The sequence below is a fragment of the Citrobacter freundii complex sp. CFNIH9 genome, from assembly GCF_002903305.1.
In the GTDB taxonomy this organism is placed as follows: Bacteria; Pseudomonadota; Gammaproteobacteria; order Enterobacterales; family Enterobacteriaceae; genus Citrobacter; species Citrobacter portucalensis.
Genome location: NZ_CP026238.1, coordinates 2,815,544 through 2,870,454 on the forward strand (window position 1 = coordinate 2,815,544; position 54,911 = coordinate 2,870,454).

The following is a 54,911-nucleotide window of genomic DNA, read 5'->3' on the forward strand; positions in this document are numbered from 1 at the left end:
AACGCGCTTCCTGTCCGACATACAGCTGCGGCGCATTCATCACCCGCACCAGATCCTGCTGCGGCATCGGGCTCGAACCTTTAATCGCATCCGGGATGGTGACGCAGCCGCTAAGCATTAACGCTAAGGCCCCCGCCAACACACCTTTCAATAACTGCTTTTGCACCGCCATATTGTGACTCCCTTTTCTTAGCTTCTGCCCCGGCCTGTTCACAATGCTGTGCACTGACGACTGTACGTCTTAGCCGGGGTTCTACTACTAAGATTCATTCTTTACCGGGAAGTTTCTTCCACGCCACGGTGTTACGTAAATAAACCGGTTCAGCGTGTTCGACCGCTACGGTCTCACCCGCAGCCAGCATTTGCGTGGCGACGGGCAGCATGTCTTCAGCCGCTGGAAGCAGCACGTCACCATCGCTGAGCGTCAGCCCGCTGTCTTTACCAAGCTCAGGCCATGCCGGCCAGCCCGTCCCGACCGTCACCCAGTCGCCAGACAGCTGCAATAAACGCTCATGTACCTGCTCGGGGGTTAACACCGCTTCGGTTTCTTCACCGTGCCAGTTACCGTTGTCATCACGCTGGTATTCGGCCCAGTAGACTTCGCCCATTCGCGCGTCAATCGCCGCCAGCACGCGAGTCGCGCCCGACTTACGCCAGGCGCCCTGCGCCATGGTAGCCAGGGTGGAGACGCCGATCATCGGTAAGTTTGCGCCTAACGCCAGCCCCTGAGCAATGCCAATACCGATACGCACGCCGGTGAAACTGCCGGGACCGCGACCAAACGCCAGGGCGTCGATATCGGTTAACGTGAGATCGCCAGCGGCCAGGATTTCCTGAACCATCGGTAAAATTCGTTGGGTGTGTTCTCGTGGGCAAAGCTCAAAGTGAGCCTTGATAGTACCGTCATTCCACAGGGCAACAGAGCACGCCTCTGTGGCGGTATCGATAGCCAGAATTCGCATGGGTGTTTGTGATCAGATCAATAAATTTGGCGCGCATCTTACCACACTCCGTAACAAATTACTCAGTCGTTGGTATGGCAAGAAAGCGAACCGCGCGAGCGATGTCACGCGTCCGCGGCGCAGGAGGAAGACTCGCCAGGAAGGTGGCGCCGTATGGCCGCATAACCAGACGATTGTCGCAAATCACCAGCACGCCGCGATCGTCAGCATCACGTATCAGACGCCCTACCCCCTGCTTCAGGGTGATTACCGCATCCGGCAACTGGACGTCTTCAAACGGATCGCCGCCGCGCAGTCGACAATCCTCCATTCGGGCTTTTAACAGCGGGTCGTCCGGCGAGGTAAACGGCAGTTTATCGATTATTACCAGCGACAGGGTATCACCGCGCACGTCCACGCCTTCCCAGAAGCTGCTGGTGGCAACCAGTAGCGCATTACCTGCGCTGACAAACTGCTGTAGCAGTTGTCCTTTGCTGGTTTCGCCCTGCAGCAGTACGGGAAGCGTCATAGTAGCGCGGAATTGTTCCGCCAGATCGCGCATCATCGCGTGCGAAGTGCACAGCATAAAACAGCGACCGTTGTTCGCTTCGATAATAGGTCGCAGCATGGATGCCAGCTGACGCGCAGCCCCCGGCTGGTTGGTTTGCGGGAGATTACGCGGTACGCACAGCAGCGCCTGGCGCGTGTAATCAAATGGGCTTGGCAGCAGCATCGACTCGGCATCTTCAATACCCAGTCGTGCAGTGAAATGATGAAGGTCATCGTTTACCGACAGCGTCGCGGAAGTAAAAATCCAGCAGCCCGGCTTTTGTTCCATCACTTCTTTGAATTTATCCGCCACCGTAAGCGGCGTCAGCGCGAGGGTGAAATGGCGGGAGGTGCATTCATACCAGTAGCTGAAGCCTGGCTGGTTGATCTCTTTCAGGCGCTTCAGACGCGCACGATAAAGCGTGGCGCGCTCAAACGCGGCATCCAGCAATGCCGAACGTCCGAGAGACAGCTTCGCCACGTCATAACACAGCTCCAGCGTGTCATCGAGCAGCAAAAACGCGCGCTGTACGCGCTGGTCGGCCAGCAGTTCCCGCAGGTTTCCGCGATAGCCCGGCTCACCAAGCTGCAAGCGGAAGTCCTGAGCGCTTTGTGCAAGGCGATCGGCGCACTTTTGCAACTGCTGAGTGTCTTTCAGCTCGGTGCGATAGGCAATGGTGATGTCTTTCGCCAGGTCTAACAGCTGGCGACTGGAGAGCGATTGACCAAAGTACTGGCTGGCGATATCCGGTAACTGATGCGCTTCATCGAAGATCATCACATCAGCTTCCGGGATCAGTTCGCCAAACCCGCTCTCTTTTACCACCATATCGGCGAGAAACAGATGATGGTTAACCACGACAACATCCGCATCCATCGCTTTTTTACGCGCTTTAACGACAAAACACTCTTTATACAGCGGGCAGTCGCTACCCAGACAGTTGTCATTAGTGCTGGTCACCAGCGGCCAGGCCTGAGAGTCTTCCGCCACGCTGACGCAGGTGCTGATGTCCCCATCAAGGGTTTGATTTGACCAGGAGCGCAGCAGAATGACGTCGCTTAACGTTTGTACCGGCAAGTCGCCACCCGCCAGCGCCTGCTGTTCGAGACGCTCAAGGCACAGATAGTTTGAACGCCCTTTCAGCAGCGCCAGTTTACCGGTGAACTTCAGTGCTTTCGCGACGGTCGGGAGGTCGCGGCTGTATAGCTGATCCTGCAACGCCTTCGAGCCCGTGGAGACAATGACCTTCTTTCCGACACGCAGCGCTGGGGCAAGATAAGCGTAGGTTTTACCCGTTCCGGTTCCGGCTTCTACCACCAGCGGTTGTGATTTTTCGATGGCATGACTGACGGCGATGGCCATCTGCCGCTGTGGTTCTCGCGGTTTAAAACCCGGTATCGCTTTAGCCAACTGACCGTCTGCTGCAAAATCGTCCGTCACACTGCCCCCTGTTCATTTGAACAGGGATTATGTCAGGCCAGCGGGTCTTTCGCCAGTTGAAGAGGTGACGTGGGCACAACATTATGGCAGTCTTGGCGCAACCCAAAGCTATTATGAAAAAACGTAAACGAGGAATGATTTATGACGATTGTGCGCATTGATGCCGAAGCGCGTTGGTCCGACGTGGTAATCCACAACAACACGCTGTATTACACCGGCGTGCCGGAAAATCTGGATGCAGACGCCTTTGAGCAGACGGCAAATACGCTGGCGCAAATTGATGCGGTGCTGGAAAAACAAGGCAGCAACAAGTCACGTATTCTTGATGCCACCCTGTTTTTGGCAGACAAAAACGATTTTGCCGCCATGAACAAAGCCTGGGACGCGTGGGTCGTTGCTGGCCACGCGCCGGTACGTTGTACCGTTCAGGCCGGATTGATGAACCCGAAATACAAAGTTGAGATTAAGATAATCGCTGCAGTTTAAGCGGCGTTATTCGTCTTCATCTTCAAAACGCGCCACGATCCGCTCGCCGGTATGACTGGCGCGTAACTCTTCAGCAACCAGAGCAATGGCTTGTCCGCTGCTCATCCCCTGCGACATCAGCTCCTGAATACGCTCTACCGCTTTTTGCTGCTGCTCATGACTGAGTGAAGGTAAACCTGCAAACATTGTTAACTCCTGCTAAATTGTCTGCGCTAATTATTTCATGCTACCGGGCAGTTAGCCAGTAGAGTAGCAACGAGTCAGGACTGATGAAGACGTTATCTCCCGCAGTAATCACATTACCCTGGCGTCAGGACGCCGCTGAACGCTATTTTTCGACATTAAGCCATCTGCCCTGGGCGATGCTGCTGCATTCAGGTCAAGCCGACCATCCGCATAACCGCTTTGATATTCTGGTGGCGGATCCCGTCACCACGTTGGTTACACGTGCTGAAGAGACCGTAGTGCAGGACGGGCACGCAATCACGCGCTCGCTTGATGATCCAATGACGGTATTACATTCCGCGCTAGCTGCACACAAGATTCACCCCGAGTATCACCCCGATCTGCCGTTTCAGGGCGGCGCGTTAGGTCTGTTTGGCTACGACCTTGGCCGACGCTTTGAATCTCTGCCCACTATTGCTGAGCGCGATATTACGCTACCGGATATGGCCGTTGGCATTTACGACTGGGCGCTGATTGTTGACCACCAGTTGCAGACCGTATCGCTGCTCAGCCATACCGATGTCGAGGCTCGCCTGAAATGGCTCGACGCGCAACAACCGCCAACGCGTGAGCCGTTTACATTGACCTCGGCGTGGCAGTCCAATATGAGCCGCGCCCGGTATGGCGAAAAATTCCGCCAGGTACAGGGCTATCTGCACAGCGGCGATTGTTACCAGGTCAACCTCGCGCAGCGTTTTCAAGCGCATTACGAGGGGGATGAGTGGCAGGCATTTGTCAAACTCAATCACGCTAACCGCGCCCCGTTCAGCGCGTTTATTCGTCTTGAGGAAGGCGTTATCCTCAGCCTTTCGCCAGAACGTTTTATTCTGCTGGAGAACCAGCATATCCAGACCCGTCCTATTAAAGGTACGTTGCCCAGGCTTGAAGATGCCGATGCCGATCGTGAGCAGGCCCGGCGGCTGGCGAATTCGCCGAAGGATCGTGCGGAGAACCTGATGATCGTCGATTTGATGCGTAATGATATTGGCCGCGTTGCCGTACCGGGTTCGGTACAGGTTCCGGAGCTGTTTGTCGTCGAACCGTTCCCTGCCGTTCATCATTTGGTCAGCACCATTACCGCACGTCTGCCAGAGTCATTACACGCCACCGATCTGCTACGCGCAGCCTTCCCCGGCGGCTCTATTACCGGTGCGCCGAAAGTGCGGGCGATGGAAATTATTGACGAACTGGAGCCACAAAGACGTAATGCCTGGTGCGGCAGCATCGGTTATCTGAGTTTCTGCGGCAATATGGATACCAGCATCACCATTCGCACGCTGACAGCCACAAACGGACAAATTTATTGTTCCGCTGGCGGCGGCATAGTGGCGGACAGTCAGGAAGACGCTGAATATCAGGAAACATTTGATAAAGTGAATCGTATTTTGCACCAACTGGAGAACTGAGACGTGGAATACAGCAGCCTGACGCTTGATGATTTCTTATCGCGCTTTCAACTCCTGCGCCCGCAGGTCAATCATGCCGCGTTAAACCAGCGCCAGGCCGCCGTACTGATCCCCGTCGTGCGTCGTCCACAGCCGGGGTTGTTGTTAACCCAGCGTTCCGTTCACCTGCGCAAGCACGCCGGACAGGTCGCCTTCCCCGGTGGGGCGGTGGATAGCAGTGATGCCTCGTTGATTGCCGCCGCCCTTCGCGAAGCGCAGGAAGAAGTGGCGATCCCCCCTTCTTGCGTTGAGGTGATTGGCGTTCTGCCGCCGGTTGACAGCGTGACCGGCTTCCAGGTCACACCGGTGGTAGGGATTATCCCGCCAAATTTGCCGTATCGCGCAAGTGAAGACGAAGTTTCCGCCGTGTTCGAAATGCCGCTGGCGCAGGCCCTGCATTTAGGTCGTTATCACCCGTTGGATATCTACCGCCGCGGCGATTCACATCGTGTATGGCTTTCCTGGTATGAGCAATATTTCGTCTGGGGAATGACCGCCGGAATAATTCGTGAGCTGGCGCTGCAAATTGGCGTCAAGCCCTGACTATACTTATCTTTACGCGCGCCATAGACAACTTGAAACTCAGGTCACAACATTAGTAAAACCGCGGTTATCTATTAGTTTAATTCATGTGAATAGTTAAGCCGATCGCCGCGTTCCCTCTTACACTATGCGCAGTTATAACATCGTTACTGGAAAGCCCAGTCGCCCTGTAGGAGTATTATCGTGATTAGTCTATTCGACATGTTTAAGGTGGGGATTGGTCCCTCATCTTCCCATACCGTAGGGCCTATGAAGGCGGGTAAACAGTTCGTCGATGACCTGGTCGAAAAAGGATTACTGGACAGCGTTACTCGTGTCGCCGTCGACGTGTATGGTTCACTGTCGCTCACGGGTAAAGGTCACCACACCGATATCGCCATTATTATGGGTCTGGCAGGCAATGAGCCTGCTACCGTGGATATTGATAGCATCCCCGGATTTATCCGCGACGTAGAAACGCGTGGACGCCTGCTGCTTGCACAGGGTCAGCACGAAGTGGATTTCCCGCAGAATGACGGGATGCGTTTTCACAACGGCAACCTGCCGCTGCATGAAAACGGAATGCAGATCCATGCGTACAATGGCGAAACCGTCATTTATAGCAAAACCTACTACTCAATCGGCGGTGGATTCATCGTTGATGAAGAACATTTTGGTCAGGATGCCGCGGGCGAGGTCAGCGTGCCTTATCCGTTCAAATCCGCGACTGAAATGCTGGAGTACTGCAATAGCACCGGCCTGTCTCTCTCTGGCATGGCGATGCAGAACGAACTTGCTCTGCACAGCAAAAAAGAGATTGAAGAGTACTTTGGCCACGTCTGGCAAACCATGCAGGCCTGTATCGATCGTGGCATGAACACCGAAGGTGTGTTGCCGGGTCCGCTGCGCGTTCCTCGTCGTGCTTCGGCTCTGCGTCGTATGCTGGTTTCCAGCGATAAGCTGTCCAACGATCCGATGAACGTGATCGACTGGGTGAACATGTTCGCCCTGGCCGTTAACGAAGAAAACGCCGCGGGCGGTCGCGTAGTGACAGCGCCAACCAACGGTGCCTGCGGTATCGTGCCTGCGGTACTGGCCTATTACGATCATTTCATCGAGTCCGTCAGCCCGGATATCTATACCCGCTATTTCCTGGCGGCCGGTGCAATTGGCGCGTTGTACAAAATGAACGCCTCAATCTCTGGTGCAGAAGTAGGTTGTCAGGGTGAAGTGGGTGTAGCCTGCTCCATGGCTGCCGCTGGTCTGGCTGAACTGTTGGGCGCTAGCCCTGAGCAGGTGTGTGTTGCTGCCGAAATCGGCATGGAACATAACCTCGGCTTAACCTGCGATCCGGTTGCCGGTCAGGTACAGGTTCCATGCATTGAACGTAACGCCATTGCTTCAGTGAAGGCGATCAACGCTGCGCGTATGGCAATGCGCCGTACCAGCGCGCCGCGCGTCTCGCTGGATAAAGTCATTGAGACCATGTACGAAACAGGTAAAGACATGAACGCCAAATACCGCGAAACGTCACGCGGTGGCCTGGCAATCAAAGTTCAATGTGACTAATACTTAGTTTTCGCCCATCTGCGACGGATGGGCGAATTTGCCCCCTCTCCCTCGTCTACTGTAATTTTCCCCACTACACTTGCTCTGTTGCTGTTGGCTTCTGTGACCAACGGCTTATCGGGCGGCCCGCATGCAAACAGCACAACGGATCATTAAAAATTATCGCCGGAATCGCTTAATCGTCTGCACAGTATGTGCACTACTGACGCTCATCCTCACATTAACTGTTCGATTTATTTCGGAGCGTAATTTAAATCACCGAAATATCGTCACCTTTGCCAACCATGCTGTAGAAGAACTGGATGACGTGCTTTTACCCTTGCAGACCGGACGTGATGTATTGCTGCCGTTAATTGGCCTCCCCTGCTCAGTGGCACGTTTACCGTTAAGCAAACATGCCGCAAGACTGCAAACGGTGCGTTCTATTAATCTGATTCAAAGCGGGATCCTGTATTGCTCCAGCATTTTTGGGTATCGCAATGTCCCCATTCGTCAACTACAGCCCGAATTACCCAGCCGGGAACCGCAACTGCTGCTGTCTACTGACCATTCGCTGATAAAAGGCAGCCCGATTCTGACGCAATGGTATCCATCCTCTGCCGATGGTGAAGATGGCGTGCTGGAAATCGTCAATATTGATTTATTGTCGTCTATGTTGCTTGAACCCCAGCCGCCGCAGATCACCGATGCCAGCTTAACCGTTGGTAATCGGCATCTACTGTATGATCAAGGTGTGGTCGATACTCTGCCTAAGCTAAATGATGAAAAACGCTACCAGCTGTCATCTCAACATTTCCCGTTTACCATTAGCGTCACCGGCCCCGGTCCCAGTGAACTGGCGATTAAACATCTGCCAACACAGCTGCCGCTGGCGTTGATCCTAAGTTTATTAGTGGGTTACCTGGCATGGCTGGCGACTGCCAGCAGAATGAGTTTTTCCTGGGAGATTAATCTGGCCCTTGCTGCTCGGGAATTCGAGCTGTTTTGCCAGCCGCTGCTTAATGCGCAAACCCAGCAATGCATGGGCGTGGAGATTCTTCTACGCTGGAATAACCCACGCCAGGGTTGGATCTCTCCGGAAGTGTTTATTCCCATCGCTGAGGAGCACAACCTGATTGTGCCGCTAACCCGTCATGTCATCGCAGAAACCATTCAGCAAAGACACGTTTTCCCGATGAGCAGTCAGTTTCATATTGGGATTAATGTCGCCGCCAGCCATTTTCGTAACGGCACGCTGCTAAAAGATCTTAATCAGTACTGGTTCAGCCAGCACCCAATCCAGCAGTTGGTTATCGAACTGACCGAACGAGATGCGTTACTGGATGTGGATTATCGGGTCGTACGCGAATTAAATCGTCTCGGCGTAAAACTGGCAATTGATGATTTCGGTACCGGTAACAGCTCGCTCTCCTGGCTGGAAAAACTCCGCCCGGATGTGCTGAAGATCGATAAATCATTTACTTCGGCAATAGGAACAGACGCCGTGAACTCAACCGTCACAGACATCATTATCGCTTTGGGGAAAAAATTGAATATAGAACTGGTGGCGGAAGGCGTTGAAACCCAGGCGCAGGCTCAGCATTTGCGCCGACACGGCGTACATTTGTTGCAAGGTTTTTTGTACGCAAAGCCAATGCCGCTGCGTGATTTCCCAAAATGGCTGGCGGGCAGCACGCCGCCGCCCACCCGACATAACGGGCGACACAGTATGCCCGTCATGCCGTTTCGCTAAACCCGATTACTCGTCTTCGTCGTGAGCGGGTTGTTCTTTAACAATGCGAACTAAATCCACACGATAGTCATTCGCTTCGACAATCGTAATGCTCAGCGGTGCAACCTCGATAACATCACCTACGCGTGGAATATGGCCGTTAGCCGCAATGACTAAACCTGCCACCGTGGCGATATCTTCGTCTTCATTCACTAACGTATCCACGTCCAGCGCCTGTTGCAACGCATGCAGATCGGTACCGCCTTTGACCAACCAACCACCTGCATCAGCAATAATTTCAGGTGTTTCATCGGCATCCGGGAATTCACCGGCAATGGCTTCTAATACGTCCAGCGGCGTGACCAGACCCTGTACTACGCCAAACTCGTTAGTGACGATAACGAAGCTACCGCGGGCACGACGCAGTACGCCTAACAGATTGATCGGGTCCAGCGTCTCCGGAACAACAATAGCCGGAGAAGCAGAGGCAATCGCCGCCACATCCACACCGTCTTCCAGCGCCACCAGCAGCTCTTTAGCACGCACGATACCGATGATTTCATCCAGTTCCCCACGACACACCGGGAACAGGCTGTGAGGTGATGAGAGCAACTGCTCGCGAATTTCTGCCACGCTCAGGTCGGCATCAACCCAGCTGATTTCACCACGAGGCGTCATAATGCCACGTAACGAACGCGACGCCAGGGAGAGGACGCCGTTGATCATATAGCGTTCTTCTTCCACAAACGCGCCTTCCGGGACAGGAACCGGCACCGGGTTATCGGATTCCATCTGCACGCTGGCCTGACGTTTACCGCCCATCAGACGCAGGATTGCATCGGCAGTACGTGCACGCAGCGGCAGCGTCGACTGGTGGCGAATAAAGTTACGACGGGCAATCTGGTTAAACAACTCGATGATGATCGAGAAACCAATCGCCGCATACAGATAACCTTTCGGAATATGGAAGCCAAACCCTTCGGCAACCAGGCTCAGACCAATCATCAACAGGAAGCTCAGACACAGCACCACCACCGTCGGGTGTTGGTTCACAAATCGTGTCAGCGGCTTAGAGGCCAGCAGCATCACGGCCATGGCAATCACTACTGCCGCCATCATCACTGGCAGATGGTTGACCATACCGACCGCTGTAATCACGGCATCCAGCGAGAACACCGCGTCGAGGATGACAATCTGCGTTACGACAACCCAAAAGCTCGCATACCCTTTCGTCTGCCCGGTATCATGTTCACGGTTTTCCAGCCGCTCATGCAGCTCTGTCGTAGCCTTGAACAAGAGGAAGATCCCCCCCAGCAGCATAATCAAATCGCGCCCCGAGAACGCATAGTCCATTACCGTGAACAGCGGCTTTGTCAGCGTCACCATCCACGAAATCACGGACAACAAGCCCAGACGCATAATCAGTGCCAGTGACAAACCGATTAAACGCGCTTTATCACGCTGTTTCGGCGGCAGCTTATCAGCCAGGATCGCAATGAAGACCAGGTTATCAATACCCAGAACAATTTCGAGAACGACAAGCGTGAGCAAACCCACCCAAATCTGCGGGTCCATTAATAATTCCATGACAAGCTCCTGCTTAAGGAATGACCAAACTGCGCGCTGAGGATCTCAGGCGTTAAAGCGATATGCAGAGAAAATTTGTGGCAAAAAGTGCCAATCTGACAGGCTTGATACGGCCTGAAGGTGAAATGACGTCGGTGACGATCCATATGGTGGGCTACTGCCCTATACTCCTGAGTAATTAAACAGATGCTAAACATAACAGAGAGAAGCTGTTTTTAGCAAAGATTTACCTTCCTTTGCAATAAGTTGTTTCGGAGATATTTTACCCTTCGAAATTTCTTTTTATCGGAAGTTAAATTACGGATCTTCATCACATAAAATATTTTTTTCGATATCTAAAATAATTCACGAAAATCATAGGTTTTTCTTTGTAACCCTTATCTGAATCGATTCGATTGCGGACGACGATTCAAATACATCTTCACGTTGATGTGTTAACGATAATAAAGGAGGTAGCAAGTGACCATTGCTATTGTAATAGGCACACATGGTTGGGCTGCAGAGCAGTTACTTAAGACGGCAGAGATGCTGTTAGGCGAGCAGGAAAACGTCGGCTGGATCGATTTCGTTCCAGGCGAAAATGCTGAAACGCTGATCGAAAAGTACAACGCTCAGTTGGCAAAACTCGATACCAGTAAAGGCGTGCTGTTTCTCGTTGACACATGGGGAGGCAGCCCGTTTAACGCTGCGAGCCGCATTGTCGTCGATAAAGAGCATTACGAAGTAATCGCCGGTGTGAACATTCCCATGCTGGTTGAGACCTTCATGGCGCGTGATGACAACCCAAGCTTTGATGAGTTAGTGGCACTGGCCGTTGAAACCGGTAGCGAAGGCGTGAAAGCGCTGAAAGCAAAACCGGTGGAAAAAGCCGCTCCTGCCCCCGTCGCGGCACCGAAAGCAGCAACCCCCGCGAAACCGATGGGGCCGAACGATTATATGCAGATCGGCCTGGCGCGTATTGATGACCGCTTAATCCATGGTCAGGTGGCAACTCGCTGGACCAAAGAAACCAACGTAACGCGCATTATCGTCGTCAGTGATGAAGTTGCCGCCGATACCGTGCGTAAAACGCTGCTGACTCAGGTAGCACCTCCGGGTGTGACGGCGCATGTGGTTGATGTCGCGAAAATGATCCGCGTCTACAACAACCCGAAATATGCAGGTGAGCGTGTGATGCTGTTGTTCACCAACCCAACCGACGTAGAACGTATCGTTGAAGGTGGTGTGAAAATTACCTCCGTGAACATTGGCGGTATGGCTTTCCGTCAGGGTAAAACGCAGGTAAACAACGCAATTTCTGTCGATGACAAAGACATCGAAGCCTTCAAGAAACTCAACGAACGCGGTATTGAGCTTGAGGCCCGTAAGGTTTCTACCGATCAGAAACTGAAAATGATGGATTTGATTGCCAAGGTGAAATAATTCCCTGGCATTTACTTAGTTTTCACACTTAAGTCTGTATAGCAATAGGAGAAGTACAATGGAGATTACCACTCTTCAGATTGTGCTGGTGTTCATCGTCGCATGTATCGCGGGTATGGAGTCGGTACTCGATGAATTTCAGTTCCACCGTCCGTTGGTGGCCTGTACGCTGATTGGTGCCGTTCTTGGGGATATGAAAACCGGTATTATCATCGGTGGTACCCTGGAAATGATCGCCCTGGGCTGGATGAACATCGGTGCTGCGGTTGCACCTGATGCCGCACTGGCCTCAATTATCTCTACCGTTCTGGTTATCGCGGGTCATCAAAGCATTGGTGCCGGTATCGCGCTGGCTATCCCACTGGCAGCAGCAGGCCAGGTACTGACCATTATCGTTCGTACAATCACCGTAGCATTCCAGCACGCAGCGGATAAGGCAGCCGAAAACGGTAACCTGACTGCGCTCTCCTGGCTGCACGTATCCTCGCTGTTCCTGCAGGCTATGCGTATCGCTATCCCGGCGGTAATCGTAGCGATTTCTGTTGGTACCAGTGAAGTTCAGAGCATGCTTAACGCCATTCCGGAAGTCGTAACCGGTGGTCTGAACATCGCAGGCGGTATGATCGTAGTGGTTGGTTATGCGATGGTCATCAACATGATGCGCGCAGGCTATCTGATGCCATTCTTCTACCTCGGCTTCGTCACCGCGGCATTTACTAACTTCAACCTGGTTGCTCTGGGTGTGATTGGCGCAGTCATGGCCATCCTCTACATTCAGCTGAGCCCGAAATATAACCGCGTAGCCGGTGCACCTGCTGCGGCGGCTGGCAATAACGATCTCGATAACGAACTGGACTAGCAGGTGAGCGAAATGGTTGATATGACTAAAACTACCACCGAGAAAAAACTCACTCCGAGTGACATTCGTGGCGTGTTCATTCGTTCTAACCTGTTTCAGGGTTCATGGAACTTCGAACGTATGCAGGCGCTGGGTTTCTGTTTCTCCATGGTACCGGCTATCCGCCGCTTGTACCCGGAAAACAACGATGCACGTAAGCAAGCGATTAAGCGTCACCTGGAATTCTTTAACACCCATCCGTACGTAGCGGCTCCAGTACTGGGCGTTACGCTGGCAATGGAAGAACAGCGTGCAAACGGCGCAGAGATTGACGATGGTGCCATCAACGGTATCAAAGTTGGTCTGATGGGTCCGCTGGCAGGCGTCGGTGACCCGATCTTCTGGGGTACCGTACGTCCGGTCTTCGCCGCACTCGGCGCAGGTATCGCGATGAGCGGCAGCCTGCTGGGGCCACTGCTGTTCTTCATCCTGTTTAACCTGGTTCGTCTGGCAACCCGTTATTACGGTGTGGCATATGGCTACCGTAAAGGTGTCGATATCGTTAAAGATATGGGCGGCGGCTTCCTGCAGAAACTGACCGAGGGGGCGTCAATCCTCGGCCTGTTTGTCATGGGGGCATTGGTTAACAAGTGGACGCACGTAAACATCCCGCTGGTGGTTTCCACTATCACCGGTCAGGATGGCCAGACTCGTGTTACCACCGTGCAGACTATCCTTGACCAGCTGATGCCGGGTCTGGTTCCTCTGCTGCTGACATTCGCCTGTATGTGGCTGCTGCGTAAGAAAGTTAACCCGCTGTGGATCATCGTTGGCTTCTTCGTCATCGGTATCGCGGGCTACGCTGTCGGACTGCTCGGTCTGTAAGACTGTTGTGCATCACCGGGGGCTTGCCCCCGGTTTTTCTATTTAGAGGGTTGAGGATTCATGACTATCACGGACCTGGTGCTGGTTCTATTTATCTTTTCGCTGCTGGCGTATGCCATTTACGATCAGTTCATCATGCCCCGCCGTAATGGCCCTACTCTGCTTACTGTCTCCCTGCTTCCCCGCAGCAGAGTTGACAGCGTTATCTTCCTTGGCTTGGTAGCTATTCTTATCTACAACAACATCACCAGCCACGGCGCGCAATTTACCACATGGTTATTATGTGCACTGGTATTGATGGGGTTGTATCTGTTCTGGATCCGTACGCCAAAAATCATCTTCAAGCAGAAAGGTTTTTTCTTCGCCAACGTCTGGATTGAATATAACCGCATTAAAGAGATGAATTTATCTGAAGACGGTGTATTAGTGATGCAATTAGAACATCGAAGATTGTTGATTCGCGTACGAAATATAGACGATCTTGAGAAGATATATAAACTATTAATTTCAAATCAATAGCTTATAAATATAGCCTAAACTATGTTTTTTATATATCAGTATAAAAACCAACATAGCCAAGGCTATATTTAACTGTCCACAATGTTATTTATTTTAACGTTTTATTTATAAATAAATCTAAATGAAAATCGTTTTCAATTAGAAGTCAAATATTATTTCTGCGTTTCTTGTTTTATATTCTCAAAATATGTTAAGGTTGCGCCCGTCGTTGGGGAGTAGCCGATTTCCAGACTCCGGAAATGTACGTGTCAACATACTCGTTGAAAAACGTGGCGCGTACGGACTGAATTTACAGGTTCAGTCAGGCGAGACCATAGGCACATCAACTGCAATGCATATCTGAATGGCGCTGTATTTACAGTGATTCCGGCCTGTATGCATGGTTACTGGGGGCAGTGATGTGTTTTATGGATACCCCGGTCAGGACGCTGTTATGAATCTCACCGCTACCGTTTTTCTCGCTTTTGGCATGTCGATGGATGCTTTTGCTGCATCAATTGGCAAAGGTGCCACCCTGCATAAACCCAAATTTTCTGAAGCATTGCGCACAGGTCTGATATTCGGCGCAGTTGAAACGCTTACGCCGCTGATTGGTTGGGGCATGGGTATGTTGGCCAGCAAATTCGTGCTGGAGTGGAACCACTGGATCGCCTTCATTCTGCTGATCTTTTTAGGCGGGCGAATGATAATCGAAGGTTTTCGCGATAACGGTGATGAGGATGAAGAACCGCAGCGCCGTCATGGTTTCTGGCTGCTGGTTACCACCGCCATTGCCACCAGTCTCGACGCAATGGCCGTCGGGGTGGGTCTGGCTTTCCTGCAGGTCAATATTATTGCCACTGCGCTGGCCATCGGCTGCGCCACATTGATTATGTCCACGCTCGGCATGATGATTGGTCGTTTCATTGGCCCGATGCTGGGCAAACGAGCAGAAATTTTGGGTGGGGTGGTGCTGATTGGTATCGGTGCCCAGATCCTCTGGGCACACTTCCACGGTTAATTTAGACGCTGCCAGACATGAATACTAAAGTCGGTCTGGCAGTCAAACGTCTTTTTCTCCGCTAACGTTTCCCACACCTCTGGCTTTGCCCGCCAGGCGAACGGCGTCATTTGCAGTAACGCAACGGCCTCGCTGCCCTGAAGCTGCATCTGATACCCCAGCGCAATACTCTGTTGCAGAACAAAACCGTCCAGTTGCTCTGTGTGCGGCGCATGCAAACGCACCTCATCATAAATAAGCCCTTTCAGTTCCATTAAATGACGCGGTCCCGGCGTGGCGGTGATAACCCATCCCCCCGGTTTAACCACGCGTGCCAGCTCTTGCGCTTTACAGGGCGCGTAGATCCTGATGATGGCATCCATTGACTCATCTGCGAACGGCAGACGATGGCTGGAGGCAACGCAAAAGGTCACCTGCGGATAGCGTCTGGCTGCAGCTTTAATTGCCACTTTGGAGACGTCAAGACCAAAGGTTGTACAACCCGTCAGCGCGTCGGCAAACGCATGGGTGTAATACCCTTCCCCACAGCCAATATCCAGGATCGCTGCATCTTCTGAAGTCGACTTCTCTTTCAGCACATTCACAATCGCATCACGCATCGGTTGATAGTGCCCGGCATCAAGAAATGCCCGTCGCGCCTGCATCATCTCAGCGCTGTCACCCGGATCGCGCGATCGTTTATGCTGAACCGGCAGTAAGTTGACATACCCTTCTTTCGCCACGTCAAACTGGTGCCGCCCGGGGCAGACAAAACTGTTATTCGCTTGAGTAAGAGGCTGGTGGCAAAGAGGACAGGAAAACGACATGACAACTCCGGCAGGTGACTTAAGGGCGCAAGTGTAACGCGAATTGCGCCCTGGGAAAATAACTTACAACGACGGCGAGGATACGTTGCTGCCGTGCATCACCAGCAGATGATCGGAGTCAGCAGGCATACCATCCGGTTTAACGTTCTCCAGACGCAGGACATCACCCATTATCTGGCTGAAGACAGGCGCAGAGACAGCCCCACCATAATAAGCACCGTTTTGCGGGTTATTAATCACCACGACCAGCGCGAATTTCGGGTCGCTCGCTGGTGCAACGCCTGCCGTGTAGGCCACGTATTTATCGACATACTTACCGTCATCACCAATTTTCTTTGCCGTTCCTGTTTTAACCGCCACGCGATAATCCCTGACCGCGGCTTTAGTTCCCCCACCACCGGGTAACGCAACGCTTTCCATCATATGTTCAACCTGGTGAACCAGCGCCTCCGGCATCACTCTGGTACCGATTACCGGCGGGTCAATACGGGTAATCGAAAGGGGCCGATAGATACCAAAACTACCAATGGTTGCATATACGTGCGCCAACTGCAGCGGCGTTACCATTAACCCATAACCAAATGCAAAGGTCGCGCGATCCAAATCGCTCCAGTAGCGGCGCTGAGGCATCAAACCGCTGCTTTCACCGGTTAATCCCAGTCCGGTTGGATCGCCAAAACCAAAGCTTTTATAGGTATCCAGCAATTTTTGGACAGGCATAGCCAATGAAAGGTGCGACACGCCGGTATCGCTCGATTTCTGTAAAATCCCGGTCAGCGACAGTTCCGGGTAAAATCCGACGTCACGAATACGATGCCCATCAAGGTAAAAAGGATGGGTATCAATCACGCTGTCGGGTTGTACTATCCCCTGCTGGAGTGCAGTCATAATCACCAGCGGTTTAACGGTTGAACCGGGTTCAAACGTATCGCTAATTGCACGGTTACGAAAATCATCCAGTACCGCGCCATCACGATTATTGGGGTTGAAGTCAGGAAAGCTCGCCATGGACAGTATTTCACCGGTAGCAATGTTGACCAGCACTGCGGCTCCTGATTCTGCTTTATTCCACGTAACGGCATTGTCCAACGCATCTTCGGTGACTGTCTGCAGACGCTCGTCGATGCTGAGCTGTAATTCGTGTGCAGGTACAGGCGTAACTTCGGTGATATTTTCGATGACATGGCCAAATTTGTCTTTACGTACCAGACGGGAGCCAGGTTTACCCATCAGTTGGTTATTAAAGCTCTTTTCCAGCCCTTCAATGCCTTGTCCATCAATGTTGGTAAAACCAATGAGATTCGCCGCTACGTGGCCTGCGGGATAGAACCGGCGGGATTCCTCGCGCAGGTTGATGCCCGGGAGATTAAGATCATCGACCCACTCAGCCTGCTGAGGGGAAATTTGTCGTGCCAGATAAATAAAACGTCCGCCAGGATTACTGTTAACGCGTTCCGCCAGCGTGCTCAGTGACAAATGCAGAGTCCTTGCCAGAGCCTGCCAGCGTTCGTTGTAACCCACGCCTCCCTTGCTGATGATGGTCTTAGGATCGGCCCATACGGCGTTAACCGGAACACTTACCGCCAGCGGTCGCCCTTCTCTGTCGGTAATCATCCCGCGCGGCGAGGCAATAGTTACCTCACGTAACGAACGCATGTCTTCCTGTTTCACCAGACTCGTCGGCGTGACAATTTGCAGCCACGCAACCCGACCCAGCAGCAACCCCAGACTCAATAATATTGCCACACAAAGCAGGGCAAAACGTACGGGAGTAAAATTGCGCGCGTCGCCGTCGTTTTTCTTTTTCACCTGGTCTCCAGCAAGATAGTTTTTCAGGTGTCTGATTTAACGAGAAATGTCGTAAGAAAGCGGGGAAAACTATGCTACGAACATCACGCCTTTGCAACAAAGCGCTAATGGAAGGGCATTTAGAAATATTTAGACGTATTTTGAATTAAAAAGCCCCGCATAGGCGAGGCTTTATATCTGAGATGGTTGCGCATATGCGCTTCAAATCAGTGGTGTCGATCAGATAGCTGTTACGTTAACAGCAGCCGGACCTTTCTGGCCGTCCTGAATTTCGAACTCAACGTTCTGGCCTTCAGCCAGAGTTTTGAAGCCGTTACCCTGGATAGCGGAGAAGTGTACGAACACGTCTTTGCTGCCATCAGCCGGAGTAATGAAACCAAAACCTTTAGACTCGTTGAACCACTTAACTTGACCTTTAATCTTTGCCATTTGCAAAATTCCTTAGAGTATTTTCTTCGCCCGCAGGCATAACATAGATAAAACTGAGACATTACTGCTTGAGGCACTAATATAAGGTTCGGCAGAGAAGCGGTATTCAACGTCAACGTGTTTACTCAGGACTTCTTTACTGAAAATGCCACACATAAACAGAACTGTACCTCGTTTAACCCAAAACGTGTTATCACATACAACGTTAATAATGGCAAGCCATTTTTAAACGTGTCTCGATCGGTCGCACAAATCCCGTCGTTCATCAAACAGCAACTGCACAGTTATGCGCCACACCGAGTAGTGTTATATTCCCGCCGCTCGCCCCATCCCCCGCCTGGCTTGCACCATAGCCGGGACATTTCTACCATAGCTCAATAGCTTCGGTTGTTCCAGATTAGCTGTTACAGGGTGTGCCGGATATCATTTTTTATGCTTAGTAATGCATAAAATGTCACAAGCGTAAAAATGAGATCCGCCTTCTGCTTTTGCACCAAAATAATGAAAGAATGATGACAATGCACAAAAAAAGTAAGAGAAACGTTTCGCTGTTAATAAAACGATCGCTATCACAAAAATGACATAATCATATTTTTATCGTATGGGAAATTATATTTATATCAGACCGGGGATAAGATATTAATTGGTTGGAGCATCTGAAAATACTGAGTTTACACGCGTATCAGAGTGCTAATTACACGACATATACAGAAGAAAATAATCTGGCACGTTGGTGACAGGATGAAACATCTGAGAACAAAAGCAACAGATCCTCACCCTGTCATACCGTTTTTACCGCTCAGCTACCAGGCGGATGATGTCATCATCTTCATCCTTCGCTGTGACCGCAGCAGGCTCTGCTGCTTTTTCAGGTTCGTTAGCTTCGCAAAGGCGACGGAGCAATGCGTTCTGTCTTTTTTGCTGATCTAACAATGCTTCAAGCAGCTCAATCTGCTCATTAGTACGCGAACTTGCCCGATTGACGAAAAACCACAGTACAAGCCCGACAACCAGAATCACCACCGATACAGCCAAAGACACCAAACCCAACGCGCCAGAATTCAAAACTTCGTTCATTTCACCACCTCAATGTAGACAGCGTAGTTTACCACTGCCGCACAAGAAGGTAATCAACTGTGGCAAAAATGCGCTTACCAGGGAATAAATTTATTGATGGCACAAATACCGCTGAAAAATTGTACATCCTGATCGCACATGATGTTGAACACTTGCGCCCACATCAGTATGCATACCAGCACGACAACTATCAGCACTACCCAGCGAATTTTTTTCACTCCAGCTCCACTCTTCGAATCTACATCTTATGTCTATAAATTATCATGCGTTACCTAAACCCAGCGTTAACTGTATCGGCATTCAATCTTTTTAGGAATGATTCACTTGTTTCATCCCATGTACAGGCTAATCTAATAATAACGAGAAAAGATAAGAGGTTGTAATGCGTCTGATAATCCGCGCTATTGTGTTGTTAGCTCTGGTTTGGATCGGTTTATTACTGAGCGGCTACGGAATTTTGATTGGAAGTAAGGAGAATGCAGCGGGTCTGGGCTTGCAATGCCAATATCTGACCGCCCGCGGAACCAGCACCGCACAATACGTCCACACAAACAGCGGTATCATTGGCCTGTCGGATTGCCCTTTGTTAAGAAAAAGTACGGTCATTATTGATAACGGTTAATATAGCAACAATACATACGCTACGTTATTTGCACCAACTAACGTTATGACTGTTCATAAAAAACCCCAGATACAAAAATACCTGGGGTTTTTAAGTTGACGCTATTACGCCAGATTAGAACGGATAATCGTTATAACCCATTTGTTCTGAAATTTTACGCGCAGCCGTATGCAGCATCGCCACATACTCGTGCAAACGTTCCTCTGAGAAACGCAGCGTCGGGAATGAAATACTCAAGCCTGCAATCACCACACCGAAACGGTCAAACACCGGCACACCAATGCAGCGCAGACCTTCTTCCTGTTCTTCGTTGTCTTCACCGTAGCCCTGCTCACGGACTTTATCCAGCAGTACCAGCAGTTCATCAGTATTGGTAATAGTACGGTCGGTGCTGCGTTTGTACTCAATACCGTCCAGAATTTGCTTCACTTCATCGCGGTCACGCCATGCCAGCAGAACTTTACCGATAGCCGTGCTGTACAGTGGATTACGGCGACCTACGCGAGAATACATGCGCAGATTGTACATGGAGTCGATTTTATGAATGTAGACGATGCTATCTTCATCCAGTGCGCCAAGGTGTACTGTCTCTTTGGTCAGGCGCGAAAGTTCGCGCATCTGAATATCAGCGCTACGGATAAGATCGACGTTTTGTAACGCGCGAGCACCCAACTCGAATAGTTTCAGGGTCAGTGAGTATTTCTCAGACTCCCCTTCTTGTGCCACATAGCCCAGCGTTTTCATGGTCTGCAAAAAGCGATAAACGGTGCTTTTCGACATCACGACGCGTTGCGACAACTCGGTAATACCAATTTCGCGCTCTTCACCGAGCGCCTGCAGGATGCCAAAAACCTTCAGCACGGAAGATACAGAATCGGGTTGTTTATCCAGATCTGCGATTGCCATTTATCACCCCTTTCGAGTGTTTTATAAAAATCAGAACCGGTTTTTATTATAATTTCACGTATCAGCCCTCGCAATCGCTCTTTGCTTACTTAGTTACAAATCTGCGACCTAACGCCTGAATATCAATGCTAAAATTATTATTCTCATCATAAATTCCGACAATATTGACTTCCTATGGAAAAAACTCAGACCGATGGTCTGCCATTGCCCCAGCGATATGGCGCAATTTTAACCATTGTTATTGGCATCTCTATGGCAGTACTCGACGGCGCAATAGCGAACGTTGCCCTCCCGACTATCGCCACCGATCTTCAGGCCTCACCCGCCAGCTCAATCTGGATTGTGAACGCCTACCAAATTGCGATCGTTGTTTCGCTGTTATCGCTCTCTTTTTTAGGTGACATGTTTGGCTACCGACGCATTTATAAGTGTGGTCTGGTCGTGTTTCTGTTGGCGTCGCTGTTTTGTGCCTTGTCAGACTCGCTGCATATGCTGACGTTAGCGCGCGTGGCTCAGGGGTTTGGCGGCGCGGCGCTGATGAGCGTTAATACGGCATTGATCCGACTCATTTATCCTCAGCGCCAGCTTGGCCGCGGAATGGGTATTAACTCCTTTATCGTGGCTGTATCCTCGGCAGCGGGTCCGACTATTGCGGCGGCAATTCTTTCTATTGCCTCGTGGAAATGGCTATTTCTGATTAACGTTCCGCTGGGGATCATCGCCCTGCTACTGGCTATGCGTTTTTTGCCACCCAATTCATCACGTAGCAATAAACCGCGCTTCGATCTGCCCAGCGCAGTGATGAACGCCTTAACATTTGGTTTGTTAATCACGGCACTCAGCGGATTTGCACAGGGACAGTCGCTAAAACTGATTGGTGCTGAACTTGTGGGGCTTCTCGTGGTAGGGTTTTTCTTTATCCGCCGCCAACTCGCATTGCCAGTACCGTTATTACCGGTTGATCTGCTACGCATTCCGCTGTTTTCACTCTCTATTTGTACCTCAATCTGTTCATTCAGCGCACAGATGCTGGCGATGGTTTCCCTGCCCTTTTTCATGCAAACGGTTCTCGGGCGCAGCGAGGTTGAAACGGGCCTGCTGCTGACGCCGTGGCCGCTGGCAACCATGGTGATGGCCCCACTGGCGGGATATTTGATTGAACGTGTTCATGCGGGTCTGCTGGGCGCGCTGGGCATGGCAGTAATGGCGTGTGGGCTGTTTTCGCTGGTGTTGCTGCCCGCATCACCTTCTGATTTTAATATCATCTGGCCAATGATTTTGTGCGGTGCGGGTTTTGGCTTGTTCCAGTCACCGAATAATCACACCATCATCACCTCCGCGCCGCGTGATCGTAGCGGAGGCGCGAGCGGTATGCTTGGAACGGCGCGTTTACTGGGCCAGAGTACCGGGGCCGCACTGGTTGCGCTGATGCTAAATCAGTTTGGCGACAGCGGAACACACGTTTCGCTGATAACATCGGGTATTCTGGCTTCGCTAGCCGCAATCGTGAGTGGCTTACGTATCACACAACCGCGAGTTCAGGCATAAAAAAAGCGCGTCTGTCGACGCGCTTTTTATTTTAAGTCTGCTGCCAATTATTTCAGGTATTCACCGCTGCGCAGCGCTTCAATACGTTTGTCCAACGGCGGGTGAGTCATAAACAGCTCACTCAACGATTTGGATTTACCGTTGATGCAGAACGCCATCATACTGGTCGCTTCCTGCGGCTCATAGCTGGTTTTCAGGCGCTGTAGCGCGGCGATCATTTTTTCACGACCCACCAGTTTCGCTGAGCCTGCATCCGCATGGAATTCACGATGACGTGAGAACCACATCGTAATAATGCTCGCCAGAATACCAAATACCAGCTCCAGTACCGTCGCTACCGCAAAGTAGATTAACGGGTTACCGTTGCTACCCTCTCCCTCATCGCGGTTGCCGCCCATAAACCCAGCGGCAATCTGCGCCAGAATACGTGAGATAAAGATAACGAAAGTGTTCACCACACCCTGAATTAACGTCATGGTAACCATATCGCCATTAGCAATGTGGCTGATCTCATGCGCGATAACCGCTTCGGCTTCATCCGGACTCATGTTTTGCAACAGGCCAGTACTTACAGCCACCAACGAGGCATCCCGGCGCGCACCGGTAGCAAACGCGTTAATATCTGGCGCATGGTAGATTGCAACCTGCGGCATAGCGATCCCGGCCTGGCGGGCCTGATTCGCGACTGTATTCATCAGCCAGCGTTCTCTTTCATTGCGAGGCTGTTCGATCACTTCCCCGCCAACGGACTTTAACGCCATCCATTTGGACATCAGCAGCGAAATGAAGGAACCACCAAAACCAAACAGCAGTGCCATGATCAACAAGCCTTGAACGCTGCTTGACTGAATCCCTGTCAGGCTCAATACCAGCCCGAAAACGACCATCACAGCCAGGTTCGTCAGCAGGAAGAGCGCGATTCGCATCATAATTTTCTTTTAACCTCAATTTAACAAAACGCACTATGCGATTACCCATATCGTATGGGTCTTATGACTATTTTCAAGCATCCATAGGTGCTAAGTCACCAGAAAGACACAACTTTACATTTTATCGTATCAGACTGACGTCTTCATGCACTTGTTAAAAAAACAGGCACAATTTCTTGTGCCTGTTCGAGGTTATTGACTGGTTGCGGGCTGTTCCGCTGGCTTTTCTTTTTCAAGATGCGCCAGGTCGAGCGCGATTTTTACCGTTTCATCCAGATACGGATCCGGCTCCTGGTAATCCTTCGGCAGATCGTCCAGTTTCTTCAGCAACGGTTTGCCTTCTCGCTTGAATCGATCGTTAATACGCGCCAGACGCATTGCGTCATCTTCGTTATTCTCTTTTTCACGCTGAGCGTAATTCAGAGAAGCGATGTTGCGCTTATCCTTCATCGCATTGAAACGCGCAATGTCCTTCATGATGTACTGGAACTCAGGATCGTTCGCAATACGTGCATTGTGCTCTTTCAGCAATTCAGGTCCGAACGGCGTCAGATTATCTGACTTGGTGTAGGTCGCAGCATCAATGCTGTCCCACGGCAGCGCGTTATCTTCAAACTTCTCGCCGGTTTCAGTTTCTTCATTACCTGTCGGCATGATGATATCTGGCGTAACACCCTTACGCTGCGTGCTGCCACCGTTTACGCGGTAGAATTTCTGGATCGTGTACTGAACAGAACCCAGCGCTGGCCATTCCGGACGCAGCATCTGATCGTAAATACGGTTCAGGGAGCGATACTGCTGAACGGTGCCTTTACCGAAGGTTGGTTCACCAACGATCAGCGCTCGGCCATAATCCTGCATTGCCGCAGCGAAAATCTCTGATGCTGAGGCGCTGAAGCGATCGACCAATACCACCAGCGGGCCTTTGTAGTACACAACGCCGTCGGTATCGCTGTCTTCACGCACTTTACCGTTATTGTCACGAACCTGAACCACCGGGCCGGATGGAATGAACAGACCGGAAAGCGAAACCGCTTCAGTCAGTGCTCCACCGCCGTTGGTACGCAGATCGATGATGATGCTGCTGACGTTCTGTTTTTCCAGTTTCTGCAGTTGGACTTTGACATCATCAGTCAGGCCAACATAGAAACCAGGAATATCCAGTACGCCGACTTTTTCTTTGCCAACGGTTTTCACGGACATTTTAACGGCACGGTCTTCGAGACGGATACGTTCACGCGTTAGCGTCACAGTGCGTGTCTTGGTACCTTTACCGGCAGGCAGAATTTCAAGGCGTACCTTGCTGCCTTTAGGCCCTTTGATCAGTGCTACGACATCATCCAGACGCCAGCCAATCACATCGACCATGCCCTTGCCCGTCTGCCCGACGCCGACAATACGATCGCCAACACTGATCGCTTTGCTCTTGGCTGCCGGACCACCTGCCACCATGGAGTTAATGACGGTGTAGTCATCATCCATCTGCAGAACCGCGCCAATACCTTCCAAAGACAAGCTCATTTCAGTATTGAACTGCTCGGTATTGCGCGGAGAGAGATAGTTAGTATGCGGGTCGATTTCACGGGCGAACGCTGTCATCGCCAGTGAGAACACATCTTCGCTGTTGGTCTGCGCCAGACGGCGAATCGCAAATTTGTAGCGGCGCGTCAGCGTTTCGCGGATTTCCGCATCGGTTTTACCGGTCAGCTTCAGGCTGAGTTCGTCAAATTTAACCTTGCCGTCCCACAGCGCATTAAGCTCTGCTTCGCTCTTCGGCCACGGCGCTTTGCTTCGGTCGAGGTTAAAGGTGTCGTTACCGGTGAAATCCATTGGACGTGCCAGTACGCTTAATGCGTACTGATAACGTTCAAATCGGCGTTTTTGCGCCAGGTTATAGAGATCGTAAAAGACATCCAGCTTGCCGGTGCGCAGTTCATCGCCGAGGACCGTTTTCTTTTTTGCATACTGTTCGATATCGCTCGCCAGCAGCACGTTGTGGCTGTAGTCGAGCAAATTCAAATAGCGGTCAAAAATTTTTGCCGAAAACGCCTGATCCAGATCGAATTGGCGATAGTGTGATCGCGTAAAACGCGACGTCACACGTTCGCTTACCGTCGCATGCTGGGTTTCTTCCTTTAAAACGGGGATTTGATCGGCACGCGTGATGTCTTCCACAGCAAGTGCCTGGCCTGCTAATGCAAGCAGACCAGCTAACGCAGTAAGCCTAAAAAAAGTGTTCATGCCAGGCCTGGCCTCCGTTTCAGAACACCAGGTGTTCTGCGCGTACAATCAAAGACATACCCGAATTCAGCTGTACACGGACGCCATCTTTGGTGATTTCTAATACGGTGGCATCCATCGCATTATTTCCTGCTTTCACCTTCAGAGACTGCCCTACCGTCAGTACTGAAATATCAGATACCGGGGTATGCTGTTCTTCGCGAGGAGCACGCGGTGCTTTTGCTGCTGGTTTTTCAGCGCGAGGTTTACGCTCAGCACCTTCTTTACGACGCGGTGCAGGACGCGGCTTACGCTCGCGACGCGGGGCGTCTTCTTTTTCACCGGCGGCAGCGGCCGCTTCGCGTTTTTTCGCCTGTTGCTCTGCGCGTTGCGCCTGAACACGGGCTTTAGCTTCTTCCAGCTGTTTGCGAGCATGTTCAACATGTTGTTCATCCAGCTCACCACAAGGGTTGCCGTCGAGATCAACACGCGTTGCGCCCAATTTAACGCCATACAGATAGCGCCAGCTTGAAGTATAGAGACGTAAGGCAGAACGGAGCTGCGTCTTGCTGAGGTTCATTTCACCCTCAACACGCTCTACCAGATCCTGAAAAATGCCAATTTTCAGTGGGCGCGCTTCGCCTTCCGCACTAAAACACTGCGGGAAGCGTTCGGCCAGAAACGCGATGACTTCTTTACTGCTATTCAACTTAGGTTGATTTTCCATGAAATTTCCTGATTACAACGGACGTAGCCAACAAGCGCAGGCATGAACAGGCGACATTATAATGACGTCATCAGTAATTGCTACGTTATCCGTTGATTATCCTGCGACGCGCGCAAAGAATTTTTTGTAATCCGTCGTTGCAAGCACGGTTTCAAGCTGTGCCACAAGCGTACGCAGACCTTGTTCATCTTCTTCAGTAAAGCGGCCAAATGCCGTGCTATCAATATCCAGCACGCCGATTATCTGATTGTCGACAGCGATCGGCAGGACGATTTCAGCGTTGCTGGCGGCATCACAGGCGATGTGTCCATCAAAAGCATGTACGTCCTCAATACGCTGAACCTGGTTCTGCGCCACTGCGGTACCGCACACACCGCGCCCTACCGGGATCCGCACGCAGGCAATTTTGCCCTGGAAGGGACCAAGCACCAGCGTATCGTCCTCAAGCAGGTAAAAACCGGCCCAATTCACTTCTGCAAGACGCTCGTACAACAATGCGCTGGTATTTGCCAGCGTTGCCAGAAAACTGGTTTCACCTGCCATCAATGCCTGAAAATCACGGTTCAGATCCGTGTATAGCTCTATTTTGTTCATTATATAATCACTTAGTTGTCTTACTTAAAACTGCAGCCTACTAAAATAAACATTAAATGCGTTAATGCTCAAGATCATTCCCGTCATGAGTTAAGATAACATTACTTCAACAATTTGATTCGCGATACATGGCCTTAACGACACCACGCATCACGCCAACTAAAAAAATAGCCATCAGGTCCATCGGTGAGGCACTACCTCGTGCACATTATCATCGCTGTCCTGAATGTGACCTGATATTTAGCTTGCCTAAAATGCGTTCGCACCAAAGTGCCTTTTGCCCTCGCTGCCAGGCAAAAATTCGTGACGGACGCGACTGGTCGTTAACGCGACTGGCGGCAATGGCTTTCACCATGTTGCTGCTGATGCCCTTTGCCTGGGGAGAGCCACTCCTGCACATCTATTTATTAGGTGTGCGCATTGATGCCAATGTGATGCAAGGCATCTGGCAAATGACCCGACAAGGTGATCCCCTCACCGCCTCCTTCGTGCTTTTTTGCGTCGCCGGCGCGCCACTAATTCTCGTGACCTCAATCGCTTATCTGTGGTTTGGCAATATTCTTGGGATGAACCTGCGCCCGGTGCTGCTGATGCTGGAAAGGCTCAAAGAGTGGGTGATGCTCGATATTTACCTGGTGGGTATCGGCGTCGCATCAATCAAGGTTCAGGACTATGCTTTTTTGCAGCCTGGCGTGGGGCTGTTTGCTTTTATTGCGCTGGTGATCCTCAGTATTTTGACGCTGTCACATCTTAACGTTGAGCAGCTTTGGGACCGTTTCTACCCGCAAAGACCGGCTCGTCGGCCCGATGAAAAGCTCCGCGTCTGCCTCGGCTGCCATTTTACAGGTTATCCGGATGCCCGCGGTCGCTGCCCTCGCTGCCATATCCCGTTGCGCTGGCGTAGAAATCAAAGTATCCAAAAGTGTTGGGCGGCACTGCTGGCCTCGATTGTCCTGCTTTTGCCCGCTAACCTGCTGCCCATCTCGATAATTTATGTCAACGGCGGCCGACAGGAAGACACAATCCTGTCAGGCATAATGTCTTTGGCAAACAGTAATGTCGGCGTAGCGGCGATCGTGTTTATCGCCAGTATATTAGTGCCATTCACCAAAGTGATTGTGATGTTTACGTTGCTATTCAGCATCCACTTTAATTGTGAACAAGGGTTACGCACCCGTATAAAACTACTGCGTATGGTGACCTGGATTGGCCGCTGGTCAATGCTCGATCTCTTTGTTATCGCGTTAACCATGTCGCTGATAAATCGCGATCAGATACTTGCTTTTACTATGGGACCGGCTGCGTTTTATTTCGGCGCAGCGGTAATATTGACTATTCTTGCTGTGGAATGGCTGGACAGCCGCTTACTTTGGGATGCACATGAGTCAGGAAACGCCCGCTTCGCAGACTGAAGCGCAGATTAAAACAAAACGCCGTATCTCCCCGTTCTGGCTGCTGCCGTTCATCGCGCTGATGATCGCAGGATGGCTTATCTGGGGAAGCTATGAAGATCGCGGCAATACCGTGACCATCGACTTTATGTCTGCGGACGGCATTGTGCCAGGCCGTACTCCCGTTCGTTATCAGGGCGTTGAAGTGGGCACGGTACAGGATATCAACCTCAGCAAAGATCTGCGCAAAATTGAAGTCCGCGTCAGCATCAAATCGAGCATGAAAGATGCTCTGCGCAAAGATACCCAGTTCTGGCTGGTCACGCCGAAGGCGTCGCTGGCTGGGGTTTCTGGTCTGGATGCGTTGGTTGGCGGCAACTATATCGGCATGATGCCCGGTACTGGCGAGGCCGAGGATCATTTCGTCGCCCTCGACACCCAGCCCAAGTATCGTCTGGATAATGGCGATTTAATGTTACATCTGCGCGCCCCTGATCTCGGATCGCTTAATAGCGGTTCACTGGTTTATTTCCGTAAGATTCCGGTGGGCAGGGTCTATGACTACACCATCAACCCGAACCATCAGGGCGTAACCATCGATGTATTGATTGAACGTCGCTTCACCAATCTGGTGAAAAAAGGCAGCCGCTTCTGGAACGTCTCCGGTGTAAATGCGGATGTCAGCCTTAGCGGTGCGAAGGTAAAACTGGAGAGTCTGGCGGCGCTGGTCAACGGTGCCATTGCTTTTGATTCACCCGAAGACTCAAAACCTGCTGCGGCAGACGACACGTTTGGTCTATATCAGGATCTCGCGCACAGCCAGCGTGGAGTAATCGTCAAGCTTGATTTACCCAGCGGAGATGGACTCAAAGCAGGCTCAACATCGCTGATGTATCAAGGATTAGAAGTCGGTCAGCTCACAAAACTGGATTTAAACCCAGGCGGTAAAGTCACCGGCGAAATGACGGTCGATCCCAGCGTCGTAACGCTGCTGCGTGACAACACACGAATTGAGTTACACAGCCCTAAATTATCGTTAAGCGATGTGAATCTCAGTTCGCTGCTAACAGGTAAAACTTTCGAGCTGGTACCTGGCGAAGGCGAGCCGCGTAACCAGTTTGTCGTTATTCCCGCTGAGATGTCGTTGTTACACGACCCAGGCGTCATGACGTTTACGCTGACCGCGCCGGAGAGTTACGGTATTGATGCTGGCCAGCCGCTAATTCTTCACGGCGTACAGGTCGGTCAGGTAATTGAGCGTACGCTTTCCAGCAAAGGCGTCTCATTTACCGTTGCTGTTGAACCACAGCATCGTGACCTGGTGCAGGGTGACAGTAAGTTCGTGGTGAACAGCCGCGTGGATGTCAAAGTCGGACTTGATGGCGTGGAGTTCCTTGGCGCCAGCGCCAGTGAGTGGCTCAGTGGCGGCATTCGTATTTTGCCCGGTACTAAGGGTGAAATGAAAAAAAGCTACCCGCTTTACGCTAACCTGGAGAAAGCGATTGAAAACAGTCTGAGCGATCTGCCAACCACTACGGTCAGCCTGAGCGCCGAAACGCTACCTGATGTACAGGCTGGTTCGGTGGTGCTTTACCGCAAATTCGAGGTCGGTGAAGTGATTAGTGTTTGTCCTCGCGCCGATGCATTTGATATCGATCTGCATATCAAACCGGAATATCGCAACCTGTTGACCAGCAACAGCGTGTTCTGGGCCGAAGGCGGAGCAAAAGTTCAGCTTAACGGCAGCGGGTTAACCGTACAGGCATCTCCCCTTTCACGCGCGCTGAAAGGGGCGATTAGCTTCGATAATTTAAGCGGTGCCAGCGCCAGCCAACGTAAAGGCGACAAGCGTATTCTGTATGCTTCGGAAACCGCCGCGCGTGCGGTCGGCGGCCAGATAACGCTGCATGCGTTCGATGCCGGTAAACTCGCTGCAGGCATGCCGATTCGCTACCTGGGAATCGATATCGGACAGATCCAGACGCTTGAGCTGATCACCGCCCGTAACGAAGTTCAGGCAAAAGCGGTTCTGTACCCGGAATACGTACAAACCTTTGCGCGAAGCGGTACCCGTTTCTCCGTAATCACCCCGCAAATTTCGGCGGCGGGCGTGGAGCATCTGGATACAATCCTGCAACCGTATATCAACGTTGAACCAGGACGCGGTAATCCGCGCCGTGATTTTGAACTGCAGGAAGCCACCATTACCGACTCTCGTTACCTCGATGGTCTGAGTATTGTGGTTGAAGCACCAGAAGCAGGTTCGCTGAATATCGGAACCCCGGTTTTGTTCAGAGGTATTGAAGTGGGGACCGTCACCGGGCTGACGCTGGGCTCGCTTTCCGATCGTGTGATGGTTGCCATGCGCATTAGCCAACGCTATCAGCATCTGGTACGCAACAACTCCGTGTTCTGGCTGGCATCCGGCTACAATCTCGACTTCGGCCTGACCGGCGGTGTCGTGAAGACCGGTACCTTCAATCAGTTCATCCGCGGCGGCATCGCCTTCGCGACTCCACCAGGTACACCGCTGGCTCCGAAAGCACAGGCCGGTAAACACTTCCTGTTGCTAGAAAGCGAACCAAAAGAGTGGCGTGAATGGGGAACCGCCCTGCCACGTTAATCTCTCCACTTGCTCCGGCGTACGCGCGCCGGAGCACTTATGCTACACTGCGCACCTGTTTTTTTGCCGGTGGTACCAAGTGGCTTATTTTCCCGACGCCTTTCTGACTCAAATGCGTGAAGCAATGCCTTCCACGCTCTCATTCGATGAATTTCTCGCTGCCTGTCAGCGCCCGTTGCGCCGCAGCATTCGCGTCAATACGCTGAAAATCTCCGTTGCCGATTTCCTCGCGCTGACAGCACCTTACAACTGGTCTCTCACTCCGGTTCCCTGGTGTGCTGAAGGCTTTTGGATCGAGCGCGATGATGAAGAGTCAGTGCCGCTCGGCAGCACCGCAGAACATTTAAGCGGCCTGTTTTATATTCAGGAAGCCAGTTCAATGCTGCCAGTCGCAGCACTGTTCGCCGAAGGCAATACCCCGGAACGCGTAATGGATGTTGCGGCAGCCCCCGGCTCCAAAACCACGCAAATTGCCGCAAAAATGAATAATCGAGGCGCCATTCTGGCGAATGAGTTTTCTGCCAGTCGCGTCAAAGTCCTGCATGCCAATATCAGTCGTTGCGGGATAGCCAACGTCGCCCTGACCCATTTTGACGGACGCGTATTTGGCGCTGCGTTGCCGGAATCATTTGATGCCATATTGCTCGACGCACCGTGTTCCGGTGAAGGCGTGGTGCGTAAAGACCCCGATGCGCTAAAAAACTGGTCCGTAGAAAGTAATCTGGAAATTGCCGCAACCCAGCGCGAACTGCTCGACAGCGCCTTCCACGCCCTGCGTCCCGGTGGCACATTGGTTTACTCGACCTGTACGCTTAATCGTGACGAAAATGAAAATATCATGCAGTGGTTGATTGAGACCTACCCTGATGCCGTCGAGTTTTTACCTCTGGACGATTTATTTCCGCAGGCCGAACGCGCCCTGACGCCGGAAGGATTCCTGCATGTATTCCCGCAGATTTACGATTGCGAAGGTTTCTTCGTTGCGCGTTTGCGCAAAACAGCTGCAATCCCTGCACTACCTGCGCCGAAGTACAAAGTCGGTAACTTCCCGTTTAGCCCGCTTAAAGGACGCGAATCTGCGCTTGTCACGCAAGCCGCGAGCGCTTGTGGACTGCAGTGGGAAGATAATTTGCGCCTGTGGCAGCGCGATAAAGAGATCTGGCTGTTCCCGACTGAAATTGAACCTCTGATTGGCAAGGTTCGCTTTTCTCGACTCGGGATCAAACTGGCCGAAACCCACAATAAAGGGTATCGCTGGCAGCATGAGGCCGTTATCGCCCTCGCCGACCCGAACCACAGCCATGCATTCGAACTGACCCTTGCCGAAGCGGAAGAGTGGTATCGCGGTAGAGATGTTTACCCGCAAACCGCACCGACGAGTGACGACGTACTGGTTACGTTCCAGCATCAGCCGATCGGTCTGGCAAAACGCATTGGATCGCGACTGAAGAATAGTTACCCGCGCGATCTTGTCCGGGATGGCAAACTCTTTACGGGATAACGCACGTTTTTACTGGCGCTTTTGCTAACGTTGACTACGCTGAAAAATGGACGGCCTAACTGGTCGTACCACAACCAGCAAATTAACGGAGAGCACGATGATGAAAACCAGTGTGCGCATTGGCGCTTTTGAAATCGACGACGCCGAGTTACATGGCGAATCGCCGGGGGACCGAACGTTAACCATTCCGTGTAAATCCGATCCGGATTTATGTATGCAACTGGATGCCTGGGATGCCGACACCAGCGTCCCGGCCCTGTTGAACGGAGAACATTCAGTACTATTTCGCGAACACTACGATCGTAAGTCAGATGCCTGGATCATGCGCCTTGCCTGATTCAAAAAGAACCCGTCGCCAGACGGGTTATTTCTTGGTTGATTTCCCTCATCTATCAACATCTTCTACACTACAGGTATGGCTTTACCATTTGAGGATGGAATGTTCACGCTGGTTCTTTTTGTGTGCTATCTGGATGGCGGTTGTGAAGATATCGTGGTTGATGTCTACAAAACTGAGCAGCAGTGCCTGATATCGATGGACGATCAACGTATTCGTAACGGCGGATGTTTACCTGCGGACGACTACATCGACAGTTTCTGGCATCCGGCCCGGGAATACAGCGATTTTTGATTATTGCAGTTGTATCAGCGTTAACTCGCCGCCGAATACAGCACCGGTATCAATATAGTGTAGATTCTCGCGATCCAGCCGATGGCGCAACGGCGTGTGACCAAACCAGAAGTGATCCGCGCCGTGAATCGCACAACCACTGTTCATCAGTCTCGAGCGGTCCCACAGCACGCGCTGTAAATCGATCTCTTTTAGCCACTGATAATCATCATCCGGGTAATCGGCATGAGCAATAACGTGTATACCGTTCTGACAATGCAGCTCCAGAATCCAGGGTAACTGCCAACACGCTTCAAGAGCAAATTTCGCTGCCGGTTGCTCCGCCTGCTCGAACCACGAGCCTCCATTCATAAACCACATGAATTGATCCCCCGTCGCCAGCGCGTCCAGCGCCATCTGTTCATGGTTCCCCCTGACCGCGACAATCCAGCGTTTACGCAGTAGTTTCAGACAACGCAAACTGTCTGGTCCACGGTCGATAACATCCCCCACTGAAACCAGCAAATCCTGCCAGGGATCAAAACGGTACTGGCGAAGTTTAGCCATCAGCATCGAGATGCATCCGTGGATATCCCCAACCACCCAAACGTGGCGCCACTGCGTACCGTCGATTCGTTGATAGATATTGCCAGGTCGTCCCATGTCGCCTCCAGAGTACAAGGGTACCTGGTTATAATTTTAGCAATGATGGCAAAAAAGCCTGGACGATCGTGGGCAGGAGTATGGTATGGTTTATGGAGAATGCAGCATGCGATACGCCGTGTTTTGCCCTGGATGGCATCGCATTCGCCACATAAAAAGAGACCGAATACGATTCCTGTTTACAATTCAAAACGTAATAACTTATAAAATTCAATAAGTTAAAACCAAAAACCCACCAAAAAACACCTCCTAATACTTACTATTGTACCCATTCAAGATCAATCAGTTGCCATTGGTTTCGTGGTGTCGACGGGAAAAATTCGGGAGCCGAACTAATACAGCCAATATGATTACATTACCGGACAATCATCAAATTCCGAGTTCCTGGCATCATTAATGATGTAAGTGATCACCCCAAATATAGCGGGTGCAGAACTGTAACTGTCATCATCTGTTGGCAGTGCCTCCCTTCTCCCGTTATCCAGATTTACCAGGTGGGGCTGCGGATGAGTTCGATATCGCTTAATCCTGAACTCCCCGTCTATTGCACATATCAGCAGCGAGCCATCACAGGCTGAAAGTGACGCATCAACAACAAGCAGCGCCCCCTGGATTATCCCTTCCCTGAAATGTGAACGCGATGCCCGCATGAAATAAGTCGCTGCTGGCTGGCTGATTAGTTGCTGATCGAGGGAGATTCGTGTTTCAACATAATCTGCCGCAGGTGAAGGAAATCCCATGTTTACGCCCTCTCTTGAATACCGGATAAAAACACAGTATAAATACTGTATATCCATCCAGTAAAGGAGCAATGAGAAATGTTCGTGGAACTCGTTTATGACAAAAGGAATTTTGATGGTCTTCCCGGTGCAAAAGATATCATTCTGGGCGAGTTAACTAAGAGGGTTCACCGGATCTTCCCCGATGCTGATGTTCGGGTAAAACCGATGATGACACTACCGGCAATCAACACTGACGCCAGCAAGCATGAGAAGGAACAGATAAGCCGTACTGTTCAGGAAATGTTTGAAGAGGCTGAATTCTGGTTAGTGAGCGAGTAAAGTTTTTCAATATCCGCCACAGTTACATTTTGATTACGCTGTGGCGGATTTTCATTTTCGTAAACGTTCCTATTCCGGCTTCTCTGGCCATTCCGGTTTTGCCGGATCAATCTTCGTCAGTTCGTAACGATATTTTTGCCATGCCGTCAGCCGGGGCCTGTCCGTGTCATCGATATAATCGCCAGCGAGCGCGTCTGCGAGTGGGATAATGACCGAATCAGCCTCCGCACGTAAAACGTTAATTTTCGCCTGCGCTATGACCCGCATCTCTGCGGCTGTCGGCGGTGGCATATCAACCCAGCCCGGCATTCCGTCTGCTCCGGCTGCGCGGGTTTTCCCGACAGGCGGTAGCGCGGTAAACTCATTAAATACCGCATCATCAACTTCAATAGCATCTGATAAGTCCCAGCCTGCATCGTCATATAATGAACGTATAGATATCTCGAAAAACGCGTTATTTTTTGCTGAATAAATATAATTTTTCATCAGTACCCCAGGCCGAAATAAACGCCAGATGTATAGTTCGCTGACCCTGCAAAACGGGCAACAAATCGGTCCCGTTGGAGGGTTGAGTTATTAACGGCAATGTACATTGCATTGCCTGTTCCCGGCTCGTAATCCGCTGTAGCGAACACGCGCAGACATTTGTTGGGAAACGGGGTTTGAAACAGCGTTGTAATATCCTGAGAAGTGGTAGGAGCTGCGATCGCCCCCCACTTCAGAATGAACATGCCAGTTCCGGTATTGAAATCCGGAAGCGCCTTTTCACCAGTCCCTGCAATCGTTGACGAAAACAAATCCATCCCGGGGAGCTGCCCCAACTGGCTCCCGACATCACGCATAGCCGCCGACTTCAGGGACAAATACGCCCGCAGGCCAGCGTCATTTTTTCCTGACAGCCCGGTGAGTGTGGCATCAAGTGGTTGTTTACCTGCTAATTTATTAAGAACCGTGGTAGAAAAATTCGGGTCATTCCCCAACGCCTCAGCAAGCTCATTAAGGGTATCCAGTGCGGCTGGTGATGAGTCTACCAGGGATGATATTGCCGCTGAAATTACGGAAGGTACGCCAAGGTATTGCAGAATTTCAGTGTCACTGTGGTTAGCAAAATATGTCAACTGCGTTGACAGTGGTTGCTTTGCTGCAAGAGCTGTATCTAATCCAAGGTTTGCGAGACCGTTTTTTGACGTTAATACAGGAGTCCATTTTGCTGATGGCGGCGGGCTACCAACATTGGCATCTTGTAAGGATTGATAAGATTCACCGTTATGTGTACAGATCGAACCGATATGGTATTCCTGCTGTGCATGCCACTCTGGAACCCCCATTTGGTGCTGATACGCAATGAACTGACTCATTGCATACATTGCCGCATTGAAGTCCTCAAGCGAGGGGTGTTCGGAAGCGCCAACAATGCCCCATCCGCGAAGGAATGATGCCGTAATTTGCGAGGTCAGGTCGTCTGCCTGATTTGTTCCCCCAAACACAGTTCTTTCCATTCCCTGTGCATTAGAGGCAAAAGCCCGAACATTTCCCTGATATCGTGCAATCTTAGACATGGATTTTCCTCGAAAAAAAACCGCCCTGGTAGGCGGTATTAAACTTGCTGGCGAATCCTCTGGCCGAAGGGTTTCGCGAGAAACCGAATGTCAGACCAGGAGTCACCTGATAAAAATAATCGTATCGAACGCCCGCAGGTTTCGGCAGCAGGCCAAGCTTCACAATCAGGCGTAACTCTTCAACTGATACCCGCGGCGAAACGTTCAGCGCAAGCGTCATGTCTTTTCTGTCGGTCACGTAAGCTTCGCCGTTGAATGCCGTCTGTATAACATCCTGCAGGCTGACTCGATCGTCTGACGCTATCGTTGCGCCAGCGGCGTTTCGCGCAATTTTGACCCGGAGGAACCTGCGATACTCATTGTCAGCCAGTTGATAGTCGCCATATGCCGGCGAAAACTTGCTGTAGAAAGGTGCGCCGACATACGCCGCATTAGATTTACTATCGAAGCCTGCGGTATCCAGATGTCCGTCAAACCCGAAAAATACACGGGCAATAACAGCAGGCACGCTACGGGGAAGCCCAACTATCCGGCCAATCACATCAAGCCGGTATCCGGTAACCCGGTCGAGATCAAAGTTGTCTGGGTTACGAATAAAATCGGCGATGATTTGCCAGTGCCTGAGCATGGCCTGTATCTCTGACCTTGCTTTTTTCTTTTCCCAATACTGCTTGATGAGCATTAGCGTGTAGCGGTTAATGATGTCGTCATTCACTGTACCACCTCGTTAACGTCTATATTTTCCACACTCAACGTGAACTTTCCCTGAAAGCCTGGTGATAACTCAGCATCGGTGTACTCTGCCCCATTACTGCTGATTTGCAGATTGGTCAGCACAAAATTCACCCGTCCCACCCCATACCCATTCTCATAAAATTCATTGGCATCCACAGACTCACCAATATGCATGGTGCGTGATGCAAGAGATTTTTTGAGAGTATCGATATCTATCGGTTCGCTTTGGATCTTCCGGCGGGCATTAAGTCTGATATGAAGCGGCTTATAGATGGGCCGATCAAACTGAAGTTCATGGGCTATCAGAAATGAGGTGCCGTCTGGCCGAATCAGGGTTTCGGTGTAGCGACCGGTTATACTGCCTTTCGTTCCCGTTCCACCACCTTTCTGTTTAACCATGACCTCTACTATTTCTGATATCGCTCCCCCCTCAACGACCAGCCATATTGAATTGGCCGGGATCCCCGTCGTCGGATTATCAATTTTTGTGTCGTTCTCGCCGATATTCAGATCAATTACGCCTGTCAGTTGAGCAACTTTAGCGAAAACCGCCCCAGTGCTACCTGTTGCCGGGTTCTCAAGCGACCGGTTCCGGCGTTGCCTGAATTCTTCAGGCGTTTCCTCATCCCGACCGACCACAACCGCGGAATCAGAGATAATGCTCACAATCCCTGGTTCTGGTGTGAGTTGAGTGAAGGTATCGTTCACAAGCCCAGTAACTTTCCCAAAGTTTTGAGCAAAAAAGGTAGCTGTTGTGACGCCCGCCGGAACAGTCACGTCCTGTCGGATAGCCCAGACCTGATTTGCCTGGTCCCGTATCTTGTACCCGCTATAGAGAAGCATCGGCCTGTCTGTTGTGACTTTAAGGTCGCGCTGAGAACGGGATCCAGGACGAAGGAAAAGCCCGTGAAGTTTGGCGATAATCTGCTGCATATCACCAGTATTAAAATCGGGGTCCATTTGGGAATAAAGCCATTGCAGCGCGGCTTCAATATCTGCCCGAGCCTGAGCTTCGATTGCCACGCGTTGACCGTCGGGAGACTCCTGGTCTAAATCGATATCCTGACCATAAATTCCCTTATATCCGTCGCTCAGTTCCTGAAATAACTCCCGGAGAGTATTTGTCTCAAGGCCGTTGTCGCTAAACTGTAGTGCCATTCTTCAACGCTCCGTTGACCGGGAAAGTGATCGTCTGCTGGTCATAGACGGTCTCAATGCTGAGTTCGATTTTTTGTGACCGGGTGGCCTTATTGACCTCCATCGCAAGGGAGGTGATGCGCATAACTCCATCCGTCGCCAGCGTCACACGCTCTATCTCCCGCAGAATCTCCTGCTCGGTGTTTTTTTCTGATAACAGGTAAAGCCAGTCGATGTTGTCATCCATGTTGAGAGGGTTATCGTTTTTGAACGAGCGGATACGACATTTGGCTTTCTGCGCGATAGCTGCACCGCCGGAAATATAGTTTGCCTTCCCGCGCCCAAATCCCCAGTCGTCATTTTTATCCAGTGCTGAAACAATCATGAGATCTCCGTGACAATACCGTTGGTAACTGTGATTGTTTTCCCGTCATCGCTTCGAAATGAACCAGACACCCCAGACTTACCGCCTGTCTTTACCTGTGAATACTGGAGCACATTTAGAACATCGCATTCTTCCAGAGTCGTCTTGCCCCCTTTCTGGGTAATATTCCCTGTGAGATTTAAATCACCCTCATGGTCAGTATCCCCCTTCATCATCCTGTTCTTATTAGGGATATTGATCGCGGTAGCCTGTGGGTTAACCCCACACAGAGCGAAGCCATCTGAATAATCGTGCATACGCATTTCAAGTGGTGAAACAAAGTCGCTACCCGCATACCAGGCGTCATAACAACGCTCAGAGATAAGGACGAGGCAATAGTCACCAGCCGCAATTGGTTCGGCGATATAACTATCACCGCCTTGCAAAATTACCGGGGGGACTTCAATGAACTCTGGGAGTTGCTTGCTGCTCCCTTTCACAACCCGATTGATAACGGGAATGCAACTGATTGTTTTGTCATTTACAGACGTTATTTTTGCGACAACAATGGTGTGAACATCGGCCAGAGCAAATTCAACACCCAGGCCGATAGTGTCGTGAAGTTCTTCAACCATAAATTTCGCCCATAAAAAAACCCGCGATTACGCGGGTTTGAGAAACTAGTTATCTATGACGCCAAGTAGATATCCATGAATGAAAAAAAAGCCAACCTGAGTGGGCTTCGTCTATTATTGCTTCATGCCATCCATAAACCATGCAGATCGATTTTTAATGTCGGAAAAAAGCATTGATGTTGTGACATTAGATAGTGTCAAAGGAACCACTTTCCCCGCGCCAATTTCTATATCGTTTTCCACAATCACAGGGTCTTTCCCTATATATACCCCAACAAAATTCGCTGTAATTGTTTTATCGGTGTCATTCGTCAAATTAAGAGATAAAGATACATCTGAAGGAGAGAAACCTCCCGCAATGCTTGGTTTCTTTCTCGCCTGATCAAGACTTTGCTTTAGCTTTTGACCGAATGCGACATAAGCAAAATTTTTCTCAGTGTCACGCAACACCCTAATTTGACTTGTAGAGTCTGCCACCTTGTTGGCTGGGCCATATGCAATAGGGACTGAAAATGATGCAAAACTATTAAATTTTTTCTGAAAACATTCTTTAAACTCACTTTCAGGAATTATTTTTGCTATTTCATTCTTAGCATCAACTAATCCTTTCGATGGTTGGCGGGAATCCTCGTAACTATTGCAAGCGGGGACTTCAACATATAAATCTGCAGAACCTGTTTTTAGTTCGCTGCCCAACAATCCTGACAGGGGTATCGATGCCCCCATGTCAATTTTGCAGCCATTCAGTGCCAGCGCCGAGACCACTACCGCCCCCAATATCACTACCTTTCTCATATCACCACTCCTTTGCAAAGGGACTATGATGTTAGCACTGCCTAAATAAATAATTCCAATTGTTTGGGTAATGAATTCCTTTATCTAACAACGCGATAATTCCCCGCAGGCTGGCACACGATCTTCTGATACCATGCGGCCCCGTTGTTCTGCCCACTGGTTTCAATCTGGTATATCTTATAAACCCCGTTTAGCGCGGGGTTCGTTACACTTTCAACAGCGCAAAGCCCACCGATCACCAGCGTAGGATTCAGTTTCGTGTCGAATACTATTTGCCCTTTCGATTGAGGGGGTAGCGTGCTTGAGTCAACCTTATCTTTGCTACCGCCCCCTGGATCGGTTTCCGGGTCGTTAGTGGGCTTTTGCCCCTTCTGACCGCCGGCATCTTGTGCGCTAATCTTCGTTGCCTGAGGCGTATTTAGCAGACCGCTACGCGCATTCACGACTGGAATGTTACCCGATGTAACCTCATTAGCCTTTAGGATGTGGACACGCTCATCTTTGATGAAAAATGACTCGTCAGGCGCAAGGGTATCGGTAAGAATTTTACTGGAGCTACCTACCAGAACCTTCGGCCTGATAAGCGCCTGTTGCTTCGTCACAGAGCCTTTTTTCGTGTTTGGCATGTCCTGCAAAACGGAATCGACGACTTGATCCTTACCGCGCACCGTGCGCGATGTGAAGGAATTGATATAGTCGTGACCGCCGTCTTCGCATTCAAGGCTGACGATGTGGATCGCACCTTCACGTTTTACCGCCCCGCTTTTAACCGAACCCTGAAATACCTGGCGCAGCTTGCCGTCGTAACCAACCTCGAGTCGAACGGGGATATACTTCTCTTCATCTTCGGACTTGAGCAATTGCAGGCGTGTGGAGGGCTTTAAACCGTTGATGGACACACTCAACTTGCCGAGTGACTTCTTGTCCACGGTTTCCAGCGCCTTGAATGACATGGTGATCGGTGGCTCGATAATCACTGCTTGATTGCCGATCCCCACCGTCAGCCGATAATCACGGTAAAAAGTATCCATCACGGCACGTCTCCCCCGCGAATATCAATCATCTCTTCCGGCGTGACCAGATACATTTCGATGCGACCACTGGCGAAGTCATCAGCCCGATACGGGTCAATGCCGGAGCTGTCGGTACAAAGTAACGCGATATCGAAAGGCCAGTTCTTATGACGAAAATGAAGCGTTCCCAGCGACAACTTTACGCCATCGATGTAGTCATCGTTGTATTCCACGCGCATTTTCCACATTTCAACCGTGGGCAGGTGTCGAAGAGTAACCACAGCCTCGCCGCGGTCAAACAGGAGTACGTGGCGCTGGGTGGGCTCATCGGTTATGTTCGTTATCAGATCCAAAAGCTACCTCCCATAAAGTGATTTCACCGCGTCGACTGTCGCCTTCCAAGTAGATTTCGATTGGCCGGTTTTCCTGGAGTTATCTGCCGGGGTCTGCGCCCCCTTATTCGCAACGCCCGCCGTTTTTGATTTAGCAGCTACCGAGGGGGATTTGAAGTGCTGCTCTATCGGTGCGGTAGTCAGTTGCGTGAAGGTGATTTTTGTAAAACTGGCTTCAAACTTAGTTTCCATCGTCTGATTGTCAGTGCTAATAAGCAGCCCATTTAATGCCATATTTTCATGGGTGCGATAATCCACCTCCACGGAAATAAGCTGCTTTCCGTAGTACACACCCTCAATAAAATCGAGGAATTGCTCTCTGATACCTTTTGCGCCACCAGTAGACGGGTTGCCCACCAGACCAAACAGGTCGGCGCCTTTATCGGCCAGTCGTTTTGCCTTTAAGACAGCCTGCTCTGCGCGGTCGGCAATCTCATTCATTTTCTGCAACTGCTGCTGCGTCTTTGCGGGGATGTACTCCAGCACCTCGCCATACTTCGAATAATCTGGCATCAGGCTAAAAGAAGAGTTTGGTTTCGCATCGACATAGATATCGGCAACAACACCGCTGATTTTTATCGTCAGCGGGCCATTGATAATATCGTCAGACGCGTTACTGCCATCCTCCAGCACGTCTACAGGAACCTGAGACGGGTATTCAGTAGCATCGCTCACTCGGGCAAACATTGAGAACCCGCCGATCCCTACCTTTTTAACAGTATCTTTGCCCGAGGATTGCGCCTGCATGAGGCCGTCTAGAATTCCCATTATTTCCCATTCCTCGAAAACATTCGTTTGGCGTCTTTTTGTTGTTGCTGTGTACTATCAGCAACAGCGTTACCTGCCGCAACAGCATCAGGTGCAGTAACATAAATCTGCTGATTTGAACTGTATGAATTGTTGTAGGCAGCCCCGCCACCAGCGATCCCCACTGCCGCATTCATGCCGTATGGGATCCCACCCGGCCCGATACCACCGTTACCGCCGCCGGTTACACCCTGTTGCTGTTCATCCTCACCAAACCCGAAGAATGATTTCGTTGCGTTCCAGGCGTTTGAAGCAGCGTTGCTGATAATATTGCTGATGTATTCCCCCAGCCCAGCAAAGATGTTTTTCGCCCAGTCAATAAAAGCCGTGAATGGTTTTTTCATCAGTTCGACGCCGTTATCGAAGATTTTTACCACATCCCCCCATGCACCTTCAAAATCGCCAGTGACTAACTTCCATAGTGCTGAGAACATCAGCTTCGTGTTTTCGATGGCAGTAGTGAATACATCAACGACAAACGAGCCGGCATCGCCAAACACGTATTTAATCGCATCACCAACGACACCAAATGCACCAGTGATAAACGCTATAAGAGAATCAAAGACATTCTGCGCATCCTTCATCGCATCCTGAAAATCACCCGTAAACGCACCTGTGATGAGATGCCACACCATCCTGAACATAGAGGCAATCGCATCAGCAAGCGGTTTAAACACGCTAATGGCGTAGTTTATGAAGGCCATGAGCGACGCTTTCGCCTCTTTCAGTGCGGGAACAATATCTATTCCCCAGTTATCTTTGAAGAAATCAGCAATAACACTTTGGCCTCCCTGCATTGCCACCACAAGGTCGTCGATAACAAGCAAGATCCCAACGATTGCTGCAGTGATCAGGAGCACGGGGGAGAAAATAGTGGAGAGCACCGTTCGCAGCCCGATAGCCGCGATTTTCCATATCACAAACCCGGCTGTTGCCAATCCAATGAGAGGCAATAGGCGTCGTATCATGCCCGCCACTGAAAAAATTATTTCGCCTAAATGATGCAGGCCGTTCTTTATCAGGTCGGAGTTTGTGTGAAGCCACTCCCTCATGCCGTCAATGACCTCCTTCAGTATGGGAAGAAAACCGAGAGCTACCTGCGTGGATACAGAGCTATAGCCCATCCGAAGATCTTTAAGAGAGTTATTAAACTCGGCGGCGGCATCAGCTTGCTCCGTGGTCACAACTCCCCAGTCACGGGCCTGTTTGAGTGATTTATCCAGTTCTTCACGGCTAAGTGAGAGCATCTGCACCATTGAGCGATCAATGCCCATTTTATCCAGGACGGAGAACTTTTCCGCCTGACTCATGCTGCGCATTTTATCCGATAGCTCGATGAATGTTTGCGTAGCATCTTTAACATTGCCACTGGCGTCCTTGAACTGTAGCCCAAGGCGTTTGCCAATATCCGCCATTTCACCTTCGCCAGTTGAGATAAATTCACCAATTCTCATAGTCATTTCGCCTATGGAACTGGTGACTGCCTCCATGCTGGAGCCGTTAAGCTCTGCCACACGGCCAAGCTCCTGCAACCCTTCCACAGAAAGCCCGGTCTCGCGGTGGAACTGTACAAGCGGATCGAGGCCGTCAATGATAGAAGTAAACCATGCAGCCATCGCCCCCGCCGAGCCCTGGATAGCGGCTCCCATGCCAGCGAGCAAGCCTATGGAAGCTTTCAGATTCGCATTGAATGTTTCCTGCGGCGCCAGATTACCGATAAAACCGAATTTGGTAATAAGCTCGTTAACTATCGCCATTCCGCGCCTTCTCCATCTCGTAGTGTTGAATGTCTGCGCTGATATTCTCGAACTCAAGCATGTCAAACAGATCTGGTGTGTCTAATTTAACTAGTTCGTGATAGGGGCCGTATCCGGCCTTTGACAGCGCCAGATACATGCTCATGTCGTCGCTTATGTTCGAGGCTTTAACGTAAATTTCTGAACGTCTGGAGCTTCTGAACGTGAGTTCATATTGCTCCCGCCCATAAAAGGCAGGCTGATAACCTGAAGCGCTGTTGTGATTAGCATGACGTAATCACCAGGGTAGGATTCGAAGTGTTCCGGCTGCTTGGACAGTTGCACACCGTCAAACAGAACGTAATCGAACATCAGGCGTTCAATTTCCTCGAATCGCTCTGAGTCCAGAAACTCAAGAGACTGCCGCGATAACTCAGAGGCAATGCCTGTGAAGAAGGCAAAAACCTTGCGGCGTTTTTTGTGCGTCATCGCTGCAAAGTCGTAGCGGTTGCCGTTAATCTCAGCAAAACCGTCATCGTAGACCGCCTTGATCATCTCGAGTGCTTTTTTCTGCTGTTCTTTAGACATATCTGGCCTTATACGTTACGCACGACATTGCGGTACTCAATGGTGTATTCCATTAGTGCGTTAACGTCCTGGTTGTTTTTGGTTTGCGTCGGTTGTGTGGTGATAGAACCGGCCTGAAGATCGTAGGTTTCCTTCAGTGCCGCGCCGTCGCGCACGAACGACTCTTTAACTGAGCCGTTAAAGACAACGGGGATCGCGGCGTTACGCTGCTGGTTAAGCCAGATATCATCGTTAGAAAATTTCTGGACACGTATCACCATCACATGCACCCCGGCATCAACACGCCCCGAGATTGTGACGCCGTTATTCGCACTATTGGCGCGGCTTGTAAGCGGATTGGATGGCGTCAGCGTGACGTAGTCCCCCGCAGCGATATCCGTGATGATTCGCCCATTCAGAACGATGGTCGCGGTATCTGTACTGATAACAATCTGAGACATTTACCGCTCCTTATTTATTGAAATTGATGATGATATCGGCACTGTGAACAGCACCAGCATTCTTCACTGCTACCTGAACAACCGGGGATTTGCGTTCCTGCCTGTCTGCGGTTGACTGGTCTTTCAGGTCACCGGCCAGCACGTAATACCCGTTTTGCTCGATATTTCGCAGAAACATATCCCGATCCCCGAAGAAGTCAGGCAGCGTCCAGGTACCCGGATTGAACACCCCAGCCTTCACAAACCCATGCGTGGTTTTCTCTACACAGTCCTCTAACTGATCAACGCCATAATAGGTTTGTGGGACTTTAGTCGGCGTGGTTTTAAGGAGGTTGAAGGAATCCGTCTGCACTGCGTCAACGTAGGCCATCAGGTTATAGACGTTGTCGACAAAATCATTAGCACCGCTCGACAGCACGCAGGGAACGTCTTTAATCGTGGTGTAGATGTCGAGACCTACGCGCTTCGCTTTGTCGATCTCCGTCTGCTCATAACTTTCGGCCGGCACATTCATCGTTTTGAGGTGCAAAGTGATTGCAGTGCGCTCTCCGTTGAAATTAACGGTATGCGTGCGCGCCATATAGCTGACACCAAATTTCCGGTTGCCTGCTTTGCTGTAGAGCATGCGGAAATTACTCTGGCTGGCGAGTGTGACCGCCCATGCCGGATTAGACGGATCAACTTCCAGAGCAGCGGAGCCGGTAAACGTCTCATACACGATTACCGCGTTCGCTTTAGCCCATGAAGCGATCAACGGCACCTGCGCATCGAGAATTTTGTCGATGAAGGCCGCGCCTTTTACGTTGACCTGCGCTTTGAGTTTGCTGAGAGATTCCAGTTGTGTTTCAGGTGAAATCTCAGTTGATGCGCTACCATTTACCAGCGAAGCGCCGGAACCCTCCGCAACCGCCAGCAGATCGCCAATAAAAGAGCCACCATCCAGCACTGTCGGATAACCAACAACAGAGTTAGTCCCTGTCGATTTGCTGGTAATCGCTATACGGCTGCCATCAAAAACAACCGATGCAACATCTGGCGTAATTTTCGCCTGGATTTGGGCGATGACATCTGCCAGTGTCGTCGCCGTCATGCCATTAATTTCGGTCACATCGTGCTTCGTACCGTCAATCTCAATACTGAATGACCAGTCAGACTTCTCGCGTAACGCTGGCAGTACGACTGCCTGAGAAATCTCACCGCCACGCAGTACACCGCTGGTCGCAGGCAGCGTTTCCCCGGCAGCGTTCCAGTAACCGACGATCAGCGTGCCGCCCGCGGATACCGGGTTAGGACTGGTCCCGAAAAACACATTCGCAAAAGCTGCGGTGACCGAAGAAGCCCCCCAGTCCTGTTCGACAGCAGATGCACTTTTGTATGAACGCCAGCGTTCAGCGGTGCTCAATACCCCCGTCTGGCTGGTCAGAATTGCGCAGACGTTGATGTTATCGCGCGCCGCCGCCCGCCCCTCTTCGAGAAGCGTCACATTAATGACGTTATTAATTGATGCCGACATTTACTTGTCCTCTAAAAATTGAAACTGCGGCGTATCGATGCGCAGTGTCTGCACGTCCCGCGCAGGGGCATACTGAACATTGAAACTCAGGTGAACACGGTTGCCGTGGGACTGTCCCAGAAGTTGCCCCACATCGATGATGTTTGAGACGGCCATGATGGTGAGTGAATGCGTGCGGCGCAGTTCGTTGGCGTGCTGGCTTTCACTCAGCATCAGGAAGCTTTCAGCATTGACGTAAGCCTTATCCCCGTAAAACTCCAGGGCAATCGCGTGACTCACTGAGGCGCTATAAGTCATCACTTCAGCGTCACCATTAAAGCGCTGGCCCCGGGCCAGCACTGATTGCGGTAGTGAGCCGTTTACCACGATATAACTGGTGGAAAAGTCGGACGCCTGCACGTTCCGGCGGTCGAACTTGATCAGTTGCTCGTCGTAGTCCAGAAGGTCACGCACGAAACGCGCGACCGCTTTCAGATGGGGTTGTGTCATGGCGTTGGCACCAGTAGCGGGAGCCGGGTTTCCTCAGCTATGACGGCGCAGAATCCATAATCCATGTAATCAGCCGGGGACACGACCTTGTAGTCCTTCCCGCCCCTCTCGATAAACTGACCGGTTTCAATTTTCAGCCGCGCGTGAATCAGCAGATACTCTTTCGACCAGTCCAGACTATCCAGCGTCAAATTCTCTTTGTTCGCACTTTGCACCACCGCCAGAATGTCCTGGCTGCTAACAGTCACGGACGGTTCAAAATCGATGGTGGTTTCAGTACGGGTTTTGAGTTTTACAGGCTGTTCCCAGCCGATTAACGCGTCGCTCATATCAAGGTCTGATAAGTCGCTCACTTACGAACCTCCCACGTTATGGCACCACGCAGGGCGCCTGTATCAATTAACGGCGCAGACGATCCTTTAGCCTTTTTAGTTGCAGCAGTGATATCTGGCCACGTGCCATACCCGGCAGTCTCAAAGGCCTTCACGCTGATATTTCGCGCCGTCGCGCCTATCAAATTTAATGCGGTGTCAGCATCCATACGCCCGGAGCCTACGGCTTCACAGGCCTTTTCGATTGCCCGGTTAATTTCCGACTTTTTGAGGGTGAAAGGAGCGCGAAGAAAGGATCGTTCAGGAATCGTTATCTTGTGAGCCGCTGTAAATCCGCTAACCGGACCCATGAAGGTCTTGCGGGTAAACGTAGCTTTTCCACCGGTTGCCATATACCCCGTCCCGCCAGGGTGATCGATTTCAGCACCGAACTCGTGAACCGCCCCGATCTCAATTATCGATGTTCCGTCATCGTGGGTTTTATTTCCCACCTTGCCCGCTGGCAAACCTACGGCGACGTAATGGGTTTTCATCGCCTGAAGGTTCTTCAGATATTCCGTGGTTAGTCTTAAGGTTTCTTCTGGCGTCATGAGAAACACTCCGCCCTAACGAATCGCCAGCACGTGGACGCCCACCAGCTTACGTAACCTGATGTATTCCTGGCCGTAAGAACTGGAGGCATAACCATTGACTAGTGACAGTGATGTATGGATCAAACGGAGTAACCGGAAACAACCGGGAGTTCGAGGAAACAAACGGGAGGAAACCTTGAGTGGCAAGGCTTAACGATAGGTAAAGCTAGTCAACTGGTAGAAAACCACCCAATATGACAATTTTAGATCGTTCGACAACAAAGTTAAAAAGGTGTCATATATAGTTAGATCGTACTGCCGACTGTTTAATGGGATTTAAATTCGGCTTAAAACGTTATCACATGGAGGTTCAAAACAAAGCCAGCCAATTGGACATTTCTGTAATCAGCCAGCCTTGTTTTGCGTGCTTACGTTCGACGCTGGGCTATCCTTTTCAATGGAATCACATTGTCCGAAAATCTCTTTCTGTCGGACCGGATTTGAATCAGATAACTCAAGCACCGCAGGCATAAGCATCTTTAAGCCACCAGTGATAAATATCTCCATGACAGCTTCACGTTGGGCTTCAGTCATCCCCTGATAAATCATCATCCAGAGTGCTTGCTTCTCATCATTTGCTAAGCCACTTTTTGTCTTGAAATCCTCAACTCCCATAGATGGCTGTCCTTTGTTGCTATACCCAAGATAATTTTGGGTCCGTGCAGGCAATATCGATATATGGTATTCCGTGGCTTTAGTCCCTCCTCGTTTCCGCCGCACTCCGTCCAACCCTTCTGCGAGTTTTTCTAACTGCTTACGTACATTGGATACTCCACTTGGGAATCCGGGCATCCCCGCACACTCTTGAGCCGTAAACCAAGTTTGCTCATTCATCATTACCTCCTGTTTCCGATTTTTTCTGGCTCACAAAAAATTCGATTCGATTTTTTATGGTGTAAAAACATGCTTTCACAAAAATCAAAGACTTAAATTCGATTTATTGAGATTTGATTAAACCGACAAAAGACCGACAAAAAGATTGAATTCGATTTTTTGTGTGTTATATTTTTACACGTAAAGGTGAGCAGTTTAGTTCACCGCAACGAGTAAATATTTAAGGATCGCAGAATGATGACCAAAAGCCAAGACTGGCACCCTGAAGACATCAAAGCAGCGATTAGAAAACGCGGAATGACGACCAGTCAGTTATCCCGTTGTCATGGGCTAGCGGAATCAACATTACGTAACGTATTCCGTCACCACTGGCCCAAAGGGGAGAAAATTATCGCTGACTTTCTCAACATGGAGCCATCAGAGATATGGCCTTCGCGTTATCAGAATCTGACTGTTAAAGAGGTTGCATGATGGAGTTTTGGGTATCAGTGAAAGAATGCGTTGGCGTCTGTGGTTTCCCACAGGCTGAGTCTAATGCACGGAAAAAACTTGAGGATCTGGTTTGCGGTCGCAGTGAGCTACGCCGCAAACGTGCCGGCACCAAAGCATTTGAATACCACATATCAGTATTGCCACCAGAAGTTCGTGCTGAATTGCTGGCAACTCGTGGTTTGATTGAAACCTCATCCGGACTCATTACTTTGCCGCAAGAGCCTGAACGTGTGGCTGCTGACGACCTTGATCGTCAGCGTCTCTGGTCAGCCTGGGAGAAAGCAACAGGCGAACAGCGACTGCATGCAGAGCGTCGCACGAAAGCTGCCGCGCTGGTGGCTGAGCTGATGGCATCAGGTGTTGGCAACCGCAAAGCTATTACCCTTGCTGCCAAGCAACTGCAAATCAGTGAAGGAACGCTGCGCAATCTGTACTACAAAGTGAAGGACTTCAGCCCTGACCTCTGGGGACCGGTACTGCTCGATCGCCGCGTCCGCGAAAAACGCGTGACAGGACGTTCGGCTGAAATCTCTGATGATGCCTGGCAATTCTTCCTGGGCGATTATCTGCGCAACGAAGCCCCGTTTTTCTCCAAATGCTATGAACGGCTCGAAATCGCAGCAGAAACACATGGCTGGACCATACCGGCTGAACGTACCCTGCGTCGTAAGCTGGAACGTGAAGTTGATCCGCGCATTGTCGTTGCCACCCGTGAAGGTGAAAACGCCCTGGCACAGATGCACCCATCACAACAGCGCACCGTCGCGCAGTTGCATGCAATGGAATGGATTAACGGTGACGGTTATCAGCACAACGTGTTTGTCCGCTGGTTTAACGGTGAAATCATCCGTCCTAAAACATGGTTCTGGCAGGACGTCCACAGCCGCAAAATTGTCGGCTGGCGGGCTGATGTATCAGAAAACAGCGACAGTATCCGCCTGTCACTCATGGATACGCTGAAAACCTACGGGAAACCACAACACATCACGATAGACAACACCCGTGCAGCGGCGAACAAATGGTTGTCTGGTGGCGTTCCTAACCGCTATCGGTTCAAAGTCCGTGAAGATGACCCGATGGGGATCATTCCTCTGCTGGGTATCAAACTGCACTGGACTGGCGTTATCGGTGGTAAAGGCTGGGGCCAGGCTAAACCCGTAGAACGTGCCTTTGGTGTGGGTGGTCTGGGTGAGTACATAGATAAACACCCCGCACTGGCTGGCGCATTTGCCGGTGAAAACGTCAGTTCCAAACCGGAGAACTACGGCAGCCGCGCCGTTGATGTTGAGACGTTTATGGAAATTATCAGTGAAGGTGTCGCCATGTTTAACAGGAAGACCCAGCGTAAAACGGAAATGTGCCGGGGTGAACTGTCCTTTGATCAGGCTTTCGAACAAAGCTACAGCCAGGCTGTGATCACCCGTTTAACTGAAGAACAAATCCGCCAGTTCATGCTGCCGGCAGAGTCGGTTCGCGTGAAACCGACCGGAGAATTCACGATGGAAAGCGGCGGCTCCCTGTTTGGCCGCAAGAACACCTACTGGAGTGAGCAACTTGTCAGCCATCGCTCCCGCAAAATTACAGTCCGTTTTGATCCGCGCAACCTTCACAGTGAAGTGGCCTGTTACGACCTTGATGGCCGATTCCTCTGTATGGCGGAATGTCGCGCCGCAGTGGCGTTTGGTGATACCGAGGCTGGTCGTGAACACAACCGCGCCCGTCGCGAAATGATGCGCAGCACGAAGAAAGCAGCGAAGGCACTAAACCGCATGACAGCGATCGAAGTTAATGACCTGCTACCGAAGACAGAACATGCAGAGTTACCGGAACGTCATGTTGTTGAGCGCGTATTCAATATGGGTAATACCGTCAGACGTGTGCAGGAAATGCAGGACACGCAAACCGAGAATGACGTGATTTTTCAGACATTCGTTAATAAAGCAAAGCAGTCGCAGAAATAAAAAAAGCGACGTTGCGAGCGCCGCTTTGAATTAAGTGAATCAGTTTTAACACCTGATTAAGTACAGGCCATTCGAAAAATACAGGATTAATAATCATGACGCAAATTAACCATGATGTTGTGCGTAGTGCCATTCGTGAATTAATTGACAGCAAAGCGATTTCAGGCGCAGCTCTGGCACGTGAAACCGGCACCTCAACGGCTACGGTTTCTCAGTTTCTGAACGGGAAATATAAGGGCGATAACGATACAGTTGCCGCCAGCCTGAATACCTGGCTGGAAAGCCACACTGCCGCGAAAACCTCGCTGCCAGTAGCTCCGGATTTCGTTGAAACACCGACCTCACAAAAAATTCTCGCCACCCTGACGTGGGCGCAACTGGCCGGAACGATTGTGCTGGTATACGGCAATCCCGGCGTCGGTAAAACAAAAGCCATCAGACAGTATGCCGCGACAGGCAACAACGTCTGGCATATCACCGCCAGCAAGTCCCGCAGTAACGAACTGGAAACGCTGTACGAACTGGCGCTGAAAATGGGGATTTCTGATGCACCATACCGTCGCGGCGCATTGTCCCGTCTGTTACGCCAGCGTCTGCCGGATACGCGTGGTCTGATCGTCGTGGATGAAGCTGACTGGCTGAGTCTGGATGCCGTTGAAGAATTGCGAATTCTCCAGGAGGAATGTGGCGTGGGGCTGGCACTGGTGGGTAACCACAAGGTCTATGACCGTCTCACCGGTGGCCAGCGCAGCGTGGACTTTGCCCGCCTGTTCTCCCGCGTGTCCAAGAAGTACGTCATCAATACCGTTTCCGCTGGTGACGTGGACAGTTTCTGCGATGCCTGGCATGTCTGCGGACAGGAGGAACGGAAACTGTTGAAGATGATCGCCCGTCGTCCCGGTGCTCTCCGTTCTCTGTCTCACATCCTCCCGCTGGCGGGGATTTACGCGCAGGGCAAGGGTGAGACCATCGGCACGTCACACATCCAGTCTGCGATGCTGGAACTGGGTCACAGCAATCTGAACGAGGAATAACACCATGATTACTGAACGTATTGCAGAACACATCAGCATGGCAGAGGCGGCGCAGAACTGGCTTCGCTCCCGTGGTAGCCGTGTCACTGACGTTCGGGTTTTCATGCGTCGCCCGTTACTGGAGATTGTCTGCCCACCAACAGATCTGGTGCGTAGTGCATCCCGTATATCGGAAACACACAACGGCGGCACCCGCTCCGTCTGGGTAGCCAGTCTGGAGGGTTGCCGGGTTATCTGGAGGTAAGTATGGGCTGGAGTACGGGGAGAGCCTGGTCACGCGAAGAACTCCTTATTCTGGAACAGAACGCGGGAAAGGTAAGTGTAAGCGGTCTGGCGCTGCAACTGGGGCGTTCTAAACAGTCCGTGCAGAATTGCGCCATTCGGCAGGGTCTTTCGCTGCGCATCAGAGCAGGAAATGATGACGACGCATATTTGTGTCGTGAGCTTTACAAGGAGGGGCTGACCATCTCGGTTATCGCCGAAAAAATGGAAATGTCCCGTAGTCAGGTATTTAACATTATTTATAGAGGTAATTAACGGAGGTGTGAGATGGCTAAACAGGTAATCACCATTATTCTCGAGGATGATGCGGTAATTAAAAACGGGGAAATGGTTAAAACCGGTGAGAACTCAGGAAAGCTCGCTATCAGTTTTCACCTTAACAACGCCAATGATGATGGTTCATTTTCGTATCTGGTTGCGGAAGGACTGTCAGCTATTTTTCCAATGGCTATCCAGCAGGTCACTGAATTTGCAAAACAGAAAGTTGATCTGGATAACCGTAAAATTATTAAACACTGAGGTTTACATGAAAGCACCCAAAAAGCCCCGCGCAAAATCAGCCGCTGCTGTCGCCGTTCCTCAATGCCGCGATGACGTAATCAGCGACATCCGCAAGATTGGCGATATTACTCGTGTCATTCTGCGTCGTGAAACGGAACTGAATGACAAAATCGCGGCCCTGACAAATGATGTTGCGCCTGGTATTGAAGCGCTTAAAAAAGAGCTTGGTCGTCTGCAAACTGGCGTTCAGACATGGTGTGAAGCCAATCGAGCAGAACTGACGAAAGACGGCAAGACCAAGACGGCTAACCTGACAACGGGGGAGGTTCGCTGGCGTAAACGCCCCCCCAGCGTCACCATTCGCAAAGTTGAAGATGTTATTGCGTTACTCAAGAAATTCAGTCTGGATAAATTTCTTCGCAATAAAGAGGAAATTAATAAAGAAGCAATTCTTGCATCACCGAATGAAGTTAAGGGAATTGCAGGAATATCCATTAAATCAGATGTTGAGGATTTTGAAATAATCCCATTTGAACAAACAGTCACTGACTAATTAACTGCCTTAAGTTTCCAATATATTAATACGGCATGCCTGCCGGGGCTTCGTGCACCCGCAGGTAGCCAGAAGAGGAAAACATGAACAAATATCAATATAAAGATGTGGACGAGGCTCTGAGGGCAGCGGGAATGCTGGAAAGGATTAGAACCATTGTCTCAACAGCAATAGAAAACGGCTGGTCAGTCAGTGACGTGATGAAAACTATTCAGCGTGAAATTGCGCTGATTACAGACGAATTTGATGCGAAAAAAAACAAAGCTCACGACGACATGGTGAGGCGTGAGCTTGGCCTGGATTCCTCTGCGGTTATACACCCGGAGGATTATCTGCGGACGTTATTCAGAATCGTGGCGTTGGGTGGTCGGAGGAAAGGGTCTTGAATCCCATAACTTATTGAATAGTGTCTCGATGAACTCCCCCGCATCACTGCCGGTTCGTTCATCTTTGTAGCATTCACGCAGAGAATAAGCAGTACGTGTACGGGCAATAATGTCATTAGCATCCCGCATGTCGATAACGCCTTTTTCGACGAGCTTAATCAACAGATTACCTGTGAGAATAAAGGCTGCGATATCAAAGTTCTTGTCGGTCGGTGCACCGGACATAAGTTGCTCCTTAGGTTGTAATAAATATGGCGGCTCACTTAAGCCGCCTTTAACCGGAGGTACGATCATGAATCGCACATCCCTGATTAAGTTAATCCATGTTGCCCGCCGCAAGCTACAACTGGACGATGACACTTACCGTTCAGTGCTTCATCGCGTAACGGGAAAGCAAAGTTGTCGTGATCTGAAGGTCGGTCAACTGGAGGATGTACTGAAGGTACTGGAGGATAAGGGGTTTAGACGTACCCGCCCCCGTTCTCCGGCTCGCCGTCATCGTGAAACAGATATCACCGCAAAGGTCCGCAGTATCTGGCGGCAGATGCATCTTGATGGGTTTATCCGTGATGGCAGCGATACCGCACTGGATACGTTCGTCGCGAAGATGACTGTCAGAACCAACAAAGGTAAAGGTATCGCCAGCCTGGCATGGTGCCGTGGCGATAATCTTCTGATGGTGCTGGAAAGCCTCAAGCAATGGCATCTGAGAGAAATGACAGAGGCGCTGAGTCCGCGAGACCTGGCATTTCAGGATCATCGGGGTTATGACGCCATCAACAGCCTGTATTCCAGTAAAGTAAGAAAGGTGCGCACATGAGCGAAAAGCAGAATGACCTGTTTGGTGATATCCAGGATGACAGCATTCTGGAGCACCTGGACGATGACAGTTCGGCGGAAACTGTGCGTTTTCCTGCACTGCTGACAGAACTGAATACGCTGCTGCGTGGCGAACTGACAAAGCATGGCGTGGACCCACGTATCTCTCTGGAGCTGGTTTACGCGATTAGCTGTCAGATTGGCGGCATGCAGATTTATTTCCCAC

At 50.8% G+C, this 54,911-nt stretch carries 66 protein-coding genes (2 of these 66 running past the window's edge); 28 read left to right on the forward strand and 38 right to left on the reverse strand.

From position 1 onward, the window contains the following. From C2U43_RS14220 to C2U43_RS14230, 3 genes are all read right to left on the reverse strand, one after another. A protein-coding gene (locus C2U43_RS14220; RefSeq protein ID WP_003020975.1) for a Slp family lipoprotein crosses the window boundary here: on the reverse strand, nucleotides 1-172 show its beginning. It extends 413 nt beyond the left edge of the window; 172 of the gene's 585 nt are visible here — the first part of the coding sequence; its start codon is at nucleotides 170-172; its stop codon lies off the left edge, out of view. 94 nt (nucleotides 173-266) lie between these two features. Further along, entirely contained in the window at nucleotides 267-962 is a 696-nt protein-coding gene (gene tsaB / locus C2U43_RS14225; RefSeq protein WP_032943756.1) for a tRNA (adenosine(37)-N6)-threonylcarbamoyltransferase complex dimerization subunit type 1 TsaB, read from the reverse strand. 58 nt (nucleotides 963-1,020) lie between these two features. After that, nucleotides 1,021-2,931, reverse strand: a complete 1,911-nt coding sequence (locus tag C2U43_RS14230; protein WP_103285351.1) for an ATP-dependent DNA helicase — start codon at nucleotides 2,929-2,931, stop codon at nucleotides 1,021-1,023. A 141-nt stretch (nucleotides 2,932-3,072) separates the two neighbouring features. On the opposite strand from C2U43_RS14230, the gene C2U43_RS14235 reads away from it, so the two are divergent. Next, the gene (locus C2U43_RS14235; protein ID WP_003020984.1) at nucleotides 3,073-3,417 is read left to right on the forward strand and encodes a RidA family protein; all 345 of its coding nucleotides are present in this window, start codon (nucleotides 3,073-3,075) and stop codon (nucleotides 3,415-3,417) included. Between the two features lie 6 nt (nucleotides 3,418-3,423). Here C2U43_RS14235 and C2U43_RS14240 read toward each other — a convergent pair whose 3' ends face one another. Continuing rightward, entirely contained in the window at nucleotides 3,424-3,603 is a 180-nt protein-coding gene (locus tag C2U43_RS14240) for a YoaH family protein (RefSeq protein WP_003020986.1), read from the reverse strand. Between the two features lie 83 nt (nucleotides 3,604-3,686). On the opposite strand from C2U43_RS14240, the gene pabB reads away from it, so the two are divergent. The 4 genes from pabB (at nucleotide 3,687) to C2U43_RS14260 (ending at nucleotide 8,910) form a co-directional block, all read left to right on the forward strand. Beyond that, nucleotides 3,687-5,048: an aminodeoxychorismate synthase component 1 gene (gene pabB / locus C2U43_RS14245; protein ID WP_071446194.1), complete on the forward strand. Its 1,362-nt coding sequence runs from the start codon at nucleotides 3,687-3,689 to the stop codon at nucleotides 5,046-5,048. Between the two features lie 3 nt (nucleotides 5,049-5,051). Continuing rightward, complete coding sequence (locus C2U43_RS14250) at nucleotides 5,052-5,630, forward strand: CoA pyrophosphatase (RefSeq protein WP_003020991.1); 579 nt, start codon at nucleotides 5,052-5,054, stop codon at nucleotides 5,628-5,630. A 183-nt stretch (nucleotides 5,631-5,813) separates the two neighbouring features. Next, entirely contained in the window at nucleotides 5,814-7,178 is a 1,365-nt protein-coding gene (gene sdaA, locus C2U43_RS14255; RefSeq protein WP_003833765.1) for an L-serine ammonia-lyase, read from the forward strand. 130 nt (nucleotides 7,179-7,308) lie between these two features. Further along, nucleotides 7,309-8,910, forward strand: coding sequence for an EAL domain-containing protein (locus C2U43_RS14260; protein ID WP_103285352.1), 1,602 nt, complete (start codon nucleotides 7,309-7,311; stop codon nucleotides 8,908-8,910). A gap of 6 nt (nucleotides 8,911-8,916) precedes the next feature. Here C2U43_RS14260 and yoaE read toward each other — a convergent pair whose 3' ends face one another. Further along, nucleotides 8,917-10,476, reverse strand: coding sequence for a CNNM family cation transport protein YoaE (gene yoaE, locus C2U43_RS14265; protein ID WP_008785026.1), 1,560 nt, complete (start codon nucleotides 10,474-10,476; stop codon nucleotides 8,917-8,919). Next, nucleotides 10,464-10,673 carry a protein YoaL gene (locus tag C2U43_RS30200; protein WP_008785027.1) on the reverse strand — a complete coding sequence of 70 codons (210 nt, stop codon included), beginning with the start codon at nucleotides 10,671-10,673 and terminating at the stop codon, nucleotides 10,464-10,466. Before C2U43_RS30200 ends, yoaE begins: the two co-directional genes overlap by 13 nt. A 262-nt stretch (nucleotides 10,674-10,935) precedes the next feature. Here C2U43_RS30200 and manX point away from each other — a divergent pair, with 262 nt between their 5' ends. From manX to mntP, 5 genes are all read left to right on the forward strand, one after another. Beyond that, nucleotides 10,936-11,898 carry a PTS mannose transporter subunit IIAB gene (gene manX, locus C2U43_RS14275; protein WP_003833768.1) on the forward strand — a complete coding sequence of 321 codons (963 nt, stop codon included), beginning with the start codon at nucleotides 10,936-10,938 and terminating at the stop codon, nucleotides 11,896-11,898. Between the two features lie 58 nt (nucleotides 11,899-11,956). Further along, nucleotides 11,957-12,757, forward strand: coding sequence for a PTS mannose/fructose/sorbose transporter subunit IIC (locus tag C2U43_RS14280; RefSeq protein ID WP_003021004.1), 801 nt, complete (start codon nucleotides 11,957-11,959; stop codon nucleotides 12,755-12,757). Between the two features lie 12 nt (nucleotides 12,758-12,769). Next, a complete protein-coding gene (locus C2U43_RS14285) occupies nucleotides 12,770-13,621 on the forward strand; it encodes a PTS mannose transporter subunit IID (protein ID WP_003833769.1) in 852 nt (283 codons plus the stop codon). A gap of 60 nt (nucleotides 13,622-13,681) precedes the next feature. Beyond that, nucleotides 13,682-14,140 (forward strand): DUF986 family protein, encoded by a 459-nt coding sequence (locus C2U43_RS14290; protein ID WP_032943762.1) that lies wholly within the window; start codon nucleotides 13,682-13,684, stop codon nucleotides 14,138-14,140. A gap of 433 nt (nucleotides 14,141-14,573) precedes the next feature. Continuing rightward, nucleotides 14,574-15,140 (forward strand): manganese efflux pump MntP, encoded by a 567-nt coding sequence (gene mntP / locus C2U43_RS14300; RefSeq protein WP_149384882.1) that lies wholly within the window; start codon nucleotides 14,574-14,576, stop codon nucleotides 15,138-15,140. Here the strand turns inward: mntP and rlmA are convergent. The 6 genes from rlmA to mgrB form a co-directional block, all read right to left on the reverse strand. Further along, nucleotides 15,137-15,946, reverse strand: coding sequence for a 23S rRNA (guanine(745)-N(1))-methyltransferase (gene rlmA / locus C2U43_RS14305; protein ID WP_103285353.1), 810 nt, complete (start codon nucleotides 15,944-15,946; stop codon nucleotides 15,137-15,139). The genes mntP and rlmA overlap by 4 nt on opposite strands. Before the next feature lie 63 nt (nucleotides 15,947-16,009). Beyond that, a complete protein-coding gene (gene ftsI / locus C2U43_RS14310; protein ID WP_003833773.1) occupies nucleotides 16,010-17,755 on the reverse strand; it encodes a peptidoglycan glycosyltransferase FtsI in 1,746 nt (581 codons plus the stop codon). Between the two features lie 219 nt (nucleotides 17,756-17,974). Continuing rightward, the gene (gene cspE / locus C2U43_RS14315) at nucleotides 17,975-18,184 is read right to left on the reverse strand and encodes a transcription antiterminator/RNA stability regulator CspE (protein WP_001062678.1); all 210 of its coding nucleotides are present in this window, start codon (nucleotides 18,182-18,184) and stop codon (nucleotides 17,975-17,977) included. Between the two features lie 12 nt (nucleotides 18,185-18,196). Next, nucleotides 18,197-18,340: a DUF2627 domain-containing protein gene (locus tag C2U43_RS14320; RefSeq protein WP_003034983.1), complete on the reverse strand. Its 144-nt coding sequence runs from the start codon at nucleotides 18,338-18,340 to the stop codon at nucleotides 18,197-18,199. 636 nt (nucleotides 18,341-18,976) lie between these two features. Next, entirely contained in the window at nucleotides 18,977-19,261 is a 285-nt protein-coding gene (locus tag C2U43_RS14330; protein WP_103285354.1) for a YebO family protein, read from the reverse strand. Between the two features lie 74 nt (nucleotides 19,262-19,335). Continuing rightward, a complete protein-coding gene (gene mgrB / locus C2U43_RS14335) occupies nucleotides 19,336-19,479 on the reverse strand; it encodes a PhoP/PhoQ regulator MgrB (RefSeq protein WP_003034977.1) in 144 nt (47 codons plus the stop codon). 164 nt (nucleotides 19,480-19,643) lie between these two features. Here mgrB and C2U43_RS14340 point away from each other — a divergent pair, with 164 nt between their 5' ends. Next, nucleotides 19,644-19,883, forward strand: a complete 240-nt coding sequence (locus tag C2U43_RS14340) for a YobH family protein (protein ID WP_003034975.1) — start codon at nucleotides 19,644-19,646, stop codon at nucleotides 19,881-19,883. Nucleotides 19,884-19,997: 114 nt separating this feature from the next. Here C2U43_RS14340 and kdgR read toward each other — a convergent pair whose 3' ends face one another. Continuing rightward, a complete protein-coding gene (kdgR, locus tag C2U43_RS14345) occupies nucleotides 19,998-20,789 on the reverse strand; it encodes a DNA-binding transcriptional regulator KdgR (protein ID WP_103285355.1) in 792 nt (263 codons plus the stop codon). A 174-nt stretch (nucleotides 20,790-20,963) separates the two neighbouring features. Here kdgR and C2U43_RS14350 point away from each other — a divergent pair, with 174 nt between their 5' ends. Continuing rightward, on the forward strand, nucleotides 20,964-22,337 hold the full coding sequence (locus tag C2U43_RS14350; RefSeq protein WP_103285356.1) for an MFS transporter: 1,374 nt from the start codon (nucleotides 20,964-20,966) through the stop codon (nucleotides 22,335-22,337). 47 nt (nucleotides 22,338-22,384) lie between these two features. On the opposite strand, the gene htpX is transcribed toward C2U43_RS14350, so the two are convergent. From htpX to C2U43_RS14370, 4 genes are all read right to left on the reverse strand, one after another. Beyond that, nucleotides 22,385-23,266 (reverse strand): protease HtpX, encoded by an 882-nt coding sequence (htpX, locus tag C2U43_RS14355; protein ID WP_003034964.1) that lies wholly within the window; start codon nucleotides 23,264-23,266, stop codon nucleotides 22,385-22,387. A 192-nt stretch (nucleotides 23,267-23,458) separates the two neighbouring features. Next, on the reverse strand, nucleotides 23,459-25,507 hold the full coding sequence (gene prc / locus C2U43_RS14360; RefSeq protein ID WP_048235216.1) for a carboxy terminal-processing peptidase: 2,049 nt from the start codon (nucleotides 25,505-25,507) through the stop codon (nucleotides 23,459-23,461). 19 nt (nucleotides 25,508-25,526) lie between these two features. After that, complete coding sequence (gene proQ, locus C2U43_RS14365; protein WP_003833781.1) at nucleotides 25,527-26,213, reverse strand: RNA chaperone ProQ; 687 nt, start codon at nucleotides 26,211-26,213, stop codon at nucleotides 25,527-25,529. A 96-nt stretch (nucleotides 26,214-26,309) separates the two neighbouring features. Beyond that, a complete protein-coding gene (locus tag C2U43_RS14370) occupies nucleotides 26,310-26,807 on the reverse strand; it encodes a GAF domain-containing protein (RefSeq protein WP_003833782.1) in 498 nt (165 codons plus the stop codon). Between the two features lie 128 nt (nucleotides 26,808-26,935). Between C2U43_RS14370 and yebS the strand changes: the two genes are divergently transcribed. From yebS to C2U43_RS14395, 5 genes are all read left to right on the forward strand, one after another. Further along, the gene (yebS, locus tag C2U43_RS14375) at nucleotides 26,936-28,219 is read left to right on the forward strand and encodes a membrane integrity lipid transport subunit YebS (RefSeq protein ID WP_048216185.1); all 1,284 of its coding nucleotides are present in this window, start codon (nucleotides 26,936-26,938) and stop codon (nucleotides 28,217-28,219) included. Continuing rightward, complete coding sequence (locus tag C2U43_RS14380; protein WP_103285357.1) at nucleotides 28,188-30,821, forward strand: PqiB family protein; 2,634 nt, start codon at nucleotides 28,188-28,190, stop codon at nucleotides 30,819-30,821. The genes yebS and C2U43_RS14380 overlap by 32 nt, the downstream gene beginning before the upstream one ends. 79 nt (nucleotides 30,822-30,900) lie before the next feature. Beyond that, nucleotides 30,901-32,322: a 16S rRNA (cytosine(1407)-C(5))-methyltransferase RsmF gene (gene rsmF / locus C2U43_RS14385; RefSeq protein WP_008785038.1), complete on the forward strand. Its 1,422-nt coding sequence runs from the start codon at nucleotides 30,901-30,903 to the stop codon at nucleotides 32,320-32,322. Nucleotides 32,323-32,422: 100 nt separating this feature from the next. After that, nucleotides 32,423-32,659, forward strand: a complete 237-nt coding sequence (locus tag C2U43_RS14390) for a YebV family protein (protein WP_029139506.1) — start codon at nucleotides 32,423-32,425, stop codon at nucleotides 32,657-32,659. Between the two features lie 102 nt (nucleotides 32,660-32,761). Further along, entirely contained in the window at nucleotides 32,762-32,953 is a 192-nt protein-coding gene (locus C2U43_RS14395; protein ID WP_103285358.1) for a YebW family protein, read from the forward strand. Here the strand turns inward: C2U43_RS14395 and pphA are convergent, their stop codons facing one another. Both pphA and C2U43_RS14405 read right to left on the reverse strand, forming a co-directional pair. Continuing rightward, nucleotides 32,954-33,595 (reverse strand): protein-serine/threonine phosphatase, encoded by a 642-nt coding sequence (gene pphA, locus C2U43_RS14400; RefSeq protein WP_103285359.1) that lies wholly within the window; start codon nucleotides 33,593-33,595, stop codon nucleotides 32,954-32,956. It abuts the gene before it with no gap. Nucleotides 33,596-33,945: 350 nt separating this feature from the next. After that, nucleotides 33,946-34,335 carry a HumD family translesion DNA polymerase gene (locus C2U43_RS14405; protein ID WP_103285360.1) on the reverse strand — a complete coding sequence of 130 codons (390 nt, stop codon included), beginning with the start codon at nucleotides 34,333-34,335 and terminating at the stop codon, nucleotides 33,946-33,948. Between the two features lie 78 nt (nucleotides 34,336-34,413). Between C2U43_RS14405 and C2U43_RS14410 the strand changes: the two genes are divergently transcribed. Further along, a complete protein-coding gene (locus C2U43_RS14410) occupies nucleotides 34,414-34,656 on the forward strand; it encodes a DinI-like family protein (protein WP_000497431.1) in 243 nt (80 codons plus the stop codon). A 69-nt stretch (nucleotides 34,657-34,725) separates the two neighbouring features. On the opposite strand, the gene C2U43_RS14415 is transcribed toward C2U43_RS14410, so the two are convergent. From C2U43_RS14415 to C2U43_RS14510, 18 genes are all read right to left on the reverse strand, one after another. After that, a complete protein-coding gene (locus C2U43_RS14415) occupies nucleotides 34,726-35,142 on the reverse strand; it encodes a tail fiber assembly protein (protein ID WP_103285361.1) in 417 nt (138 codons plus the stop codon). After that, nucleotides 35,142-36,215, reverse strand: a complete 1,074-nt coding sequence (locus C2U43_RS30205; RefSeq protein ID WP_442861423.1) for a gp53-like domain-containing protein — start codon at nucleotides 36,213-36,215, stop codon at nucleotides 35,142-35,144. The genes C2U43_RS14415 and C2U43_RS30205 overlap by 1 nt, the downstream gene beginning before the upstream one ends. Next, nucleotides 36,208-36,930, reverse strand: a complete 723-nt coding sequence (locus C2U43_RS14430) for a DUF2612 domain-containing protein (RefSeq protein ID WP_103285362.1) — start codon at nucleotides 36,928-36,930, stop codon at nucleotides 36,208-36,210. Before C2U43_RS14430 ends, C2U43_RS30205 begins: the two co-directional genes overlap by 8 nt. Then, nucleotides 36,927-38,108 (reverse strand): baseplate J/gp47 family protein, encoded by a 1,182-nt coding sequence (locus C2U43_RS14435; RefSeq protein WP_103285363.1) that lies wholly within the window; start codon nucleotides 38,106-38,108, stop codon nucleotides 36,927-36,929. Before C2U43_RS14435 ends, C2U43_RS14430 begins: the two co-directional genes overlap by 4 nt. Beyond that, nucleotides 38,092-38,472, reverse strand: coding sequence for a hypothetical protein (locus tag C2U43_RS14440; RefSeq protein WP_103285364.1), 381 nt, complete (start codon nucleotides 38,470-38,472; stop codon nucleotides 38,092-38,094). Before C2U43_RS14440 ends, C2U43_RS14435 begins: the two co-directional genes overlap by 17 nt. Next, nucleotides 38,469-39,086 carry a Gp138 family membrane-puncturing spike protein gene (locus C2U43_RS14445; RefSeq protein ID WP_103285365.1) on the reverse strand — a complete coding sequence of 206 codons (618 nt, stop codon included), beginning with the start codon at nucleotides 39,084-39,086 and terminating at the stop codon, nucleotides 38,469-38,471. The genes C2U43_RS14440 and C2U43_RS14445 overlap by 4 nt, the downstream gene beginning before the upstream one ends. Before the next feature lie 114 nt (nucleotides 39,087-39,200). Then, nucleotides 39,201-39,881: a DUF7424 family protein gene (locus C2U43_RS14450; protein ID WP_103285366.1), complete on the reverse strand. Its 681-nt coding sequence runs from the start codon at nucleotides 39,879-39,881 to the stop codon at nucleotides 39,201-39,203. A gap of 80 nt (nucleotides 39,882-39,961) precedes the next feature. After that, nucleotides 39,962-40,912: a hypothetical protein gene (locus C2U43_RS14455; protein WP_103285367.1), complete on the reverse strand. Its 951-nt coding sequence runs from the start codon at nucleotides 40,910-40,912 to the stop codon at nucleotides 39,962-39,964. Further along, nucleotides 40,912-41,247, reverse strand: a complete 336-nt coding sequence (locus C2U43_RS14460) for a hypothetical protein (RefSeq protein WP_103285368.1) — start codon at nucleotides 41,245-41,247, stop codon at nucleotides 40,912-40,914. Before C2U43_RS14460 ends, C2U43_RS14455 begins: the two co-directional genes overlap by 1 nt. Before the next feature lie 3 nt (nucleotides 41,248-41,250). Continuing rightward, nucleotides 41,251-42,054: a phage baseplate protein gene (locus tag C2U43_RS14465; RefSeq protein WP_103285369.1), complete on the reverse strand. Its 804-nt coding sequence runs from the start codon at nucleotides 42,052-42,054 to the stop codon at nucleotides 41,251-41,253. Beyond that, complete coding sequence (locus C2U43_RS14470) at nucleotides 42,054-43,850, reverse strand: phage tail protein (RefSeq protein WP_103285370.1); 1,797 nt, start codon at nucleotides 43,848-43,850, stop codon at nucleotides 42,054-42,056. Before C2U43_RS14470 ends, C2U43_RS14465 begins: the two co-directional genes overlap by 1 nt. A gap of 153 nt (nucleotides 43,851-44,003) precedes the next feature. Then, on the reverse strand, nucleotides 44,004-44,417 hold the full coding sequence (locus C2U43_RS14475) for a hypothetical protein (RefSeq protein WP_021571205.1): 414 nt from the start codon (nucleotides 44,415-44,417) through the stop codon (nucleotides 44,004-44,006). Between the two features lie 8 nt (nucleotides 44,418-44,425). Beyond that, on the reverse strand, nucleotides 44,426-44,857 hold the full coding sequence (locus C2U43_RS14480; protein ID WP_103285371.1) for a hypothetical protein: 432 nt from the start codon (nucleotides 44,855-44,857) through the stop codon (nucleotides 44,426-44,428). Nucleotides 44,858-44,867: 10 nt separating this feature from the next. Continuing rightward, on the reverse strand, nucleotides 44,868-46,370 hold the full coding sequence (locus C2U43_RS14485; RefSeq protein ID WP_103285372.1) for a DUF3383 family protein: 1,503 nt from the start codon (nucleotides 46,368-46,370) through the stop codon (nucleotides 44,868-44,870). Continuing rightward, complete coding sequence (locus C2U43_RS14490; protein WP_021571202.1) at nucleotides 46,371-46,859, reverse strand: phage neck terminator protein; 489 nt, start codon at nucleotides 46,857-46,859, stop codon at nucleotides 46,371-46,373. It lies immediately after the preceding gene. Continuing rightward, nucleotides 46,856-47,212, reverse strand: a complete 357-nt coding sequence (locus tag C2U43_RS14495) for a hypothetical protein (RefSeq protein ID WP_019076903.1) — start codon at nucleotides 47,210-47,212, stop codon at nucleotides 46,856-46,858. The genes C2U43_RS14490 and C2U43_RS14495 overlap by 4 nt, the downstream gene beginning before the upstream one ends. Then, entirely contained in the window at nucleotides 47,209-47,781 is a 573-nt protein-coding gene (locus C2U43_RS14500; RefSeq protein WP_103285373.1) for a hypothetical protein, read from the reverse strand. The genes C2U43_RS14495 and C2U43_RS14500 overlap by 4 nt, the downstream gene beginning before the upstream one ends. Before the next feature lie 387 nt (nucleotides 47,782-48,168). Continuing rightward, nucleotides 48,169-48,660, reverse strand: a complete 492-nt coding sequence (locus C2U43_RS14510) for a DNA-binding protein (RefSeq protein ID WP_077764452.1) — start codon at nucleotides 48,658-48,660, stop codon at nucleotides 48,169-48,171. Nucleotides 48,661-48,891: 231 nt separating this feature from the next. On the opposite strand from C2U43_RS14510, the gene C2U43_RS14515 reads away from it, so the two are divergent. The 8 genes from C2U43_RS14515 to C2U43_RS14550 all read left to right on the forward strand — a co-directional run bounded on the left by C2U43_RS14515 (nucleotide 48,892) and on the right by C2U43_RS14550 (nucleotide 53,866). After that, the gene (locus C2U43_RS14515; RefSeq protein WP_023277393.1) at nucleotides 48,892-49,128 is read left to right on the forward strand and encodes a helix-turn-helix domain-containing protein; all 237 of its coding nucleotides are present in this window, start codon (nucleotides 48,892-48,894) and stop codon (nucleotides 49,126-49,128) included. After that, nucleotides 49,125-51,110, forward strand: a complete 1,986-nt coding sequence (locus C2U43_RS14520; protein WP_412096299.1) for a transposase domain-containing protein — start codon at nucleotides 49,125-49,127, stop codon at nucleotides 51,108-51,110. Before C2U43_RS14515 ends, C2U43_RS14520 begins: the two co-directional genes overlap by 4 nt. Before the next feature lie 95 nt (nucleotides 51,111-51,205). Then, entirely contained in the window at nucleotides 51,206-52,144 is a 939-nt protein-coding gene (locus C2U43_RS14525; protein WP_044712162.1) for an AAA family ATPase, read from the forward strand. Between the two features lie 4 nt (nucleotides 52,145-52,148). After that, entirely contained in the window at nucleotides 52,149-52,388 is a 240-nt protein-coding gene (locus C2U43_RS14530) for a hypothetical protein (RefSeq protein ID WP_044712159.1), read from the forward strand. 2 nt (nucleotides 52,389-52,390) lie between these two features. Then, nucleotides 52,391-52,681 (forward strand): hypothetical protein, encoded by a 291-nt coding sequence (locus C2U43_RS14535; protein WP_044712157.1) that lies wholly within the window; start codon nucleotides 52,391-52,393, stop codon nucleotides 52,679-52,681. A 12-nt stretch (nucleotides 52,682-52,693) separates the two neighbouring features. Further along, nucleotides 52,694-52,945 (forward strand): hypothetical protein, encoded by a 252-nt coding sequence (locus tag C2U43_RS14540; RefSeq protein WP_023277388.1) that lies wholly within the window; start codon nucleotides 52,694-52,696, stop codon nucleotides 52,943-52,945. A gap of 7 nt (nucleotides 52,946-52,952) precedes the next feature. Further along, entirely contained in the window at nucleotides 52,953-53,480 is a 528-nt protein-coding gene (locus C2U43_RS14545; RefSeq protein ID WP_044712154.1) for a host-nuclease inhibitor Gam family protein, read from the forward strand. A gap of 83 nt (nucleotides 53,481-53,563) precedes the next feature. Next, entirely contained in the window at nucleotides 53,564-53,866 is a 303-nt protein-coding gene (locus tag C2U43_RS14550) for a hypothetical protein (protein WP_044712152.1), read from the forward strand. Here the strand turns inward: C2U43_RS14550 and C2U43_RS14555 are convergent. Further along, nucleotides 53,822-54,091, reverse strand: coding sequence for a hypothetical protein (locus C2U43_RS14555; protein WP_044712151.1), 270 nt, complete (start codon nucleotides 54,089-54,091; stop codon nucleotides 53,822-53,824). The genes C2U43_RS14550 and C2U43_RS14555 overlap by 45 nt on opposite strands. 67 nt (nucleotides 54,092-54,158) lie before the next feature. Here C2U43_RS14555 and C2U43_RS14560 point away from each other — a divergent pair, with 67 nt between their 5' ends. Continuing rightward, nucleotides 54,159-54,686 (forward strand): gp16 family protein, encoded by a 528-nt coding sequence (locus C2U43_RS14560; protein WP_044712149.1) that lies wholly within the window; start codon nucleotides 54,159-54,161, stop codon nucleotides 54,684-54,686. Continuing rightward, nucleotides 54,683-54,911, forward strand: the 5' portion of a protein-coding gene (locus tag C2U43_RS14565; RefSeq protein WP_044712148.1) for a Mor transcription activator family protein. Its footprint extends 179 nt past the window's final position; 229 of the gene's 408 nt are visible here — the first part of the coding sequence; the start codon lies at nucleotides 54,683-54,685; its stop codon lies beyond the right edge, outside the window. The genes C2U43_RS14560 and C2U43_RS14565 overlap by 4 nt, the downstream gene beginning before the upstream one ends.

Coding starts and splice junctions, on each gene's coding strand:
- pphA (WP_103285359.1), bottom strand. CDS start 33,595: ATGGGACGACCTGGCAATATCTATCAACGAATCGACGGTACGCAGTGG.
- C2U43_RS14410 (WP_000497431.1), top strand. CDS start 34,414: ATGTTCGTGGAACTCGTTTATGACAAAAGGAATTTTGATGGTCTTCCC.
- C2U43_RS14350 (WP_103285356.1), top strand. CDS start 20,964: ATGGAAAAAACTCAGACCGATGGTCTGCCATTGCCCCAGCGATATGGC.
- C2U43_RS14540 (WP_023277388.1), top strand. CDS start 52,694: ATGGCTAAACAGGTAATCACCATTATTCTCGAGGATGATGCGGTAATT.
- C2U43_RS14500 (WP_103285373.1), bottom strand. CDS start 47,781: ATGACGCCAGAAGAAACCTTAAGACTAACCACGGAATATCTGAAGAAC.
- C2U43_RS30200 (WP_008785027.1), bottom strand. CDS start 10,673: ATGTTTAGCATCTGTTTAATTACTCAGGAGTATAGGGCAGTAGCCCAC.
- kdgR (WP_103285355.1), bottom strand. CDS start 20,789: ATGGCAATCGCAGATCTGGATAAACAACCCGATTCTGTATCTTCCGTG.
- C2U43_RS14490 (WP_021571202.1), bottom strand. CDS start 46,859: ATGACACAACCCCATCTGAAAGCGGTCGCGCGTTTCGTGCGTGACCTT.
- C2U43_RS14370 (WP_003833782.1), bottom strand. CDS start 26,807: ATGAACAAAATAGAGCTATACACGGATCTGAACCGTGATTTTCAGGCA.
- cspE (WP_001062678.1), bottom strand. CDS start 18,184: ATGGCAAAGATTAAAGGTCAAGTTAAGTGGTTCAACGAGTCTAAAGGT.
- C2U43_RS14470 (WP_103285370.1), bottom strand. CDS start 43,850: ATGGCGATAGTTAACGAGCTTATTACCAAATTCGGTTTTATCGGTAAT.
- pabB (WP_071446194.1), top strand. CDS start 3,687: ATGAAGACGTTATCTCCCGCAGTAATCACATTACCCTGGCGTCAGGAC.
- C2U43_RS14545 (WP_044712154.1), top strand. CDS start 52,953: ATGAAAGCACCCAAAAAGCCCCGCGCAAAATCAGCCGCTGCTGTCGCC.
- C2U43_RS30205 (WP_442861423.1), bottom strand. CDS start 36,215: ATGTCTAAGATTGCACGATATCAGGGAAATGTTCGGGCTTTTGCCTCT.
- C2U43_RS14235 (WP_003020984.1), top strand. CDS start 3,073: ATGACGATTGTGCGCATTGATGCCGAAGCGCGTTGGTCCGACGTGGTA.
- C2U43_RS14440 (WP_103285364.1), bottom strand. CDS start 38,472: ATGATTGTTTCAGCACTGGATAAAAATGACGACTGGGGATTTGGGCGC.
- C2U43_RS14445 (WP_103285365.1), bottom strand. CDS start 39,086: ATGGTTGAAGAACTTCACGACACTATCGGCCTGGGTGTTGAATTTGCT.
- mntP (WP_149384882.1), top strand. CDS start 14,574: ATGAATCTCACCGCTACCGTTTTTCTCGCTTTTGGCATGTCGATGGAT.
- C2U43_RS14525 (WP_044712162.1), top strand. CDS start 51,206: ATGACGCAAATTAACCATGATGTTGTGCGTAGTGCCATTCGTGAATTA.
- yebS (WP_048216185.1), top strand. CDS start 26,936: ATGGCCTTAACGACACCACGCATCACGCCAACTAAAAAAATAGCCATC.
- C2U43_RS14555 (WP_044712151.1), bottom strand. CDS start 54,091: ATGTCCGGTGCACCGACCGACAAGAACTTTGATATCGCAGCCTTTATT.
- C2U43_RS14240 (WP_003020986.1), bottom strand. CDS start 3,603: ATGTTTGCAGGTTTACCTTCACTCAGTCATGAGCAGCAGCAAAAAGCG.
- rlmA (WP_103285353.1), bottom strand. CDS start 15,946: ATGTCGTTTTCCTGTCCTCTTTGCCACCAGCCTCTTACTCAAGCGAAT.
- C2U43_RS14435 (WP_103285363.1), bottom strand. CDS start 38,108: ATGGCACTACAGTTTAGCGACAACGGCCTTGAGACAAATACTCTCCGG.
- C2U43_RS14415 (WP_103285361.1), bottom strand. CDS start 35,142: ATGAAAAATTATATTTATTCAGCAAAAAATAACGCGTTTTTCGAGATA.
- C2U43_RS14515 (WP_023277393.1), top strand. CDS start 48,892: ATGATGACCAAAAGCCAAGACTGGCACCCTGAAGACATCAAAGCAGCG.
- C2U43_RS14340 (WP_003034975.1), top strand. CDS start 19,644: ATGCGTCTGATAATCCGCGCTATTGTGTTGTTAGCTCTGGTTTGGATC.
- proQ (WP_003833781.1), bottom strand. CDS start 26,213: ATGGAAAATCAACCTAAGTTGAATAGCAGTAAAGAAGTCATCGCGTTT.
- C2U43_RS14380 (WP_103285357.1), top strand. CDS start 28,188: ATGAGTCAGGAAACGCCCGCTTCGCAGACTGAAGCGCAGATTAAAACA.
- C2U43_RS14535 (WP_044712157.1), top strand. CDS start 52,391: ATGGGCTGGAGTACGGGGAGAGCCTGGTCACGCGAAGAACTCCTTATT.
- C2U43_RS14485 (WP_103285372.1), bottom strand. CDS start 46,370: ATGTCGGCATCAATTAATAACGTCATTAATGTGACGCTTCTCGAAGAG.
- C2U43_RS14395 (WP_103285358.1), top strand. CDS start 32,762: ATGTTCACGCTGGTTCTTTTTGTGTGCTATCTGGATGGCGGTTGTGAA.
- C2U43_RS14550 (WP_044712152.1), top strand. CDS start 53,564: ATGAACAAATATCAATATAAAGATGTGGACGAGGCTCTGAGGGCAGCG.
- tsaB (WP_032943756.1), bottom strand. CDS start 962: ATGCGAATTCTGGCTATCGATACCGCCACAGAGGCGTGCTCTGTTGCC.
- C2U43_RS14480 (WP_103285371.1), bottom strand. CDS start 44,857: ATGTCTCAGATTGTTATCAGTACAGATACCGCGACCATCGTTCTGAAT.
- C2U43_RS14280 (WP_003021004.1), top strand. CDS start 11,957: ATGGAGATTACCACTCTTCAGATTGTGCTGGTGTTCATCGTCGCATGT.
- C2U43_RS14260 (WP_103285352.1), top strand. CDS start 7,309: ATGCAAACAGCACAACGGATCATTAAAAATTATCGCCGGAATCGCTTA.
- C2U43_RS14465 (WP_103285369.1), bottom strand. CDS start 42,054: ATGGGAATTCTAGACGGCCTCATGCAGGCGCAATCCTCGGGCAAAGAT.
- C2U43_RS14475 (WP_021571205.1), bottom strand. CDS start 44,417: ATGTCTAAAGAACAGCAGAAAAAAGCACTCGAGATGATCAAGGCGGTC.
- C2U43_RS14320 (WP_003034983.1), bottom strand. CDS start 18,340: ATGTGTGGCATTTTCAGTAAAGAAGTCCTGAGTAAACACGTTGACGTT.
- C2U43_RS14510 (WP_077764452.1), bottom strand. CDS start 48,660: ATGATGAATGAGCAAACTTGGTTTACGGCTCAAGAGTGTGCGGGGATG.
- C2U43_RS14520 (WP_412096299.1), top strand. CDS start 49,125: ATGATGGAGTTTTGGGTATCAGTGAAAGAATGCGTTGGCGTCTGTGGT.
- C2U43_RS14560 (WP_044712149.1), top strand. CDS start 54,159: ATGAATCGCACATCCCTGATTAAGTTAATCCATGTTGCCCGCCGCAAG.
- htpX (WP_003034964.1), bottom strand. CDS start 23,266: ATGATGCGAATCGCGCTCTTCCTGCTGACGAACCTGGCTGTGATGGTC.
- C2U43_RS14390 (WP_029139506.1), top strand. CDS start 32,423: ATGAAAACCAGTGTGCGCATTGGCGCTTTTGAAATCGACGACGCCGAG.
- C2U43_RS14405 (WP_103285360.1), bottom strand. CDS start 34,335: ATGGGATTTCCTTCACCTGCGGCAGATTATGTTGAAACACGAATCTCC.
- C2U43_RS14290 (WP_032943762.1), top strand. CDS start 13,682: ATGACTATCACGGACCTGGTGCTGGTTCTATTTATCTTTTCGCTGCTG.
- yoaE (WP_008785026.1), bottom strand. CDS start 10,476: ATGGAATTATTAATGGACCCGCAGATTTGGGTGGGTTTGCTCACGCTT.
- C2U43_RS14455 (WP_103285367.1), bottom strand. CDS start 40,912: ATGGATACTTTTTACCGTGATTATCGGCTGACGGTGGGGATCGGCAAT.
- C2U43_RS14530 (WP_044712159.1), top strand. CDS start 52,149: ATGATTACTGAACGTATTGCAGAACACATCAGCATGGCAGAGGCGGCG.
- C2U43_RS14330 (WP_103285354.1), bottom strand. CDS start 19,261: ATGAACGAAGTTTTGAATTCTGGCGCGTTGGGTTTGGTGTCTTTGGCT.
- C2U43_RS14450 (WP_103285366.1), bottom strand. CDS start 39,881: ATGAGAAAGGTAGTGATATTGGGGGCGGTAGTGGTCTCGGCGCTGGCA.
- prc (WP_048235216.1), bottom strand. CDS start 25,507: ATGAACACTTTTTTTAGGCTTACTGCGTTAGCTGGTCTGCTTGCATTA.
- C2U43_RS14285 (WP_003833769.1), top strand. CDS start 12,770: ATGGTTGATATGACTAAAACTACCACCGAGAAAAAACTCACTCCGAGT.